A 52920-nucleotide genomic window follows, 5' to 3' on the forward strand; every position below is an offset into this window, starting at 1 on the left:
CCCCGAGAGCACCCCCGATCGTGCGGCCGACCTGTTTGGATGCAGGGGTGAGCACAGTCCCCGGCACCGCCGTCCGCCCCCCGCTGCAGCGGCCGCGGACGATGCTGCTCGGCGGAGTGTGCACCGCGGTCGCCGACCACCTCGGCTGGAGCGTGCGGAGGACCCGCCTCCTGGCCGCCCTCACGACCGCGCTCGGCGGGGGCGGCGCGCTCCTCTACCTCTGGCTCTGGGCCCTGGTGCCCCTCGCGCCGCTCGACTCGCGCGACGCGGATCCGGCCGTCCGCCGCTCCGCTCCCGTGGCCGGCCTGCTGACCCTCGCCGCCGCCGTCGCGGCGCTCGCCGTGCTGATCACCGTCGACAGCGGCGACGACGCCGACATCACGCGCGCGCTCGTCGCCGTCGGCCTGCTCGCGGGAGGAGCCGTCGGCTGGAGCCTCGGGCTCGACCGCGGCGACGCCGTCCGCCCCGCCCGGTACGGCTCCGCGGTGCGCCTCGCCTCCTGCGCGCTGCTGGTGCTCGCCGGAGCGGCCGTGCTCACCGGCCGCCCGAGCGCCCTCAACGCGGTGCTCGCCGTGGGCGTGCTGCTGATCGCCGCCGGCGTGCTGGCCGCGCCCCGGGTGGTGACCCTCTGGTCCGAGCTGATGGGCGAGCGGGCCGCCCGCGTGCGCGAGGAGCAGCGGGCAGAGATCGCCGCGCACCTGCACGACTCCGTGCTGCAGACCCTCGCGCTCATCCAGAACCGCGCCGGAGCCTCGAGCGAGGTCGCCCGCATCGCCCGCGCCCAGGAGCGGGAGCTGCGCGACTGGCTGTTCGAGCGCGACGTCCCGGTCGCCAACGACCTGGCCGCCGAGGTCCGGGCGATCGCCGCCGCCGTCGAGCTCGACTACCCCGTGCACCTCGAGGTGGTGGCCGTCGGAGCGTCCGTCCCCGGCGCCGCCGCGCTCCTCGCCGCGACCCGCGAGGCCGTGCTCAACGCGGCCCGGCACGCGGGCGGCGACGTCTCGGTGTACCTCGAGTCCTCCGTGCAGGGCGTCGACGTGTTCGTGCGCGACCGCGGCCCCGGCGTCGTCCTCGACGAGGTGCCCGGCGACCGCCTCGGCATCCGCGAGTCGATCATCGGCCGGATGGCGCGCGCGGGCGGCAGCGCGACCGTGCGTCCCGGGGTCGGCGGCACCGGCACCGAGGTGCATCTGCGGCTCCCCGCGGAGGTCGAGCGGTGACCCGCGTGCTGCTGGTCGACGACCACTCCATCTTCCGCTCCGGCCTGCGGGCCGACCTCGCCCCCGAGCTCGAGGTCGTCGGGGAGGCGGCCGACGTCGACTCCGCCGTCGGCCTGGTCGCCTCGCTCGCGCCCGAGGTGGTGCTGCTCGACGTGCACCTGCCGGGCGGTGCGGGCGGAGGCGGGGCCGAGGTGTTGCGGCGCAGCGCCGGGTCGTCGTCGCGCTTCCTGGCGCTGAGCGTCTCGGACGCCGCGGAGGACGTGGTCGGCGTGATCCGCGCCGGCGCCCGCGGCTACATCACCAAGGCCAGCTCCGGAGCCGAGGTGAGCCGGGCCGTGCTCGCGGTGGCGGGCGGGGACGCCGTGTTCTCGCCGCGCCTGGCCGGCTTCGTGCTCGACGCCTTCGGGGCGCTGGCGGGCGAGCAGGCGGAGTCGGGGGACGAGCTCGACCGGCTCTCGGCCCGCGAGCGCGAGGTGATGCGCCTGATCGCCCGCGGCTACGCCTACAAGGAGGCGGCCGCCGAGCTCTTCATCTCGGTCAAGACGGTCGAGTCCCACGTCTCCGCCGTCCTCCGCAAGCTGCAGCTCTCCTCCCGCTACGAGCTCACCGCCTGGGCCTCCGCCCGCCGCCTGCTCTGAGGCGCGCGCGAGCAGTCAACCCCGTCCCTCCTCCCGCTCCTGCCGTCCGTCACTGTCGGGACACGACAGGAAAGGACGACCCGATGGTGACCACCACCCCCGCTCTCCCGACCCTGGCCGAGCTCCTCCGCGACTCCCGGCCCGTGTCGCAGCTCTACGTCGACCTCGCGATCGACTCCGGGGATCCGCCGGACATCTCGCTCGAGCGCGCCACGTCCCTCGGAGACGAGCTCGCCCGCCAGGGTGCGCCCCAGGCCGACATCCGGGCCCTCGCCGCTCTGCTCGAGGGGGCCGGGCGCCCCCAGGGCGCCTGCTGCCTCTTCGCGGTCGCCGTGGACGGGAGGGTCGTGCTGAACGAAGTGCTGCCGGGTCGGCCGGTCGCGCCCGAGGGCGTCTCCTACAGCCCGCTCCCCGACATCGTGCCGCTGCTGCAGCACCGGCCCGACCTGCGCGTCCTCGTCGTCGAGACCTCGCGGGACGGCGGCGAGATCCGCCTGCACCGCCTGGGCGCGCAGCGACCCGAGGCCGAGCAGGCCGTGCAGGGCCGCACCGACACCCTCCACAAGGCGCAGGCCGGCGGCTGGCGGCACGACCGGTTCCACCACCACGCGGAGGAGATATGGCGGCGCACGCAGGCCGAGCTCGCCGCCGCGGTGGACGAGCTCGTGCGCGTGCACCGGCCGCGCCTGCTGGTCGTCGCGGGGGACATCCACGCCCGGCAGCTGCTCGCGCAGCAGCTCTCGCCGAGCAGCGCCGCGATCCTGGCCGTCGAGCCCGTGAACACGCGAGCCGCCGGCAGCGAGGAGGGGGCGCTGGAGCGGTTCGTCGACGAGCAGCTCGACCGCATCCTGCTGCGCGAGAAGGAGGACGTGCTCGACGCCCTGCGCACCGGGGAGCCGCGCCGCACCGTCGAGTACTCGCTCGGCGCGATCGTCACGGCGCTGGCCTCAGCGCAGGTCGAGACGCTGGTGCTCGACCCCGGCCGGCTGCGCGAGCGCGCTCTGCTGGCGCTCGCCGCGGAGCCGTGGGTCGCGTCGGCCCCGGAGGAGGCGCTGGGCGCCGAGGTGATCGACTCCGTCGACGCCGCCCTCGCGCTGGCCCGCGCCGCCGTGCTCACGGACGCGCGCGTGCTCGTCACCGACTCCCGCACCGCTCCGGAGGGGGTCGACGTGGTGACGCTGCCGCACGACGCCGACGCCGCGGCGATCCTCCGCTGGCGCACCGGCCCGCCGGTCCCGGGGGCCTGAGCGGCGGGTCCCCGAGCGCGACAGGGCCCGGGCCCCGATCCTGCGATCGGTCCCGGGCCCTGTCCGGCCTCACGCCTGCGGGTCGTCCTCGCCCTCGGCGGCCGCGCGGCGGTGCGCTCCGAGGCCGAGCGCGGTGGCGCCAGCGGCCAGGAGTGCGGTGGCGCCCGCGATCAGGCCGACGCTCTCGACTCCGGTCGAGGCCAGCCCGCCGCCCGAGCCGCCGACGGGCAGCGGGGTGGGCGTGCCGGTCGGCGCGGTCGTGGGCACCGGGGACGGAGCCGCGGTGGGCGCCGCGGTCGGCCCGGCGGTCGGCGCCGTGGTGGGAGTCGCCGTGGGCGCGGTGGTCGGCGGGGTCGTCGGTGCCGTGGTCGGCCCGGCGGTCGGCGTCGGAGTCGGCGCCACCACCTGCGAGGCCGGCAGGATCTGCACGATGGTCGGACGCGGTGCCGCCACCGCCCCCGCCGCCGTGGATCCGTAGTCCGGGAAGAACGAGGTCGGCGCCTCGAAGGTGCCCTCCTCGCCCGGGTGCTGCACCGCCACGAACACGTGCTGGTCGAGGTCGTGGACGATCGGTCCGCAGGTCTCGGCGTCGCGGGGCACCGAGAGGAACTGCTCCACTCTGCCGCGCGTCGCGCCCTCGAGCGCGACCTTGAAGAGCCCGTCGTTGTAGCCGATGCCGCTCGGGGCGCCGTCGGTCGAGATCCAGAGGTTCCCGACCGAGTCGAAGGCCAGGTTGTCCGGGCACGAGATCGGTGAGACCTGGTCCGCCGGGAAGCCGGAGAAGTAGACGACGTCGCCCTGCGCCTGGTCGCCGCAGAGCATCAGCAGGTTCCAGGTGAAGGTGCGGCCGGTCTGGTCGCCGCCGTCCTCGATGATCTCGACGATGTGGCCGTCGCGGTTCTCGGTGCGCGGGTTGACCTCGGTCGCGCCCTCCTTGGCGCCCTCGGTGCCGCGGGCGGAGTTGTTGGTGCAGGCCACGTAGATCCGGCCGCTGACCAGGCTGGGCTGCACGTCCTCGCAGCGGTCCATCTTGGTCGCGCCCGCGGCGTCCGCCGCCTGGCGGGTGTGCACGAGCACCTCGGCGACGCTCATCCCGGCGATCGTCGAGGCGCCGTTCAGCACCAGGGGCAGCCACTCGCCGATCCCGTCGAAGCCGCCGTCCGAGGGGACCGCCCCGGTGCCGGTGATCTCGGCGACGGGGGAGTCGCCGGTGAAGCGGGCGACGTAGAGGTCGCCCTCCTCCAGCAGGGTCTTGTTGTGGGCGCGGTCGCCCTCGATGTAGCGCTTCGTCGAGACGAACTTGTAGAGGTAGTCGAAGCGCTCGTCGTCCCCCTGGTACGCGACCACGCGGCCGTCCGGGGCGATGATGACGTTCGCGCCCTCGTGCTTGAGCCGGCCGAGCGCCGTGTGCTTCTTCGGCGTGGAGTCGGGGTCGAAGGGGTCGAACTCCACGATCCAGCCGAAGCGGTTCGGCTCGTTCTCGTAGCCCGGGGTGCGGGCGTCGAAGCGGGGGTCGTCGAGCTCCCAGAGGCGCGAGGTCTCGGAGTCGGCGAGGCCGTAGCGCTTCTCGGCGTCGCTCGTGCCGACGGCGCGGAAGTAGCCGTTGAAGTTCTCCTCGCCCGAGAGGATCGTGCCCCACGGCGTCGTGCCCCCGGAGCAGTTGCCGAGCGTGCCGAGCACGGTGCGGCCCTCGGGGTCGGCGACCGTCTTCAGCAGGTCGGTGCCGGCGGCGGCGCCGGTCACCTCGTAGGGGGTGTCGATCAGGTAGCGGCGGTTGCGCTCGCCCCCGCGGACGTAGGCCCACGGGCGGTCGACCGCGGTGCGGACCAGCTCGACGACGCTGAGGCCGTGGGCGGCGCGGCCGACGGCGCGCACGCGCTCCGGCTCCGCCTCGAGCTGCGCGGCCGGGAACATGATGCTCTCGTTCGTGTACTCGTGGTTCACGACGAGCAGGGCGCGGAGGCGCTTCGAGCCCGGGATCTCGACGATGTCGGTGTAGTCGTTGTTGTAGCCGAACTGCGCGGCCTGGGCGGCCTCCGTCTGGTCGGCGATGTCGAAGGCGGGGCTGTCGGCGAAGAGCGGGTCGCCCCAGCGGATGATCGGCTGCCAGGCGAAGCCCTCGGGGACGGTGAACCGGTCGACCGTGTACGGCACCGGAGCGATCGGAGTGAAGGCGAGCGGCGAGCCGTCGGCCGCGGTCGCCACGGCCGCCTCGGCGGTGGGCGCTCCTCCGGCGGAGGCGACGGCGACGGTGACCGCGCCGGCCAGGCCGAGGCCGAGGGCGCTGCGGCGGGAGAGCTGCGACGAGACGATGTCGCGGAAGTAGCTGTTGTGCGACGTGTTGCAGGTCGCGGTGGAGCAGGCGTTGGCGCACTTCAGCGCGCAGGTGACGGGGCTTCGCTTGCCGCGCACGTGGCCGGCCATCGGGAGGAGGAGCGGGCGGCGGGCGGTGTCTGACATGGAGGTCCTTCGATCACGAGCAGGAGACGCGATCGAGGCAAGCAGGGGGAGGGGGCGCCGATGCCGCCGGGTGGAGGCTCCTCCCTGAACGGAACGTGAACGTTCTCACAAGAAGGTGAGGCTCACCTTCCCTCCCGGCGGCCCTCCGAGCGCGCCTCCAGGACCGCCCCGACGTTCCCCGCGATCCATTCGACGACCGGCAGCAGACGCTCCGCCAGCTCCGCTCCCAGCGGCGTCAACCGGTACTCGACGTGCGGCGGGACGACCGGCCGCGCCTCGCGGTGCACGAAGCCGTCCTCCTCCAGGATCCGCAGCGTCTGGGCGAGCATCTTCTCGCTGATCCCGCCGATCCGGCGCCGCAGAGCGCCCCAGCGCAGCGTGCCCGGAGCGAGCGCCGCGAGCACCAGGACGCCCCACTTGCTGGTGACGTGCCCGAAGACCTCGCGGCTCGGGCAGTCGGCGGAGTAGACGTCCCCGGCGAGCAGGGCGGAGTCGGCGATCGTCATGGGGTGCTCCTCGGGACAGGGGTGGTGACTGTACTAACGAAATAGTGGGTACTGCATTCCGGGAAGCAGGAGGAGGATGCGCCGGTTGCACCCTCCTGGCGGCGGACCCCGCCCGCCCCACCCGTCAGGAAGGACCCCTCATGACCCTCGTCGTCACCGGAGCCACCGGCCACCTCGGCCGTCTCGCCGTCGAGCACCTGCTCGCCCGCGGCACCGCCGCCTCCGACATCGTCGCCACCGGCCGCGACGCCGCGAAGCTCGAGGCGCTCGCCGCCGACCTCGGCGTCCGCACCGCCGTCGCGGACTTCGACGACCCCGCCTCGCTCGACGACGCCTTCTCCGGCGCCGAGGCCGTCCTCCTCGTCTCGGGCTCCGAGGTCGGCAGGCGCGTCGCGCAGCACACCGCTGCGATCGACGCCGCCGTCCGCGCCGGCGCGCGCCTGGTCTACACGAGCGCCCCGAAGGCGACCACGAGCGCGCTCATCCTCGCCCCCGAGCACAAGGCCACGGAGGAGGCGATCGCCGCCAGCGGCGTCCCCGCTGTCATCCTCCGCAACGGCTGGTACAACGAGAACTACGAGCAGACCGTCGCCGAGCTCGCCTCCACCGGCAGCACCCTCTCGAGCGCAGGCGAGGGCCGCGTCGCCAGCGCCGCGCGCACCGACTACGCCGAGGCCGCAGCGGTCGCCCTGACCGACCCGTCCCTGGTCGGCACCGTGCACGAGCTCTCCGGCGACACCGCCTGGAGCTTCGACGAGCTGGCCGCGATCGTCGCCGAGGTCGCCGGACGCGACGCCGCGATCAGCCACGTCTCCTCCGACGAGCACGCCCGCGTCCTCACCGGCGCCGGCGTCCCCGAGGGCGGAGTCGGCTTCGTCGTCGGCCTCGACGCGAACATCGCCGACGGCCTCCTCGGCGGGACCGACGGCTCGCTCGCCCGCCTGATCGGGCGGCCGACCACGCCGATCCGCGCGTACGTCGAGGAGCAGCTCGGGCGCTGACGCTCCGGCGTCCCCGTCGGCCACCGTCCGGCTCGCAGGAGCAGTCCGCCCCCGCGAGCCGGACGGTGGCGCGCCCGGCCTCCCGCGGCTCCGCGCCGGGCACTCCCGTCCGCGGCTCCGCGCCCGCCCTCCGCGGCTCCGCGCCCGCCCTCCGCGGCTCCGCGCTCGACCCGCCGCACCTCGCGCCACCGTGTCGGCGCCCCGACGTAGGCTGTCCGCCATGACCTCGACGACGCCTCGCTCCGGTATCGACCGCTCCGAACTCGGCCCCGCGACGCGCCCGCAGGACGACCTCTACCGGCACGTCAACGGGCTCTGGATCGACCGCACCGAGATCCCCGCCGACAAGGCGCGCTACGGCTCCTTCCACGTGCTCCAGGAGGAGGCGGAGAAGGCCGTGCGCGACATCATCGTCGAGGCGCAGACCGCGCAGCACGGCACCGAGGAGCGACTGTTCGGCGACCTCTACGCCTCCTTCATGGACGAGGAGCGGGCCGAGGAGCTCGGCGCCGCCCCGATCGCCGACGACCTCGCCGCCGTGCAGCGGGTCGACTCGATCCCCGGCCTGCTCCGCGCGGTCGGCGCCTTCGAGCGCACCGGCGTCCCCGGGCTCTTCGGCCTCTTCGTCGACAACGACCCGGGCAGCCCCGAGCGCTACCTCGTCTTCGTCAACCAGGGCGGCCTCGGCCTGCCGGACGAGAGCTACTACCGCGAGGAGGAGTTCGCCTCCGTCCGCGAGGCCTACACGCCGTTCGTCGCGCGGATGCTGGCGCTGGCCGGCATCGACGCCGCCGAGGCCCGCGCCGAGCGCATCGTCGCCCTCGAGACCGACCTGGCCGCCACGCACTGGGACAAGGTCCGCAGCCGCGACAGCCAGGCGACCTACAACCTCCGCTCCTGGTCCGAGGTCGAGGAGCTCGCCGCGGGCGTCGACCTCGGCGTCTGGCTCACCGCGATGGGCGCTCCGGAGGGGGCGCTCGCCGAGGTGGTCGTCCGCCAGCCGAGCTTCCTCCAGGGTCTCGCGGGCCTGCTCACCGAGGACCGGCTCCCGGCCTGGCGCGACTGGCTGTCCTGGCAGGTGATCCGCGGAGCCGCGGCCTACCTGTCCAGCGGCTTCGTCGACGCCAACTTCGACTTCTACGGCCGCACCCTCACCGGCACCCCGCAGAAGCGGGAGCGCTGGAAGCGCGCCGTCTCGCTCGTCGAGGGCTCGCTCGGCGAGGCGGTCGGCCGCACCTACGTCGCCCGCCACTTCCCCGAGACGGCGAAGGCCGCGATGGACGTGCTGGTCGCGAACCTCATCGAGGCGTACCGCCGCTCCATCGTCGACCTGGAGTGGATGAGCCCCGCCACCCGCGAGCGCGCGCTCGAGAAGCTCGCGAAGTTCACGCCCAAGATCGGCTACCCGGTGCGCTGGCGCGACTACTCCGCCCTCTCGATCGACCCGGCCGACCTGCTCGGCAACGCCCGCCGCGTGGCCGAGTTCGAGTTCGCCCGCGAGCTCGGCAAGATCGGCCGCCCGCTCGACCGCGACGAGTGGTTCATGACCCCGCAGACGATCAACGCGTACTACAACCCGGGCTTCAACGAGATCGTCTTCCCGGCCGCGATCCTGCAGTTCCCCTTCTTCGACGAGGCCCGCGACCCCGCCGCGAACTACGGAGCGATCGGCGCCGTCATCGGTCACGAGATCGGCCACGGCTTCGACGACCAGGGCTCGCGCTTCGACGGCGACGGCCGCCTCACCGACTGGTGGACCGAGGAGGACCGTGCCGCGTTCGAGGAGCGGACGAAGGCGCTCATCGCGCAGTACGACGCGCTCGCTCCCGCGACCACGCCCGGGCACCACGTGAACGGCGCCCTGACCATCGGCGAGAACATCGGCGACCTCGGCGGTCTCGGCATCGCCTGGAAGGCGTACCTGCTCTCGCTGGACGGCGAGGAGCCGCCCGTCGTGGACGGCCTGACCGGCGCCGAGCGCTTCTTCCTCTCCTGGGCGCAGGCCTGGCAGCAGAAGTCGCGCGACGAGGAGACGATCCGCCTCCTCGCCATCGATCCGCACGCTCCGGCCGAGTTCCGCTGCAACCAGATCGTCCGGAACATCGACGAGTTCTACGCTACTTTTGACGTCTCCGAAGGCGACGCCCTCTGGCTCTCCCCGAGCGAGCGCGTCACCATCTGGTAGTCGCCGCCGACCACCTCCGCACCACGGACGAGGAGCCCCGGGCATCGAGAGCCGACCGATGCAGCGGGGTCGTCCGCCGATCGCGCGTCCTGCCGGCGCGTGAGGACCCAGGTCCCCCCTCCGCACGACCGCACTCCCGACCCGTAGAGGGGCCGTACCCGTGGTGATCCCCACCAGCGAGACCCGCCGTGAGAGCCGACGCAACCGCCGGGGGCGCCACAAGGGCGGCGGTGACCGCGAGAACTTCCAGCGCGGCTTCGACGCCCTCGGCCGTCTCGCGATCGACGGGGTCGTCGTCTCGGCGCGCGCCGTCGACCTGGCGACCGGCCGCACCCTGTTCGCGGTCGACGACTCCGTCTCGATGCCCACCGCCTCCCTCGGCACCGTCGTGCTGCTGATCGAGGTCGCCGCCCGGCTGGCGAACGAGCCGCAGGAGAACCTGCGCCTGGTCGACCGGACCGCGGCGGACGCGGTCTCGGGCTCCGGGCTCTGGCAGCACCTCCAGGTGCCGTCGATGCCGATCGCCGACCTCGCCGCCCTCGTCGGTGCCTCGAGCGACAACCTCGCGACCAACGTCCTGCTGCGCCGCGTCGGCCTCGATGCCGTGCGCGAGCGGGCGGAGGCGCTCGGCCTCTCCCGCACCGCCCTGCTCGACGTCGTGCGCGATGAGCGCGGCCCGGACGACGCGCCGCAGCTCTCGATCGGCTCCGCCCGCGAGCTGACCTGGCTGCTCGCCACCCTCGCGAACGGCGAGATCGTGGACGCCGCCGTGAGCTCGCGGGTGATCGGCTGGCTCTCGCTCGGCACCGACCTCTCGATGGTCGCCGCCTCGTTCGGGCTCGACCCGCTCGCGCACCGCCACCCCGACCACGGGGTCCTGCTCGTCAACGCGACCGGCACCGACGTCGGCATCCGCGCCGAGGCCGGCGTCCTCCGCGGCCCGCGCGCCGGAGTCGCCTACGCGGTCGCCACCCAGTTCGACGACACGACCCTGCACTACCGCCTCGCGGTGCTGGAGGGCATGCGCACCCTCGGAGCCGACCTGCTCGAGTACGTGCACTGACGGCTGCCGGGGCGGATGCTCCTCCGGAGCAGGCCGACCCCGCGGCGCCCCTCGGGTGCCCCGTCAAGTCCGTGACCGCCTCCGGGGGCGCGACCTAGGCTGCCCGCAGCGGCGCCGCCTCCCGGGCGCACCGCGGAGAGGGAACCATGAGCAGCTTCGGCTTCGACGCCCCCGAGGACGTCACCGACACCACCCGCCCCGACGGCGACTCCCTGCCGGTCCCGCCGGAGGACCCGGCCGAGATCGACGACCCCGAGTCGATCGACGAGGCGCTCGACCAGGGCGCCGACGCCCGCCTCGGCGACGACCAGGACCCGCCGGAGCACCCCTTCATCCCGTCGCCCAGCTGATCGACCGGCCGGGCGCCCCAGCGGCGCCCGGCCTCCTCCGATCTGGCTTCTCCTCCGAGCCGATTACTCCTTCGACCCCGGCTTCAGGCGGCTCGCGAGGCGCTTGATCGGGTGGGCGGGCTCGCGCTCCGCCGGATCCTCGACCTCGAGGCCGTAGAACGTGCCGATGTCGCCGACGAACGCCTTGCGGCGGGCCTTGTCGTACGCGCGGATCTCGCGTCGGAAGGCGATCACCGTCGCGACGCACATCAGGATCATCACGACGCTGAACGGCAGGGCCGAGAGGATCGCCGCGGTCTGCAGGGCGTCGAGGCCGCCGGCGATCAGGAGCGACAGGGCGAGCAGCGCGGTCGCGACGGCGAAGAACACGCGGATGCGGTTGCGCGGCTCCGGCTCGCCGCCGGTCGCGATCATCGACATCACCAGCGCTCCGGAGTCGGCGGAGGTCACGAAGAAGACGCCGATCAGGAGGATCGCGCCGATCGTCAGCACCGAGCCCGCGGGCAGTCCCTGCAGCATCGAGAAGAGCGCCAGGTTGGTGTCGACCGAGCCGTCGGCGCCGACGAGGCCGCCGTCGCCGTAGAGCTCCCGGTAGATGGCCGTGCCGCCGAGGACGCTGAACCAGAGGAAGGTCATGATCGTCGGCACGAGCAGCACGCCGCCGACGAACTCGCGGACCGTCCGGCCCTTGGAGACGCGGGCGATGAAGATGCCGACGAACGGCGCCCACGACATCCACCAGCCCCAGTAGAACGTGGTCCACGAGGCCTGCCACTGCTCGCCCTCGCGCCCGGCGTAGGCGCTGACCGTGAAGGTCAGGCCGATGAAGTTCTGCAGGTAGTTGCCGAGCGACTGCACGAACTCGCGGAGGAGGAACTGGGTCGGGCCGGCGACGAGCACGAAGACGAGGAGCGCGGCGGCGAGCAGCAGGTTGCCGGTCGAGAGCCACTTCATGCCCTTGCCCACGCCCGAGATCAGCGAGAAGACGGTCAGGCCCGTGACCACGGCGATGACCACGATCTGCACGGTGAGCGACGACTCCACGATGCCGCTCGCCTCCAGTCCCGCTGAGATCTGGGTGACGCCCAGGCCGAGCGAGGTCGCGACTCCGAACATGGTGCCGACCAGGGCGACCACGTCGATCGCGTTGCCCCAGCCGCCGCGGACCCGGCGGCCCAGCAGCGGCTCCAGCGCCCAGCGGATCGACACCGGCCGCTTGCGGCGGTGGATCGCGTACGCGAGGGCGAGGCCGACCACCACGTAGATGGACCAGGCGTGGACGCCCCAGTGCAGGTAGGTCTGCGAGATCGCGCTCTGCGCGAGCTGCGTCTCGGTGCCGGTGACGCCCGGGCGCGGAGTGGCGAAGTGGGTGAGTGGCTCCGCGACGCCGTAGAAGACGAGGCCGATGCCCATGCCGGCGGCGAAGAGGAGCGAGATCCAGGCGAGCATCGAGAACTCGGGCTCGTCGTCGTCGGCGCCGAGCTTGATGTCGCCGAAGCGGCTCACGCCCATCCAGATGGCGAAGGCCACGAAGACCGCGGCGATCAGCACGTAGTACCAGCTGAACGTGTTGACGACGGTGGTCTGCAGCGTCGAGAACACGGAGGTCGCGGCGTCGGGCGCGAGGATCGCGAAGGCCGCGATCGACAGCGTCAGGACGGCGGCGGGCCAGAAGACCCACCGCGCGAGGCTGTGCGGAGGGGCGGTCGTGCCCGCGGTGGCGGGGGCGGTGTCCGGGGAGGACGGGTGCTCGGACATGGGGTCCTCTCGTCGGCGGCAACCGTCCACGGTACACGGGGGCCCGTCGGCGGCCCCGGCCGGGGGAGCCGGGCTGGCATGATCCGGCCCCGGTGCGGGAGGCTGGACCCGTGCAGTTCAGAGTCTTCACCGAACCCCAGCAGGGCGCGAGCTACGAGGACCTCCTCGCCGTCGCGCAGGCCGCCGAGAGCCTCGGCTACGACGGCTTCTTCCGCTCCGACCACTACCTCCGGATGGGGGACGGCGACCCCGGTGTGGGCCCGTCCGACGCGTGGACGACGCTCGCCGGCCTCGCCCGCGAGACCGAGCGGATCGCGCTCGGCACCCTCGTCTCCTCCGTCACCTACCGGCCGCCGGGGATCCTCGCGATCCAGGTCGCCCAGGTCGACGCGATGTCCGGGGGCCGTGCCGAGCTCGGCCTCGGCACCGGCTGGTTCGAGGAGGAGCACGCCGCGTACGGCATCCCCTTCCCTCCGCGCCGCTTCGACCTCCTCGAGGAGCAGCTCGAGATCGTGACCGGCCTGTGGTCGACGCCGGTCGGCGAGCGCTACTCCTTCGCCGGCGAGCACTACACGCTGACCGACTCCCCGGCCCTGCCCAAGCCCGCCCGCCTGCCGCTGCCGGTGATCGTCGGTGGCGGCGGCCCCAAGCGGACCCCGGCGCTCGCGGCGCGGTTCGCGAGCGAGTTCAACCTGCCCTTCCCCGAATTCGATGCGATCCCGGGGGCCTTCGAGCGCGTCGATGAGGCGTGCCGGGCGATCGGGCGCGAGCCCTCGTCGCTCGTGCACTCGGTCGCGCTGATCGCGGTCGGCGGAGGCGACGAGGCGGAGTTCACGCGCCGTGCCGCGGCGATCGGCCGCGAGCCCGCCGAGCTGCGCGAACACGGAGTGGCCGGCGGCGTCGACGAGGCGGTCGACCGCCTCGAGTCCCTCCGCGAGGCCGGCTGCGAGCGCGTCTACCTGCAGTTCATGGACCTGCAGGACCTCGACCACCTCGACTTCTTCGCCCGGGAGGTCCTGCCGCGCCTGTCGGCGTAGGGCGGGCGGCGCTGCTGCCTCTGCTCCGACCGTCCAGAAGTCGTCGCACTCGCGCTCGACTGCGACGACTCCTGGCTTCTCGCGGTCCCCGTCCTCGTGCCCCCGCGCCGAGTGCGACGACTCCTGGGCACTCGCGGGCTGCGGGCAGCGCGCTCCGGGCCGCGCGCCCGGGCGTCCGCCCGCGCCGCGGCCTACGCTGGAGGGATGGCGGACACGATCGAGCGCGCGGACGAGCGCCTGGCGACCCGCTCGGCGGCCGAGGTCCCGTGGATCGTGCTGGTCTGGGACGATCCGGTCAACCTGATGTCGTACGTCTCGTACGTCTTCCGCAGCTACTTCGGCTTCGGCCGGGCCGAGGCGGAGCGGCTGATGCTGCAGGTGCACACCGAGGGGCGCGCGGTCGTCGCGACCGGCAACCGCGAGGAGATGGAGCGGCACGTGGAGGCGATGCACGGCTACGGCCTGTGGGCGACGCTGCAGAAGGCCGACGCGTGAGCGCCCCGCTGCGCCCCACCGCCGCGGAGACCGGAGAGTGCTCCGCTCGCGGCATCCGAGGACTCGGCTGATGCGCGCGTTCCGCCGCGACTCCTCCGGGGCGGCCGTCGCCCGCTTCGACCGCGAGGAGGCCGGGATCCTCCGCCATCTGGCCGGCGAGATGCTCGAGCTGCTCGACCGCGGGGCGTCCTCGGAGGAGGCCCGCTCCGATCCAGCGCTCGCGCGCCTCCTGCCCGACGCCTACCGCGACGACGCCGAGGCGGCCGACGAGTTCCGCCGCTTCACCGCTCCGGACCTCGCCGCCCGCAAGATGGACGACGCCCGCGCCGTCACGGCGGCCCTCGACGCCGGCGACGGCACGAGTCACGGCCGGATCTTCGAGGGGCTGGGCGAGGTCGCGGTCCGTCTCGAGGAGCCGCAGGCGATCGCCTGGCTCCGCGCACTGACCGACATGCGGCTCGCTCTGGCCGTGCGGCTCGGCATCGACGACACCGACGACGTCGTCCCGGAGGAGGGGAGTGCGGCCGCGATCCGCAGCGTCTACGACTGGCTGGGCGGCGTGCAGGACGGGCTCGTCCGCGCCGTCGACGTGTGATCCGCTCGTCCCTCCAGCGATTCCACAGCTGTGGACAACCCTGTGGAAAGGTGTGGAGAACCGGCTCCGGGAGCACCTCCGAACGGCGGAGCGCCGGGCGCGGGGGTGTGGAAACGCGTAGCGTCCACCCTGTGAACACTCCGAGCACCGCAGACGCCCAGCGCACCGCCGACGACATCCAGGACTCGCGGGCGGTGCGGACCCTCGCCCGCGGCGGCTTCGCGGCGAACGGCCTCGTCCACCTCCTGATCGGAGTGATCGCGCTCGGCGTGGCCCGCGGCGGCGGAGGCGAGGCCGACCAGAGCGGTGCTCTCGGCGCCCTCGCGGCGCAGCCCGGCGGTCTGGTGATCCTGTGGATCTGCACGGTCGGCCTCTTCGGCCTGGCGCTGTGGGGGCTGCTCGAGGCGTTCCTCGTCCGCCCGCGCGAGAGCGCCCTGAAGACCTGGGGCAGCCGGCTCAAGGAGGCGGGCAAGGCCGTCGTCTACGGCGCCCTCGGCGTGACGGCGCTGAAGTTCGCGACGGGCGGCGGGTCGAGCTCGTCCGAGTCGTCCGAGAGCGCGAGCGCGCAGGTGCTCTCGGCGCCGGGCGGAGTCGTGCTGCTCGTGATCGCGGGACTGGCCGTCCTCGCGGTCGGCGGCGTCTTCGTGTACCGCGGAGCGAGCAGGAAGTTCCTCGAGAACGTCGCGGAGCCGGGCGGCACGGCGGGCACCGTCGTCACCGTGCTCGGCGTCGCCGGCTACGTCGCCAAGGGCGTGGTCCTCGGCGCTCTCGGCGTGCTGCTGATCGTCGCCGCCGTCACTCACGATCCGGAGCAGGCGGGCGGGCTCGACGAGGCGCTGAAGTCGCTCGTGGAGCTGCCGGCGGGCGTGCTCCTCCTCGGCTTCGTCGCGGTCGGGCTCATCGCCTACGGGCTCTTCTGCTTCGCCCGCGCGCGCTGGCCGCGCCTCTGATGTCGGACAGCGGATCCGCTCTATACCTGTCACCCCCCTTCCGCGCAACTGGTCCCGCCGTCACGGAGTCGGTGACACGCTGGGGCCCGTGAGTGCTGGAGGCGAGGACGGGACCGGTGGACGGGTGCGTCCGCCGCTGACGCAGGACGCCGCCCGTCTGCTGACCCGCTCCGCCACGGGGGACGCCTCCGCTCTGGGAGAGCTCGTCGACCGCTTCGGCGGCCTCGTCTCGGCGTGCGTCGGCACGGTCCAGGCCGACCCGGCCGGACGCGACCGGCTCTGCACCGACGTCTTCACCGCCGTCTGGCGCCGCTCCCGCGAGGGCGCCCGCTCGCCGGAGCCCGTGCTCTGGGTGCTCGAGGTCCTCTGCGAGACCCTCGGGTCCGCGCACGAGCTCGCCCGGCGTCCGCTCGGCAGCGGCCTGCTCGCCCTCGACTGCCCGGACCGCGAGCTCCTGCTGCTGGCTGCGGCCGGCGGCTTCTCGCAGGCCGAGATCTCGGCGCTGACGGGGATCGACGAGTTCCGGCTGCGCTCGATCCTCCGGAACGCGCTCGAGACGCTCCAGGGCCGCGACAGCGATCTTCTGACGGCCTGACCGCCGGAGCCGTCGCGGGAGTAAAGTTGAGTCCGTCGAACTCAACTTTCGAGCCACGGAGGAGACCACCATCATGCAGGCCGGTCGGATGCCCCAGCAGGACGAGAAGTCCGCACTCGAGCAGTACGGCGTCAACCTGACCGCCATCGCGGCGAGCGGCAAGCTCGACCCGGTGATCGGGAGGGACGCCGAGATCCGGCGCGTCAGCCAGGTGCTCACGCGCCGCACCAAGAACAACCCCGTCCTCATCGGCGAGCCCGGCGTCGGCAAGACCGCCGTCGTCGAGGGGCTCGCCCAGCGGATCGTCGCGGGCGACGTCGCCGAGAGCCTCAAGGGCAAGCAGCTCGTCAGCCTCGACCTCTCGGCCCTGATCGCCGGAGCGAAGTACCGCGGCGAGTTCGAGGAGCGGCTGAAGGCCGTGCTCCAGGAGATCGAGGAGTCCGACGGCCGGATCATCACCTTCATCGACGAGCTGCACACGCTGATGGGCGCGGGCGGCGGCGAGGGATCGGTGGCGGCCGCGAACATGCTCAAGCCCATGCTGGCGCGCGGCGAGCTGCGGATGATCGGCGCGACGACGCTCGACGAGTACCGCCAGTACATCGAGAAGGACGCCGCTCTCGAGCGCCGCTTCCAGCAGGTCTTCGTCGGCGAGCCGACCGTCGAGGACACCGTGGCGATCCTCCGCGGGCTGAAGGAGCGCTACGAGGCGCACCACAAGGTGGCGATCGCCGACTCCGCCCTGGTCGCCGCCGCGTCGCTCTCGAACCGCTACATCACCTCCCGCCAGCTGCCGGACAAGGCGATCGACCTGATCGACGAGGCCGCGTCGCGGCTGCGCATGGAGATCGACTCCGCTCCCGTCGAGATCGACGAGCTGCGCCGCTCCGTCGACCGGCTGAGGCTCGAGGAGCTGGCGCTGAAGAAGGAGAAGGACGAGGCCTCGAAGGCGCGGCTGGAGAAGCTGCGCGAGGACCTGGCCCGCCGCGGCGCCCAGCTCGAGGAGCTGCAGGAGCGCTGGGAGCGCGAGCGCGCCTCCCTCAACCGCGTCGGCGAGCTCAAGAACCGGCTCGACGCCCTGCGGATCGCCGCCGAGCGCGCGCAGCGCGAGGGGAAGCTCGAGCGCGCGTCGAAGCTGCTCTACGGCGACATCCCGGTGATCGAGCGCGAGCTCGCGGCCGCCGAGGCGGAGGAGGAGCCGGCCGAGGGCCGCATGGTCAACGAGCAGGTGACGGCCGACGACATCGCCGCGGTGATCGCCGCCTGGACGGGGATCCCCGTCGGGCGTCTCCTGCAGGGCGAGACCGAGAAGCTGCTGCACCTCGAGACCGAGCTGCACCGCCGACTGATCGGCCAGGACGAGGCGGTGTCGGCCGTCGCGGACGCGGTGCGCCGCACCCGCGCGGGCATCTCCGACCCCGAGCGGCCGACCGGCTCCTTCCTCTTCCTCGGGCCGACCGGCGTCGGCAAGACCGAGCTGGCGAAGGCGCTCGCCGACCACCTCTTCGACGACGAGAAGGCGATGGTCCGCATCGACATGTCGGAGTACGGCGAGAAGTTCGCCGTCTCGCGGCTGGTCGGCGCCCCTCCCGGCTACATCGGCTACGAGCAGGGCGGCCAGCTCACGGAGGCGGTCCGCCGCCGCCCGTACTCGGTGGTGCTCCTCGACGAGATCGAGAAGGCGCACCCCGAGGTGTTCGACGTCCTGCTCCAGGTGCTCGACGACGGCCGGCTCACCGACGGCCAGGGGCGGACGGTCGACTTCCGCAACACGATCCTCATCCTCACCTCCAACCTGGGGTCGCAGTTCCTCGTGGACCCGGCGCTGTCACGGCCGCAGAAGGAGGAGGCGGTCCAGCAGATGGTGCGCCAGGCCTTCAAGCCCGAGTTCGTGAACCGGCTCGACGACATCGTGATCTTCGACGCGCTCGACCGCACCGAGCTCGGCGAGATCGTGTCGCTGTACGTCGACCGGCTGTCGAGGAGGCTCTCGGAGCGACGGCTCGACCTGGCGGTGACGCCCGCGGCCCGCGGGTGGCTGGCCGAGCGCGGCTACGACCCGCAGTACGGCGCGCGGCCGCTGCGCCGGCTGATGCAGCGGGCGATCGACGACCAGCTGGCGACGGCGCTGCTCGGCGGCACGGTGCGCGACGGGGACGTGGTGCTGGTGGACGTGGCGCCGGACGGCGAGAGCCTGTCGGTGACGGCCGGGATGCCCGCGTCGGACTGACCGGGGTGCTCGAGCCCTGTCGCGAGTCCGCAGACGTCGCGGTGGTCGCGGTCGAGTACCGCTACTCCTGCGTTCCCGCAGGGGGAGGAGCGCGGGGGCGGCGACGGGACGTCCCTCCACAGGGCGCGCGAGGGCGGGAGTCGTCCACAGTCGCGGGATCCGCGGCGCGCCCGTCCGGCGGGCTCCGTAGCGTCGGCGGCATGTCCTTCGAAACGCCCGGCCCCCGGATGGCCGACCTCCCTCCCGAGGAGCGGCCGAGGGAGCGCCTCCGCGCCTACGGACCGGAAGCGCTCACCGACGTCGAGACCCTCGCCGTGCTCATCGGGGCCGGCGTCCGCGGCGCCAACGCGACCGTCGTCGCGCAGCGCCTCCTCGCGCGCTTCGGCGGCATCGACGCCGTCGCCCGGGCCGGGGTGGCCGATCTGATGCGGCACCGCGGAGTCGGCGAGGTCGCCGCCTGCCGCCTGGTCGCCTCCTTCGAGCTGCGGCGGAGGATGAACCGCGCCTCGCGCGCCGCCCGCGTGACCGACGCCGCCGGCCTGGCCGGGCTCGTCGCTCCGCTGCTGGCCGCCCGGCCGGTCGAGACCGTGCTGGCGGTGGCGCTCGCCGAGTCCGGAGCCGTCCGCGACGTCCTGACGCTGGCCGACGGAGCCCCGGCGCACGCCGAGATCCCCGTCGCCGCCGTGCTCGCCGAGGTGCTGGCGCGCGGCGCGGCGGGCATCGGCCTGGCGCACAGCCACGCGGGCGAGGCCGTGGTGCTCCCCTCCGACCGTGCGGCGACGCGGGCGATCGCCGACGGGGCAGAGGCGTGCGGCCTGCGGTTCCTCGCGCACGTCGTGATCGGGCGCGACGGCTGGGCGGAGGCGCAGCCGTGACGCGGCGCAGGGCTGCTGCGGGGCCCCTCCGTTCCGCCAGGACGCCTCCCGCCCGGCGCCGGACCGCCCCCGGCCGCGCCCCGGCTCTCCACCTGGGCCGCGTCGGCGCGCGTTCGTGCAAGCCCCCGCCTCTCCGGCGCCCGCGGCCGGTCGCGGGCGTACCGTGGACGCCGACCCCATCCCCCTCCCGACCAGGAGCACCCATGCGAGCAACACTCATCCACGGCGAGCGCGACATCCGACTCGAGGAGGTCCCCGACCCGCAGCTCTCGACGGGGCGCGACGCGATCGTCCGCGTCACCGCGGCCTGCGTCTGCGGCTCCGACCTCTGGCCCTACCGCGGCGTCACTCCCACCAAGGAGGCGCACCGCATCGGCCACGAGTTCGTCGGCGTCGTCGAGGAGATCGGCGACGACGTGCACGACGTCGCGGTCGGCGACTTCGTGATCGCCCCGTTCTACGTCTGCGACGGCACCTGCGCGAACTGCGCCAACGGCGTCTCCACCTCGTGCCTCACCGGCGGCTGGTGGGGCGCTGAGGTCCGCGAGGAGGGCTTCGCGGACGGCGCCCAGGGCGAGAAGGTGCGCGTGCCCCTCGCCGACGGCACGCTCTTCCGCGTGGGCATGGACCCGGATCCGGCGCTCATCCCCAGCCTGCTCACCCTCGCCGACGTGATGGGGACCGGCCACCACGCCGCGGTCTCGGCCGGTGTCACCGCGGGCTCGACCGTCGCGGTCGTCGGCGACGGCGCGGTCGGCCTCTGCGCCGTCCTGGCGGCCAAGCGCCTCGGCGCGACCACGATCATCGCGATGTCGCGGCACGAGTCGCGGCAGAACCTCGCCCGCCGCTTCGGGGCGACCCACATCGTCGAGACCCGCGGCGACGAGGGCGTCGCGCACGTCCGCGAGCTGACCGGCGGGATCGGCGCCGACTGCGTGCTCGAATGCGTCGGCACCAAGGAGTCGATGCAGCAGGCCCTCGACTCCGCCCGCCCCGGCGGCATGGTCGGCTACGTCGGCGTCCCCAACGGAGGCCCCGAGCTGCCCGTCCGCCAGATGTTCGGCTCGAACGTGGGCGTCAACGGCGGAGTCGCGCCGGTCCGCGGCTACATGGCCGAGCTGCTGCCGGACGTGCTCAGCGGCGCGATCGAGCCCGGTCTGGTCTTCGACCTCGAGCTGCCCCTCGAGGAGATCGCCGAGGCGTACGCCGCCATGGACGAGCGCCGCGCGATCAAGACCCTCGTGCGTCCGTAATCCCGCGGAGGGGCGCCGGCACGGCCGCGAGGAGTAGCCTCCCGCGCATGACCGCGTCAGCCCGCACCGCCGCGACGGCGCCCCTCTTCCACCCCGACCTCGCGCTCGGCCGCTTCCTCCCGCCGATCGTCCTCGGCCCGCGACTGCTGCGCCTCGCCACGCGTCGCGTCACCGAGGGAGGCGAGGCTCCGCCCGACATCGTGGTCGACGACCTCGAGATCCCCGTCGCCGGAGCCGCTCCCGTCCGGGCCCGCAGCTACCGGCCGCGCATCCTCCGCGGTACCGCTCCCGCGCTCCTCTGGGTGCACGGCGGCGGCATGGTGCTCGGCAGCCACCTCCAGGACGAGGCGTCCTGCATCGACTTCGCCCGCACCCTGGGCATCACGGTCGTCTCCGTCGACTACCGCCTCGCGCCCGCGCATCCGGCCCCGGCTGCCGTCGAGGACGTGCTGGCCGCGTTCGACTGGCTGGTCGAGCACGCGCAGGAGCGCGGCGTCGACCCGGCGCGCATCGCCGTCGGAGGCGCGAGCGCGGGCGGCGGCATCGCCGCGGGTGCGACCCTCCTCGCCCACGACCGCGGAGGAGCGCAGCCCGCGTTCCAGCTGCTCGTCTACCCGATGCTCGACGACCGCACCGTCACCCGGCCCGGTCCTCCTCCGCGCGGAGTCCGCGTCTGGACCCCGGGCAGCAACCGCTTCGGCTGGACCGCCTACCTCGCCGGCGAGCCCGGCGGCCCCGGCGCCACGGCCTACGCCGCCCCCGCCCGCCGCGACGACCTCACGGGCCTGCCGCCGGCCTGGATCGGCGTCGGCGGCCTCGACCTCTTCCACGACGAGGACGTCCGCTACGCCGAGCGCCTGCGCGCGGCCGGAGTGCCGTGCGGGCTCGAGATCGTGGAGGGCGCCTTCCACGGCTTCGACGCCCTGTTCCGCCGGACCGGTGTGGCGAAGCGCTTCTGGGCGGCGCAGGCCGCGGCGCTCGGCGAGGCCCTCCTCGCCTGACCTCCGCGTCGACGCGCCGGGCCGATTCCGTCTCCGGCGCTCGGCACTGCGAGGCTGAGGGGCGACGGCCGCCGCCCGCGCGTCACCCGTGCCGTGCCTGCCGCGCATCCGTCTCCGCCCGCCGCCCCGCCCCGTCTCCCGGAGGACCCATGGACATCGACCGCCTCGCCACCCGCTACGAGATCGCCCTGCCCGCCTGGATCGGCGACGCCCTCCGCGACGTCCCCGAGGTCCTCCCGAGCCTCGAGGACCGGATGGCCCTCGTGCACGCGCTCGCCGACCGCAACTTCCGCGAGGGGAACGGCGGCCCGTTCGCGGCGATCGTCGTCGAGCGCGACTCCGGTCGTCTCGTCTCGGTCGGAGTGAACGTCGTCCTCGGCAGCGGGGTCTCGTCCGGCCACGCCGAGGTGACGGCGCTCGGTCTCGCGCAGACCGCGCTCGGCACCTGGGACCTCGGCGGCGAGGGCCTCCCCGCGCACGACCTGGTCGTCAACTGGCGCCCGTGCGTGCAGTGCTACGGAGCGACGATGTGGTCGGGGGTGCGCCGGCTGGTCGTCGCGGGCTCCGGCCCCGAGCTCGAGGAGATCAGCACCTTCGACGAGGGGCCGATGCGCGAGGACTGGGCCGCGCAGTTCGAGGCCCGCGGCATCGGGGTCGTCGACGGCGTGCTCCGCGACGAGGCCCTCGACGTGTTCCGCGCCTACCGCGCCTCCGTCGACTCCGGCGAGGTGCTCGTCTACAACGCCCGCGCCGACTCCTGATACCGCGGCGGGTCCGGTCCTCGCATCGGTTCCGCGCCGGACGCACGGGAGCCCCGCCTCAGCGGGGCCCCGTGCGGTCCTGAGCTGCCGGCCGCTGGAAGCGGTCAGCGGCGGCTCAGCGCCACCAGTCGTCGAACATCGACAGCGGCACCTGGCGCTTGTGCTCGGTCGCGGCGTACCGCGCCTCGATGGCCTCGGCGACGGCCTGGTCGACCTCGCCGCCCTCGAGGTACGTGTCGAGGTCGGCGTAGGTGAGCCCGAGGTTCGTCTCGTCGGTCTGGCCGGGGTTGTCGTCGAGCAGGTCCGCCGTCGGCGCCTTCTCGTAGAGCCGGGCCGGTGCGTCCAGGTGCTCGAGGAGCGAGCGCCCCTGCCGCTTGGTGAGGCCGGTGAGCGGGAGGACGTCGGCGCCGCCGTCGCCGTACTTCGTGAAGAAGCCGGTGACCGCCTCGGCCGCGTGGTCGGTCCCGACGACGAGCATCCCGGCCTGGCCGGCGATCGCGTACTGCGCGATCATCCGCATCCGCGCCTTCACGTTGCCCTTCACGAAGTCGCTGATCGGCTCGTCGACCGCGTCGCCGAATGCTGCGGCCACGCCGTCGACGCCCTGGTGGATGTCGAAGACGACCTGGCGGTCCGGGCGGATGAACGTGAGGGCGAGCTGGGCGTCCTCCTCGTCGGCCTGCACCTTGTACGGCAGGCGGACCGCGATGAAGGAGGCGTCGCCGCCGCTCGCGCGGACCTGCTCGACCGCGAGCTGGCAGAGGCGCCCGGCGAGGCTCGAGTCCTGGCCGCCGCTGATGCCGAGGACGAGGCCCTTCGCGCCGGTGCTGCGGAGGTAGTCGGCGAGGAAGCCGCTGCGCCGTTCGACCTCGACGGCCGGATCGACGGCGGGGGAGACGTGGAGCTCGGAGATGATCTGCTGTTGGACGTCGCGCACGGCTTCACGCTACTCCGGATGCTCCCCGGCGGCCCCTCCTCGCCGCGGACGCGCAGGCTCCCGACGCCTCCCCGAAACAGGGTCCGCCCGCCGCGTCCGACTGGCGCGGCGCCTACCCGCGCTCGGCGACGATGCGGGCGATGCGCGCCGGGACGGTGTCGTCCTGGAGGCTCGTCACGTCTCCGAGCGGGCGGCCGTCGCGGATGTCGCCGAGCAGCCGCCGCATGATCTTGCCGGAGCGGGTCTTGGGCAGATCCGGCACCACCACCACGTCGCGCGGCTTGGCGATCGGACCGATCGCGACCGCCACGTGGTCGCGCAGGAGCGCCGAGAGCGTCGTGCCGAGCGCGGCCCAGTAGGCCGGGTCCTCCTCGGCGCGGTCGACGGCCTCGTCGGAGGGGATGACGAACGCCGCGATGGCCTGGCCGGTCGTCGCGTCGGCGACTCCGACGACTCCGGCCTCGCCGACGGCCGGATGGGCGACGAGTGCCGACTCGATCTCGATCGTGGACAGGCGGTGCCCGGAGACGTTGATGACGTCGTCGACGCGGCCGAGCACCCAGACGTCGCCGTCGGCGTCGTACTTCGCGCCGTCCCCGGAGAAGAACCACCCCTGGGACGCGTAGCGGGCCCAGTAGGAGTCGCGGTACCGCTCCGGGTCGCCCCACACGGTGCGGGCGAGCGCCGGCCCGGTCCGGTCGACCACGAGGTAGCCGCCGGAGCCGTTCGGCACCCGCTCGCCGTGCTCGTCCACCACGAGGACGCCGAGCCCGGGCAGGGCTCCGAGAGACGAGCCCGGCTTGAGGGTCGAGACGCCCGGCAGCGGGCACATCACCGCGGCGCCGGTCTCGGACTGCCACCAGGTGTCGACGATCGGGCAGCGTCCGCCGCCGATCGCCTCGTGGAACCAGACCCAGGCCTCGGGGTTGATGGACTCGCCGACGGTGCCGAGCAGGCGCAGGCTCGACAGGTCGTACCGGGCGGGCACGCCCTCGGGGAACCAGGTCATCAGCGTCCGGATCAGCGTCGGCGCCGTGTAGTAGACGGTCACCCCGTACCGCTCGATGATCTCGAAGTGCCGGGCGGTGTGCGGGGTGCTCGGGGTGCCCTCGTAGATGACCTGGGTGAGCCCGTTCGAGAGCGGTCCGTAGATCTCGTAGGTGTGCGCGGTGACCCAGGCGAGGTCGGCGGTGCACCAGTGCACGTCGTCCGGCTTCGCGTCGAACACGGCCCAGTGCGTCCAGGAGGCCTGCGTGAGGTAGCCGCCGCTGGTGTGCACCAGCCCCTTGGGCTTCCCGGTCGTGCCGGAGGTGTAGATGATGAACAGCGGCGTCTCGGAGTCGAAGGCCTCGGCCTCGTGGACGTCGCTCTGCGCATCGACCAGCTCGTGCCACCAGACGTCGCGGCCCGGGGTCCACGGGACGTCGGTCTCACCGGTGCGGCGGACGACGAGGACGTGCTCGATCGACGCGACGCCCTCGACCGCCCGGTCGGCGCTCGCCTTGACCGGCACCGCCGCTCCGCGCCGGAACTGCCCGTCCGTGGTGACCAGGAGCTTCGCGCCGGTGTCCTCCACGCGGAACCGCACCGCCTCGGCGGAGAAGCCGCCGAAGACGAGCGAGTGGATCGCTCCGATCCGCGCGATCGCGAGCGTGATGACGATGGTCTCGGGGATCACCGGTAGGTAGACGACGACGCGGTCGCCCCTCCCGATCCCGAGCGCGGTCAGCGCGTTAGCGGCGCGGGAGACCTCGCGCTGGAGCTCGGCGTAGGTGATCGACCGCCGGTCGCCGCGCTCGCCCTCGAAGTGGAGGGCGGTCTTCCCGCCGCGTCCCGCGTCCACGTGGCGGTCGACGCAGTTGACGGCCACGTTCAGCCGTCCGCCCTCGAACCAGGTCGTGCGCGGCACCGAGAGCGAGCCGTCGGGCAGCGGAGCGGCAGGCTCCCAGCTGTGGGCGGTGTGCCACGGCTCCGCCCACTCGAGGCGGCGGGCCGCCTCCTCCCAGAACGCGACCGGATCGGCGGCGGCTCGCGAGTACTCCTCCGCGCCCGCGTTCGCCTGCGCGGCGAAGGCCGCGGGCGGGGGGAACCGGCGGTGCTCGTCGAGCAGGTTGGCGATCGTCCCGCTCACGCTCGGAGCTCCCTCCCCGGCGCTCACGCCCACTTCCTCACGGCGTAGCGCTGGAACACGCCGACGACGGCATCGGTGAGCTTGCCCAGCACGGCCAGCAGGACGATCGCCAGGAACACCCGGTCGATCCGGCCGTTGTTCTGGCTGTCGATGAGGCGGAAGCCGAGGCCCATCGAGGAGGCGATGAGCTCGGAGGCGACCAGGAACAGCCACGACTGGGCGAGCGCGAGGCGCAGCCCGGAGATCACGGACGGGATCACCGCGGGCAGCTGCACCGTCGTGAAGAGCCGGACGCCCGAGAGGCCGAAGGCGCGGCCCGCCTCGACGAGGTGCCGGTCGACGTGGCCGAGCGCCGTGGCCACCGTGGTGAAGACCGGGAAGAACGCGCCGATCGTGATCAGCGTGATCTTCGACTCCTCGCCGATGCCCATCCAGAGCAGCAGCAGCGGGACCCAGGCCAGCGACGGGACCGCCCGGATCGCGCCGAGGGTCGGGCCGAGGACGACCTCCCAGACGCGGGAGAGCCCGAAGAGCGCGCCGACCACGAGCCCGAGCGCCGAGCCGAGCGCGAACCCGATGAGCACGCGCTGCGTCGAGATGGCGACGTCCTGGCCGAGGTCACCGCGCTGGGCGAGGTCGACGCCGGCCGCCCAGACCATCGCGGGCGAGGGGAAGACCGCCACCGAGACCATCCCGGTCGTCGTCGCGATCTGCCAGGCGGCGAGCAGCAGCACGGGCAGGACCGCGCCTCCCGCGACCACGAACCACCGTCGCGTGGTGAGCGGGTGGGAGCGGTCCTCGCGGAGGCGGCGCTGGGAGGCCGCGACCGACGGGCCCGCCGTCACGAGTCCGGGCTCACCCGGCATCGGCGCGGACAGCGCGCTCCGGCGCAGCACATCGGCGTCGGTCGCGGTGTCGTCGTCGCGGATCGTCATCGTCGGTCTCCTCGGATCACGGGGTCGGGGGCGGAGGGCCGGACCCTCAGGCGCCGATGGCGCTCGGGTCGGCCGCCGAGGCGTAGGTGTCGTCGAGCAGCGATTCGAGCGCGTCGTCGACCTGCTGCTGCGAGGCGACGTCGCCGTTCTCGACGAAGATCGGGCCGATCACGGCGAGCACGTCGGTCTGCGCGGAGCCGGGGACGTTGTCGACGTCGAGGTTGCTGCGCTCGGTGATGACCGTCGTCGCCACCGCCACGTCGAGGCCGGCGACGGAGGCGAGGATGCTCGCCGTCTCGTCCTGGTTCTCGAGCGCCCAGGCGCGGGCGTGCTCGTACGCGTTCACGACGGTCTGCGCGAGGTCCGGCTTCTCGGCGAGGAAGCTCTCGGTCGCGTTGAGCAGGCCGTAGGAGTTGAAGTCGACGTTGCGGTAGAGCAGGGTCGCCCCGGCCGCCTCGGCGCCGGCCATGATCGGGTCCAGGCCCGCCCAGGCGTCGACGGAGCCGTTCTGCAGCGCCGCCCAGCCGTCGGCGTGCTGCAGGTTCTGCACCGTCACGTCGCCGATGCCCAGGCCGGCGGCCTCGAGCGCCTGCACCAGGAAGAAGTACGGGTCGGTGCCCTTGGTGGCCGCGATCTGCTTGCCCTCGAGCTGCTCGACCGACGTGATCGCCGAGCCGGCGGGGACGACGAGGGCCGACCACTCCGGCTGCGAGAAGATGTCGATCGTCCTGATCGGCGAGCCGTTCGAGCGGGCGAGCAGTGCGGCCGAGCCGGCGGTGGAGCCGACGTCGATCGCTCCGGCGCGCAGGGCCTCGTTGGCCTTATTGGAGCCGGCCGACTGCACCCAGGCGACGGTGACCTGCTGCTCGGCGAGGGCGGCCTCGAGCCAGCCCTTCTCCTTGATGACCAGGCTCAGCGGGTTGTACGTCGCGAAGTCGAGCGTGAGCGTGCCGCCCTGAGTTCCTCCGGAGGCGGCGTCGGCGGTCGCGGCCGCCGCTCCTCCTCCGCCCTCGCCCTGCACGCAGCCCGCGAGGAGCGGGACGGCGGCGGCGGTGAGCAGACCGGCGAGAGCGGTGCGGCGGGTGAGCGGGGAGCTGGTGAACGACATGGGGGCCTCGGCTTCGGGGATGCGGTGACAGCGAGTGTGGACGCTGCAGGGGAGGGGCGGTGCGGGGAGGTGCTCGTGCGGTGGAGAGCGGGAGGAGGAGGCGGCTGGGGAGGGAGGTCGTGCCGCCCGGACCGTGCCGCCCGGGTGGAGGGACGCGGGTCGATCCGCCCGGGGTCAGTGCCGCTCGATGCCCAGCCCCGCGAGGAGCTCGGCCCGGTGCTCGGCGAGCTCCGCCGAGCCGCGGTCGCGGGGCCGCGCGCCGGGGACGGTGACGATCCGCTGGATGCGCGAGACGCCTCCGGGCTCGTCGCGCCCGAGGAGCACGATGCGGTCGGCCAGCTGGAGGGCCTCGTCGACGTCGTGGGTGACGAGCAGGATCGTCGCCGGAGCCGCCGCGTGCACGTCGAGCAGCAGGTCCTGCATCCGCAGGCGGGTCAGCGCGTCGAGCGCCCCGAAGGGCTCGTCCAGGAGGAGCACGCCGGGGTTCCGGGCGAGGGCGCGGGCGAGGGAGGCGCGCTGGGCCATCCCCCCGGACACCTCGCGGGGCCGCGAGCGGGCGTGCGCGGTGAGGCCGACCAGCGAGAGCAGCTCGTCGACGGCGGCGCGAGCGGCCGGGCGCGGGGTGCCGCGCGGCAGTCCGAGCGCGACATTGTCGGCGATGCTCCGCCAGGGCAGCAGCCGCGGCTCCTGGAACGCCACCGCGCAGCGCGGGTCGATGCCGGAGACGGGGGCGCCGTCGATGAGGACGGACCCCTCTGAGGCGGTGTCCAGGCCCGCCGCGATGCGCAGCAGCGTGGACTTGCCGCAGCCGCTCGGGCCGAGGATCGCGATGACCTCGCCCGCGGCGGCCTCGAGCGTCACGTCCGTCAGCACGGGGGACCCGGGCGCGAAGGTGCGGCCGACCCCCTCGAAGCGCACGGGGAACGCCGACTGGCCGAGCTCGGCGTCGAAGGCCAGGCTCGTGCGGGCGGCGGGGGTGGCGGGCATGTCTCTCCGGGCAGCGGGACGGGCGGGCGGATCGTCCGATCGTACGGAGAGGCTCCCGGCGGCACAGCGGGGACCGACACGGGGAGTAACACAGGGGGTGGGACGCGGAAGGCCTCCCCGGTCCGCGGACGGGGGAGGCCTTCCGCCGGAGGGCTACGCCTGGACGAGCACGAGCTCCTCGAGGGGCAGGCGGGTGCGCGGCGCGGTCTCGCGCTCGCGGAGGGTCTCGTTCGCCAGCGCGTCGGCGTCGGCCGCGACTCCCACCGCGGCGATCGTCACCGGGTCGAAGCGCTCGTCGACGCCGAACGCGGCGCGGACGGCGTCCTTGTCGAAGCCGGCCATCTGGTGCACGTGCAGGCCCTCGTGGTGCGCCTGGACGCTGAGGTGGGCGATCGACTGGCCGAGGTCGTAGACGGCCCAGGGGCGCGGCTTCCCCTCGGAGTCGACGGTCTCGGCGAGCGCGACGACGAGGACGGCGGCGGAGCCGGCCCAGGCGCCGTTGAAGCCGGCGAGCGTCGCGACGATGCGGTCGAACCCGTCGGTTCCGCGGCGGGCGACGATGAAGCGCCACGGCTGCGAGTTGCTGGCGGACGGGGACCAGCGCGCGGCCTCGAGGAGGGACGCGAGGGTCTCGTCGGAGACGGTCGCGGTCGCGTCGTAGGAGCGGGGGCTCCAGCGCTCCGCGAGGACGTCGAGGATCGGGGCGCTGGTGCTGGCGGTGCGGGAGGCGGTGGCGGACATCGCGGGGCTTCTTCCGTGCGGGGGACTGGGGGGAGGGGCTCCGTCGCCCGTGGAGCCCAACCGTCCCCGCCCCGCGGGCATTCCCGCGCGCGCACGGCAGGCGCCCGCGCGCGCGTTCGCCCACGGAGGAGCGGGGCGCCTCCGAGCCCCGGAACGGTACGGTGGGAGACGGCGTGGTCACCCCGCGCACCACCATCCACGACTCTGGAGGATCATCCATGGCCCAGCACTTCGACGTCGTCGTCCTGGGGGCAGGCCCCGGCGGATACGTGGCCGCGATCCGCGCCGCCCAGCTCGGCAAGTCCGTCGCCGTCGTCGAGAAGCAGTACTGGGGCGGTGTCTGCCTCAACGTCGGCTGCATCCCGTCCAAGGCGCTGCTGCGCAACGCGGAGCTCGCCCACCTCTTCCACACCCAGGCGAAGCAGTTCGGCATCTCGGGCGACGTCTCGTTCGACTTCGGCGCGGCGTTCGACCGCAGCCGCTCGGTCGCGGACGGCCGCACCAAGGGCGTCCACTTCCTGATGAAGAAGAACAAGATCGCCGAGTTCGACGGCGTCGGCTCCTTCACCGGCCCGCAGGGCCTCGACGTGCAGCTGAGCAAGGGCGGCACGGAGTCGCTGACCTTCGACGACGCGATCATCGCGACCGGCGCGAGCGTCCGCCTCCTCCCCGGCGTCGAGCTCTCCGAGAACGTCGTCACCTACGAGACCCAGATCATGACCCGCGAGCTCCCCGACACGATGGCCATCGTGGGCGCGGGCGCGATCGGCATGGAGTTCGCCTACGTCCTCAAGAACTACGGCGTCGACGTGACGATCATCGAGTTCATGGACCGCGCCCTCCCCAACGAGGACCCGGACGTCTCCAAGGAGATCCAGAAGCAGTACAAGAAGCTCGGCGTCGAGATCCTGACCTCGACCAAGGTCGAGTCGGTCGTCGACAAGGACGGCTACGTCACGGTCACCTACACCGCGAAGGACGGCACGCAGTCGACCCTCGAGGTCGACAAGGTGCTCATGTCGATCGGCTGGGTCCCCCGCACCGAGGGCTACGGCCTCGAGAAGACGGGTGTCGAGCTCACCGAGCGCGGCGCGATCGCGATCGACGACCACATGCGCACCAACGTGCCGCACATCTACGCCATCGGCGACGTCACCGCGAAGCTGCAGCTCGCGCACGTCGCGGAGGCGCAGGGCGTCGTCGCCGCCGAGACCCTCGCCGGTGCCGAGACCCAGACCCTGGGCGACTACCGGATGATGCCGCGCGCGACGTTCTGCCAGCCGCAGATCGCCTCCTTCGGCCTCACCGAGAAGCAGGCGACGGACGAGGGACACGAGATCACCGTCTCGACCTTCCCCTTCATGGCGAACGGCAAGGCCCACGGCCTCGGCGAGCCCACCGGCTTCGTGAAGCTCATCGCGAGCAAGAAGTACGGCGAGCTCCTCGGCGCCCACATGATCGGCCCGGATGTCTCGGAGCTGCTCCCCGAGCTCACGCTCGCCCAGAAGTGGGACCTCACGGCGACCGAGCTGGCCCGCAACGTGCACACCCACCCGACGCTGTCGGAGGCGCTGCAGGAGGGCTTCCACGGCCTCAAGGGGCACATGATCAACATGTAGGGCTCGTCCCTCCACGGCCTCCGGCCCGCAGGATCCCGCTCGGCTCGTCCGCGGCGGATCCTGCGGGCCGGAGCCGTCTCCGGGGGTGCCCGCCGGGCTCCGGCGACGCTCCCGCTACCGTGGGCCGATGGATCCGCGCCTGCTCGACCGCCTCGCCGCCGACGCCTGGCCCGCGCTCGTGCGGCGCCCCCTCGGCCCATGGGAGCTGCGCGCCTCCGCAGGAGTCACCAAGCGCGCGAACTCGGTGCTCGCGTCCGGCGACGTCGTCGACCAGGAGGCGGCGCTCGACGCGGCGGAGGCGTTCGCCCGCGAGCACGGGATCGCGCCCCTCGTGCAGATCGGGCCGCCGAGCCCCGCCGGTCTGACCGGGCTGCTCGCCGAGCGGGGCGCCGCGCCGATCGACCGGACGCTCGTGCTGACGGGTTCGGTGCAGGAGGCGCTCGCCGCCCTGCTCGCGACGTCGAGGTCCGCGCCGTCGGGGTCCGCACCGCGGCCTCGCGTCCGCCTCGCCCCGGCTCCCGACGAGGACTGGCTCGCCCTCTGGTGGTCGGTGGACGGTCGCGGTGGCGCGGAGGAGCGCGCGGTCGCCGAGCGCATCCTCGCGGGCTGCCCCTCCTCCTACGCTCTCGCCGTCGACGGGGACGGCCCGGCCGCGACCGGCCGCCTCGCGCTCGTCACGGCGCCGGACGGCGAGCTCTGGGGCGGCCTCTTCGCCCTGGCGACCCGCCCGGACGCCCGGCGCCGCGGGCTCGCCTCCGCCGTGATCCGCGCCCTCCTCGAGGACGCGTCCGGCCGGGGCGTCGCGCGCTTCTGGCTCCAGGTGCTCGCCGAGAACGCCGGCGCCCGCCGCCTCTACGCGTCCCTCGGCTGCCGCGAGTCGTCCTGGTACGAGTACTGGCGCTGACCCGCTCGCGGAGGAGGAGCGGGGCGCCCGGGTCAGGCGTTCGCGAGCACGGCGCGGGCGACGGCCTCGGCCTTCGCCGCGTCGCCGGTGACGGTCACGCGCCACCACACGTCGTCGGCCAGCGCGTCGATCTCGCAGACGCCCGCCGCGCAGCCGGTGAGGGCCTTCTCGCCGAAGCCGTCGAGCGGCTCGAGCGGGATCGCCAGGCCCGAGGTCAGCGAGAGGTTCCGCCAGCCGTCGTCGCCGTTCGGGAGCGCGTCGACCGTCACGCCCGAGTAGGCGGCGCTGGAGGCGTCGCTCCAGCTGCAGGAGGCGTACCCGGCCCGGGCGGCGGCAGCGGCCGACGCGGTGGTCGGCGTCCCGGTCCCCGTCCCCGCGGTCGCCTGCGCGAGACCGGCGGCACCGGACAGCTGCTCGGCCGTCAGGACCTCGGTGCAGACGGGCGCCGTCGCGGTGACCGGCTCGTCGAGGCTGCCGAGCGCGGCGGAGGCGGTGCCGGTCGCCAGCGCGGCGAGGTCGACCGCGGCCGGGGCGCCGCGCAGCTGCAGCGTCACCCAGGTGGCGCCGGCGAGCAGGTCCAGGTCGCAGCTGCCGTCGGTGCAGGAGCCGTAGGCCTCGACGCCGGTCTCGAGGCGCGGGCCCGGACGGCCGGCGAACGCCTCAGCGGCGTCGTCGACCGCCGCCGCGGTGATCGAGGCGTCCTCGTCGTACCAGGCGCAGCGGAGCACTCCGCCGTTCTCCTCCGCGGCCTCGCGGATCAGCTCGCCCGAGGAGCGCGTCGTCACCTCGCGGCTGCCCTCGAGAGCGCTGCGGGAGACCCCCAGCGCCGAGGCCGCCCGTGTGGCGGGGAGGAGGGAGTCGCAGCCCAGGCGGGTCGAGGCCGTGGGCGAGGGCGTCGGAGTCGCGGAGGGAGTCGGAGCGGCGGTCTCGGACGCCGACGGGGTGGCCGCGACGTCCGAGCGCTCGGCCGACGTGCAGCCCGTCAGCGCGACGAGAACGGCGAGCGCGGCGCCGACCGTCGCCAGGCGCGGGAGGCGGGCCCTCACGCGGCCAGCTCGCGCTCGATCGCGGCCGTGAACGCGTCGATGTCGTCCTCCGTCGTGTCGAAGGAGCAGACCCAGCGGACCTCGCCGGTCGCCGGGTTCCAGTCGTAGAAGCGGTAGGCGGTGCGGAGCCGGTCCGCGACTCCGGGCGGCAGCGTCGCGAACACCGCGTTGGCCTGGGTCTGCTGCGTGAACTCGAGCCCCGTGATCCGGCCGGCGGCGATCGCCTCCTCGAGCCCCGAGCGCAGGCGCGCCGCCATGGCGTTCGCGTGCCGGGCCGAGCGGAGCCACAGGGGCTCCTCCTCGCCGCCGTCGCCGAGCAGGGCGAGCAGCTGCGCCGAGATGAAGCGCATCTTGGAGGACAGCTGCATGTTGGTCTTGCGGAGGAAGGTCAGCCCGGTCGAGGCCGCCGGGTCGAGCACGACGATCGCCTCGCCGAGCAGGATACCGTTCTTGGTGCCGCCGAACGAGAGCACGTCGACGCCCGCGTCGGTCGTGAAGGAGCGCAGGGGCAGGCCGAGAGCGGCCGCGGCGTTCGCGATGCGCGCCCCGTCCATGTGCAGCCGCATGCCGAGGCCGTGCGCGTGGTCGGCGAGCGCGCGCACCTCCTCGGGGGTGTAGACGGTGCCGAGCTCGGAGGACTGGGTGATCGAGACCACGAGCGGCTGGGCGCGGTGCTCGTCGCCGAAGCCCCACGCCTCCTGGTCGACCAGCGCCGGGGTCAGCTTGCCGTCGGGCGTGGGGACCGTGAGGATCTTGATTCCGCCGACCTTCTCCGGCGCTCCGCCCTCGTCGGAGGTGATGTGCGCGGTGCCCGCCGAGACGACGGCGCCCCACCGCGGCAGCATCGACTGCAGGCCGGTGACGTTGGCGCCCGTGCCGTTGAAGACGGGGAAGGCCTGGGCCTGCTCGCCGAACTCGCGGCGGAACGCCTCCTGCAGGCGCTCGGTGTAGACGTCCTCGCCGTAGGCGATCTGGTGCGCTCCGTTGGCCGCGGCGATCGCGGCGAGGACCTCGTCGTGCACTCCGGAGTAGTTGTCGGAGGCGAAGCCGCGGACGTCGGGATCGTGCAGAGCGCTCATCCCTCCATCTTCGCAGCCCGCCGCCCGGAGGAGCCCCGGAGGCGCCCGCCGAGACACCCCTCCTGCCTCCCGCATGTTTCGGGCAGGTGAAAGGACGACGACCCGAAAGCCGATCTCCGTCAAGAAGTTGGTATCGGCTGGGAGGCAGGCCACTCTTGACGTATGCGCATGGACACGACGGAAGCTGTCCGCGACATGCCCGCCCCTCCCGGGGTGGACGAGATCGCGGCTCGCTTCGGCGATCCCGTCCTCGCGTTCGCGCCCCAGCCGAGGCTGGAGGAGTTCGCCGCGGCGCAGACGATGGCGCTCGGCCGCTTCGTCGAGATCTCGCTCTCGTACTCGTTCTACAAGAACCCGCGCAACCGCGCCGACCCCGTCAACCACGTCCCGCTGACCCCCGAGCAGAAGCGCGCGATCGAGCGCGCCGAGAACGACCACCTGCCGCCGTGGATGGTCGACCAGGTGACGCGGATGCGGTACCCGGTGCTCTGGGAGGCGGTCCGCACCTCCGTGCCGATCCCCGCCGAGCGCAGCCGGCCCCTGGAGTCCCGCCTCGCGGCCCACATGGGCGACGTGCTCCGCAACACCTTCCCGGGCCGCGTGCGCAGCCGCCGCGGCGGGATGCCGGTGGTCGCCGCCGCCCTCCGCGACGAGGACGTCGTGCGGGGCGTCCCGGTGATCGTGGACGGGGAGGCGCTGCGCGGCTACCGCGTGGACACCGATCCGGACGTGGTCGCGATCGGCGCCCGCGTCGACGGCCGCTACATGACGGTCGTGCTCGACCGGAAGATCGTGCCGGAGATCCGGATGGAGTTCGTCCGCCGCACCCCGCCGCGCCCGGCCTCGAGCCAGTCCCGGCGCTGACCGCCCCGGCGTCGAGCACCCGCAAGCAGATCCCCCGGCCGACCGCTCAGGGGCGCCCCGGCACCGCGATCCCGTGCTCGTAGGCGAACACGACCGCCTGGATCCGGTCGCGCACGCCGAGCTTCATCAGGATCTTCGAGACGTGCGTCTTCACGGTCGCCTCGCCCACGAACAGCTCGGCAGCGATCTCGGCGTTCGACCAGCCCCGCGCCAGGTGCACGAGCACCTCGCGCTCGCGGTCCGTCAGATCGGCCACTCCGGAGTGCTCGGCGGCGGCCGGCGTGTGCTCGGGCACGGACGCGAACCGCTCGATCACGCGCCGGGTGACGTCGGGGGCGAGCATCGCGTCGCCGCGGGCGACCACCTGCACGGCCTCGACCAGCTCCTCCGGCGAAGCGTTCTTGAGCAGGAACCCGCTGGCGCCGGCCGAGAGCGCCTCGAAGAGGTAGTCGTCGCGGTCGAAGGTGGTGAGGATGAGCACCCGCGAGCACAGGCGCGGGTCGGCCACGATCTCGCGGGTCGCGGCCAGGCCGTCGAGGCCGGGCATCTGCACGTCCATGCAGATCACGTCGGGGCGCAGCTCGGAGGCGCGCTGCAGGGCCTCGAGCCCGGTGCGGGCCTCGCCGACCACCTCGATCCCCGGCTCCGACTCGAGGATGATGCGGAAGCCCACGCGGACGAGCTCCTGGTCGTCGACGAGCAGCACGCGCACGTGCTCGGTCATGGGCGGCCCCCGCTCGCTCGCTCCTGACGCCCCCGCGACGTCTCCGACGACGGTACCGGGTCGTCGGCGTCCGGCACGCTCGCCCGGACGGGGGACAGCGGAACCCGGGCGTGCACGAGGTAGCCTCCGCCCCTCGGCCCCATCTCGATCCAGCCGCCGACCGCGGCCGCGCGCTCGCTCATGCCGGTGTGCCCCAGTCCGCAGGAGGCGGGAGCGCTCGGGTGCGGGCCGGACCCGCCGTCGTCGGCGATCTCGAGCTCGACCGCGTCGGGGGCGTAGCGGAGGCGCACCTCGGCGTGCGCGCCGCGCCCCGCGTGCTTGCGGACGTTCGTGAGCGACTCCTGCGCGATGCGGTAGAGGCTGAGCCCCACCGTCGCGGGGATCTCGCGGGGCGTGCCGAGGGTGAGGAAGACGGTGGGCAGGCCCGACCCGCTGGACGCCGCGACCAGCTCCTCGAGCTGGGCCACCCCGCGGGTGGACGCGGCGTCGGTGAGCGGATTCGGCACCGCGTCCTCGGCGCGCAGTGCGACCAGGATGCGGTGCAGCTCCTCGATCGCCGAGCGCGCGTCGCCCTCGATGGCGCTGAGCGATGCCGCCGCCCGCTCCGGATCCCGCGCCAGCACCCGCCGCGCCGCTCCCGCCTGCACGCCCATCACGCTGACGTGGTGCGCGACCACGTCGTGCAGCTCGCGCGCGATCCGCAGCCGCTCGGAGGACACGGCCTGCCGCGAGGAGCGCTCCCGCTCGTCGTCGAGCTCGGCCGTGCGCGTCTCGAGCGCCTCCAGCCGGCGGGCCGACTGCCACGACGCCTCGCCGAAGACGTAGGCGCTGCCGAAGTAGAGCAGGTTCGACACGACCGCGAGGGCCGACTCCGCCGCGTAGGGCGAGAGCAGGCCGGGGGAGTCGTCGACCGGCACGGAGCTGCCGAAGTACTCGCCCGTGGCGAGGGTGGTGAGCAGCCAGCCCAGCATCCCGACCGCGATCGCCACTCGGACGACGAGCGCCGTGCGCCGGTTCCGGCCCCACGCGCCGACCGTGTAGAGCGCGAGGAACAGGCAGATCTGGCCGAAGAGCGACTCCGGCACCTGGAGCACGATCCCGAGCGCGTAGACGACGGAGAGCCCGGCCGCCACGCTCGCGGGGAACCGGCGGCGCAGCGCGAGGGGCAGGGTCATCAGGACGGCCCAGTGGGCGCTGACGACGGGGTGCGCCGCGTCCGGGAAGCCCGCCGAGGAGTACAGCGCGACGGAGACGACCGTCGCCACCAGCAGGATCCCCGCGGTGACCGCGTCGCGCACGTATCCGGCCCGGCTCGGCGCTCGCCGGATCCAGCCCGCGTCGAGCGGGTCCGCGGCTCCGTCACCTGAGGGCATGCGCCCCACGCTAACCGACGCCGGTCGGACGGGGCCCCGGGAGGCGGAGGAGCGCACCCCGCCGCCTCCCGGGCGCGACGTCAGTCCCGGCCGGTGATGCCCCGGGTCGAGGCGATGACGTCGCCCATCTTCTTCCCGAGGGCCTCGTAGAACATCGACAGCGGGAACTCGTCGTCCAGCACCGCGTCGGTGAGGCCGCGCGGGGCGCCGAGCAGCACCTCGTCCGGGAGCCCGCGGGCCCAGGCGGAGGCGGGGTGCGGAGTGAGAGTGGCCGCGATCAGCTCGTGCGCGGCCAGCCAGTGCGCCGTCTTCGGCCGGTCGATCGAGCGCCAGTAGAGCTCGTCGATCGCGTCCGAGAGGGCGACGACCACGTCGGCGACGCCGTCCCACTCGAACGCCAGCCGGGTGTCGGTCCAGTGCAGGACGCCGTGCTGGTGCAGCCAGGCGAAGAGCAGCTGGCCGCCGAGGCCGTCGTAGTTGCGCACCCGCGACCCGGTGAGCGGGAAGCGGAAGAGCCGGTCGAACAGGATCGCGTACTGCACGAAGCGCGAGCGCTCGGCCAGCGCCTCCTCCTCGTCGTCGCGGCGGTCCAGCGCGCCGAGGCGGCGCTCGATGGCGACGGCCTCGCGGAAGGCGGTGAGGTCGCACCGCAGCTCCTCCAGCGAGTAGAGGAAGAAGGGCATCCGCTGCTTGATCATGAACGGGTCGAACGGCAGGTCGCCGCGCATGTGGGTGCGGTCGTGGATGAGGTCCCACATCACGAAGGACTCCTCCGCCAGGCGCTGGTCGGCCAGCAGGCGCTGCGCGTCCTCCGGGAGCTCGAGACGGGTGATCCGGGCCGCCTCCGTGACGACGCGGCGGAACCGGGCCGCCTCGCGGTCGGCGAAGATCGCGCCCCAGGTGAAGGACGGGACGGAGCGCATCGCGACCGTCTCGGGGAACAGCACGGCGCTGTCGGTGTCGTAGCCGGCGGTGAAGTCGACGAAGCGCACGGGCACGAAGAGGGCGTTGGAGTAGTCCCCCGCCTCCAGCTCGGCGACGAACCGCGGCCAGACGACCTCGACGAGGACGGCCTCGACGTGGCGGTCGCGGCTGCCGTTCTGGGTGTACATGGGGAAGACGACGAGGTGGCGGCGGCCGTCGACGCGCTCGAGCTGCGGCTGGAACGCGGTGAGCGAGTCGAGGAAGTCGGGCAGGCCGAGTCCGCCGGCGCTCCAGCGCTCGAGGTCGACGACCAGCGCGTCGAGGTACGCGGCGTCGTGCGGGAACGCGGGGGCGAGGGTGCGGACGCCGGCGACGATCCGCTCGACGAGGGTGCGCGCCTCCTCGAGCCGCTCGGGCTCGGCGAGCGAGCCGTCCTGGGACTGGAGCGGCTGCAGCGCGGCGGCGGCGGCCTTCAGGTCGAGCCAGGCGGCGGAGTCCTCCACGTGGTCCTCGACGACCTCGGGTTCTCCGACGACGGTGCTCTGCACGGCTTGCGACATGGTGATCCTCCTCACGCTGGTTATACGGGGCTGCAGGAGCGGAACGCGCTCCGACTCCGAGCGTATGGGCTCGTGCGCGCGCTTTTCTTGCGTCTCGGCGGAGCGAAGCGGCGATCTCGCAGGGGCGGGCGCACGTCTCCGCCGCCCCTCTCCGGCCCCGCGGTCAGCGGTTGCCCAGGTGTCGTGCAGGTGCCACCCCCCGTCCGGGGCTAGATTCCTCACCGCTTCCGTTTCCCTCCCCTCATCGGGTCGAAGATGGGGCGACACCGTGTCCGCATCCCGAGTGCGGAGACATCCGATCGGTCAGGCGCGCCGAACACCCTGGCGGCGCGCTCGATCGGCGAGCCATCCTGAGAGAGAGGATCGGAGCGCGTGACGGGACCCGAACCCGGAAGCGACCAGAGAACAGCCAGCATCGACCACCACCCCGAGAACCTCCGCCTGCTCCCCTGGCCGCAGGCGGACGCCTCCGTCCTGCGCGACACCCTCGCGCACGCGGGCGGCGGACTCGAGAGCGAGAGCGAGATCCTCGTGCGCCACGACCGCTACCTGCGCGGTTGGGCGGACGGCGACGCGTTCTTCTACGTGGTCGAGCTGGACGGACTCTCCGTCGGCTCCATCGGCTATTGGTACGGCTGCTCGCGCGGCGTCGTCGCCTACGAGGCGGCGTGGAGCATCGCTCCGCACGCCCGCGGCATCACCGCGGACTCCGTGCGGATGCTGCTCGCGGAGGCGGCGGCGTTCCCCGTGCCACGCTTCGTGCACGCCTTCGTGGCGGAGAGCGACCTGGACGCCGGCGCGACCTGCGTCGAGGCCGGCTTCGACCGGATCGACCTCGTCGAGCAGGGCGAGCCGCCGGAGCTCTACGTGGACTGGGCGTTCGACCTGGCCGCCGTGGCCTGATCAGATCCCGTGGCGCTCCAGCCACGGCCGCAGCACCGCGAGGAACTCCTCGGGGTGCTCGAGGCCGGGCAGGTGCGCCGCGTCCTCGAGCACGTGCAGCTCGGCACCGCTCACCTCGGCGGCGAGGTGCTCGCAGACCGGCAGCGACTCCGAGAGGTCGTGCGCGCCCGCCACGACGAGGGTCGGCACGGCGATCTCCCCGAGCCGCTCGCCCGCCAGCCCGGAGGGCTCGATCGGGCGGGGGGCCTCCGCCTCGTGGCCGACGCCCGTGAGCGCGAGCTCCCGGACCCGCGCGAGGAACTCCGGAGCGACGTCGTCCGCGGAGCGGTCGGGACCCACGGCCCAGAGCTCCGCCTCGACGATCGCCGCGGCCTCCCGCTCGCCCGCGAGCTCCAGCGCCTCGACCTCCCCGAAGCGCCGCTCCTCCTCCGCCGTCAGCGCGGGGTAGTCGAAGCCCGCCAGGCCCGGGGCGATCACGACCAGGCCGGTCACCCGCTCCGGATGCTCGAGCGCCAGGTCGAGCGCGAGCGTTCCGCCCCGCGAGCAGCCGACGACCACCGCGCGCTCGACGCCGAGGTGGTCGAGCACGTCCAGGGCGTCCCGGCGCGGGTCGTACTCCACGTCCTCCGTGCTCGTTCCGCCCGCGCCGCGGACGTCGTAGCGGACCACCAGCCGGTCGCGCGAGAGGTCGGGGACGAGCGGGTCCCACATCCGCAGGTCGGCGATGCCCGCGTGCACGAGCAGCAGGGCGGGCGCGGAGGCGTGGCCGTCCGCCTCCCAGTGGAGGCTCGCGCCGGGGACCTCGAGATGCGGCATGCCGCACACCGTAGGCGCGTCGCGCCGGCGCTGCAACGCCCGGCCACTGCCTAGGGTGGAGGCGCGACAGCGGACGGGCCGCGGCGGGGAGGCGGCGGCGTGGAGGGCGTGCTCACCGGCTTCTCGATCATCGGGGTCGTCATCGCGGTCGGCTACCTGATCGCGCGGTTCCGGATCGTCCCGCCCGAGAGCCGGCTGATCCTGTCGCGGATCGCCTTCTTCGTCACGACGCCGGCGCTGCTGTTCACCGTGCTGTCACGGGCCGACGTCTCCGTCCTCTTCTCCTCGTTCCTGCTCGTCTCGCTCCTGACGGTGCTGACCGTCGCCCTGCTCTACGTGCTGGCCTCGCGGCTGCTCTTCCCCCGCCCGCTGCCGGAGACGGTGATCGGGACCGCGGCCTCCTCCTACGTCAACGCCAACAACATCGGACTGCCGGTCGCCATCTACGTGCTGGGCGATCCGCAGTGGGTGGCGCCGACGCTCCTCCTGCAGCTGATCGTCCTCGCGCCGACGATCCTGACGCTGCTCGACGTCTCGACGAGCGGGCGGACCTCGGTCGGCGCGATCCTCACACAGCCGCTGCGGAATCCGATGATCATCGCCTCCGCCCTCGGCCTCGTCGTCGCCCTCACCGGCGTGGAGCTGCCCGCGCCCGTGCTGCAGCCGTTCTCGATCATCGGCAACGCGTCGATCCCGCTGGTGCTGATCGCCTTCGGGATGTCGCTGCGCGGGCAGCGGCCGCTGGAGGCGGGGCCGGCGCGGGTCGAGGTGGTGGTCGCGTCCGTCCTCAAGTCGCTGGTGATGCCGGCGGTCGCGCTGCTGCTGGGGCGCTTCGCGTTCCACCTCGACTCCGAGCACCTCTTCGTGGTGACGGTGACCGCCGCGCTGCCGACCGCGCAGAACATCTTCACCTTCGCCTCGCGCTACGACCGGGGCGTCGCCGTCGCCCGCGACACGGCCCTCGTGACCACGGTCGCCGCAGTGCCCGTGCTCATCGGGGTGTCCCTCCTGCTGGGCTGAGCGGAGCAGCATCCCCGCCTCCCGCTCGGTCCCGGCGGAGGCGCCGGACGGCCCGCGCATCCGCGTCGCGTGTCCCTCGTCCTGGGACGGGGCCGGTGGCGCGGGCCCGGTCGCACTCCGCCGACCGTCGCTTAGGCTCTCTCGAATGAGCACCACCACGTCCGCCGACCGCTCCACCCGCGGCAGGCCGCGCCGCCGTCGCGGCCTCTGGATCACGCTGATCGTCCTCCTGGTCCTGCTGATCGGCGCCGTCGTCGCGGTGCTCCTCGGCGTGCGCACCTACGACAAGGCGATGACCGTCCGCGACAAGCTGACCGAGGCGATCCCGCTGGTGTCGCAGGTGACGGACAGGCTGACGACGTTCGACACCTCCGGGGCGGAGGAGACCGCGGGCCGGATCGCGACCCTCACCGGCGAGGCGCGCGACGAGACCGAGGACCCGGTGTGGCGGGTGATGGAGGTGGTGCCCGTCCTCGGGCCGAACCTGTCCGCGGTCCGCGCCGCGACCGAGATCGCCGACGACGTCTCCGGCCGGATCGTCACGCCGCTCTCCACGACCTCGCTCGACATCCTCAAGCCCGTCGACGGCAGGGTCGACCTCGCGGCGATCACCGAGCTGTCGCAGAAGATCACCGTCGCCAAGGAGGTCGTCGACGCGGCGCAGACCCGCGTCGAGGGCATCGACCGCGGCCCGCTGGTGCCGCAGGTCGCCTCGGCCCTCGACTCCTTCACTCCGCAGCTGGCCACCGCGACCGCGGCGATGGAGCAGGTCGAGCCGCTCACCGCGATCCTCCCCGACTCCCTCGGAGCGTCCGGTCCGCGCCACTACCTGGTGATGTTCCAGAACCTGGCGGAGTCGCAGGCTCTGGGCGGCGGCGCGTCGTCGGTGATGCAGCTCGACGTCGACGGCGGCGCGATCTCGATCGGCCGTCAGCTGGGCAGCGGCGACTTCCGCGGTCTGGCGCCCGTCACCGTCGACCAGAGCGCGCTCGACACCATCGGCGAGAACATGGCGACGACCTTCAACGTCTCGACCAGCCGCCCCGACTTCCCGACGGCCGCCTCGATCGCCTCGCAGTTCTGGGCGCAGAAGTTCCCCGAGCAGAGGATCGACGGCGTCCTCGCGATCGACCCCGTCGCCCTCTCCTACCTCCTCGGCTCGACCGGGCCCGTGACCCTCACCGACGGCACGGTCCTCACGAGCGAGAACACCGTCTCGACCCTGCTCAACGAGGTCTACTTCCGCTACCCGGAGTCGGTCGTGGCCGAGCGCACCGACGAGTTCTTCTCGGAGGCGAGCGCGACGGTCCTGGGCAAGATCCTCGGCGGGGAGATGGAGCCGACGAAGATGCTCCCGGCGATCGTGAAGGCGGTCGACGAGAGCCGCATCCTCGCCTACAGCTCCGACGCCGACGAGCAGGCGCTCCTCGCGCCCACGCCGATCGCGGGGGTCCTGCCGCAGACGACGACCGACGGCACGACCACCGGAGTGTTCTTCCAGGACGCCTCGGGCGGCTCGAAGATGGACTACTACCTGAGCACGGCGGTCACGCAGTCGAGCGCGGGCCGGTGCGCCGCCTCGGGCGCGGTCTTCACCACCTCCGTCACCGTGACCAACACGATCTCGAAGGCGGTCGCGAGGACGCTGCCCGGCTACGTCGCCGCGGCGGGCGGGCGCGGTGCGTACCCCCTGGGCGACTTCGTCACCAACATCTACGTCTACGGCCCTCCCGGGACCACGGTGTCGAGCGCGGCCTGGGCCGACGGCACCGGCTACGGACCCGAGAGCCTCGACGACCTCGGCCGTCCCGTCTCGAAGGTCGCGGTGCAGCTCTCGCCCGGCCAGACCGAGACGTTCGACGTGCAGTTCAGCGCCGGCGACGCCTCCGGCTTCGGCGACCAGACCGTGCGGGTGACCCCGATGATCGACCCCACCGCGGTGACGCTGAACGACGAGCCCGCCTGCGGCTGACCTCGCCTTCGCGCGCCTCCGGGTCGGTGCTGGACCAGCGCCGAGCACGCCGACCGCTGGCGCGCCCCCGGGTCGGTGCTGGACCAGCGCCGACCACGCCGACCGCTGACGCGCCCCCGGGTCGGTGCTAGACCAGCGCCGAGCCGGGGATCGAGCTCGTCACGAGCGAGGAGGCGAGGAACGCGGTGGCGATGCAGAGCACGAACCCGATGACCGGCACGAGGAACGCGCGTCGGCCCACGAGGTAGCGCACGACCGTCACGACCACGGCGATCAGCGTCAGCGCGGGCGGCCCGATCAGCGCGATCGAGACGCCCCAGTCGATCCGGTCGAAGTCGCAGGCGAAGTTCTGGCCCTCGCACTGCGCGGGGAAGACCGAGAGGATCGCGGCGAGGTAGCCGAGCACGATCGTGAGCAGGCCGAGGGCGAGGCAGCCGAGGATCGAGAGCACGAGGTCCCAGCGGCGCCGGCGCGGCTTCCCGGCGGCGATGATCCCGCCCACCGAGCGGTAGGCGTCGGACCGGAACTCGTCGTGCGCGGCTGCGGGACGGGCGGTCGCAGGGCGGGCGGTCGCAGGGCGTGCCGTCGCGGGTCGGGAGGCGGGGCGGGAGGCACCGGCCGAGGCGGCCTGGGCCCGCGCGCGCTTCTTCTTCGACGAGGCCATGCTCAGAAGATCATCGGGCGGTCGTCGTCGAGGGTCGTCTCCAGGTCGAGATCGACCACCACCGGGACGTGGTCGCTCGGGGCGTCGCCCTTGCGCTCGTCGCGGTGGATCGAGGCGCCGGTGACGAGCTCGCCGAACGCGGGGGAGCCGAGCACGAAGTCGATCCGCAGCCCCTCGTTGCGCGGGAAGCGGAGCTGCTTGTAGTCCCAGTAGGTGTAGCCCTCGGGCACGAGCGGGCGGACGACGTCGCGCAGGCCCGCATCCTCGAAGGCGGCGAAGGCGGCGCGCTCGGGGATCGAGACGTGCGTGGATCCGGGGCCGAGGCTCGGGTCGCCCACGTCGCTGTCGAGCGGCGCGACGTTCCAGTCGCCGACCAGGGCGAGCGGCAGGTCGGGCTCGGCGGCCAGCCACTCACGCGTGCTCGCCTCGAGGGCCGCGAGCCACTCGAGCTTGTAGAGGTAGTGCGGGTCGTCGACCGCGCGGCCGTTCGGGACGTAGAGGCTCCAGACGCGCACGCCGTCGACCGTGGCGCCGATCGCGCGGGCCTCGAGCGGGTAGGAGCCGTCGGCCGCCGCCTCCTTCGCGAAGCCGGGCATGCCCGGGAAGCCGATCTGCACGTCCTCCATCGGCAGGCGCGAGGCGATGCCGACGCCGTTCCACTGGCTGAGCCCGACCATCTCGACGTGGTAGCCGGCGTCGGCGAAGGCCTCGTGCGGGAACTGCTCGGGCTTGCACTTGAGCTCCTGCATGGCGAGGACGTCCACGTCCTCGCGCAGGAGCCAGTCGACGACGCGGCCGGTGCGGGCCCGGATGGAGTTCACGTTCCAGGTGGCGATGCGCATCCTGGAAGTGTAGGAGCCGCCGCCGACACGTCTCCTGCGCGTCCTCCGCGCGTCCCGGCGGCCGCGGGCCGGGGGAGTCATCCCCTCGGCGGATTGCGGAACCGGTGTCGGTGGTCGATGGTTGTCTAGCGCCGTCCCGACCGGCCGTTCGTCGTGCCGTCCGGACGCCGCCGCCGCCCGCGCCGTGCGGGCCCGACGGGCTCCCCGGCGCTCCGCGCTCCCCAGCCCGGTCCCCTCCCGCTCCTGCTCCGCCCCTCCGGAGGACCCATGATCCTGCTCCGCCTCGCCTCCGCCTACGCGAAGCCCTACGCGCGCTGGGTGGCCGCCGTCGTCGTGCTGCAGCTCGTCGCGACGCTCGCCGCGCTCTACCTGCCGAGCCTCAACGCCGAGATCATCGACCAGGGCATCGGCCGCGGCGACACCGACTTCATCTGGGGCACCGGCATGACCATGCTCGGGGTCTGCGTCGTGCAGGTCGCCGCGGCGATCGGAGCCGTCTACTTCGGCGCGCGCACCGCCATGTCCGTCGGCCGCGACCTGCGCCGCGACGTCTACCGCCGCGTCGACTCGCTCAGCGGGCTCGAGGTCGGCGGCTTCGGCACGGCCACCCTGATCACCCGCGGCACGAACGACGTGCAGCAGGTGCAGATGCTCGTGCTGATGACCCTCAACTTCATGGTCTCCGCGCCGATCATGTGCGTCGGCGGCATCGTCTTCGCCCTGCGCGAGGACGCCGGCCTCTCCTGGCTCGTCTGGGTGTCGGTGCCGCTGCTGTTCGTCGTGGTCGGCTTCCTGGTGTTCCTGCTGCTGCCGCTGTTCCGCCTCATGCAGGACCGGATCGACGGGATCAACAGCGTGTTGCGCGAGCAGATCACGGGCATCCGCGTGGTGCGCGCCTTCGTGCGCGAGCCGTTCGAGTCCGAGCGGTACCGCAAGGCCAACGCGGCGATCACCGAGGTGTCGATCAAGGTCGGCAACATCTTCGTGCTGATGTTCCCCGCGATCATGATGATCCTGCACCTGGCCACCGCGGCCGTGCTGTGGTTCGGCGGGCAGCGGGTCGACGCCGGTCAGATGCAGGTGGGCTCGCTCACCGCGTTCCTGCAGTACCTCCTCCAGATCCTCACCGCCGTGATGATGGGCGTCTTCATGGTGATGATGATCCCGCGCGCGGTCGTCTGCGCCGAGCGGATCCAGCAGGTGCTCGACGCCCGCACCAGCCTCACCACGCCCCAGGGCGGAGTCCCGACGCCCGCGCGCGGCCGCGTCGAGTTCTCCGGGGTCGTCTTCGGCTACCCGGGCGCCGAGCGCCCCGTGCTCTCGGGCATCGACATCGTCGCGGAGCCGGGCCGCACCACGGCGGTCGTCGGCTCCACCGGCGCCGGCAAGACGACCCTGCTCGGCCTCGTGCCGCGCCTGTTCGACCCGCAGGAGGGCACCGTCACGATCGACGGCGTGCCCGTCTCCTCCCTCGACCGGGCGCAGCTCGCCGAGGTGATCGGGCTCGTGCCCCAGCGCCCCTACCTCTTCTCGGGGACGATCGCCTCGAACCTGCGCTTCGGCCGCCCCGACGCGACGGACGCCGAGCTGTGGGAGGCGCTGCGCATCGCCCAGGGCGAGGACTTCGTGCGGAGCAAGGAGCACGGGCTCGACGAGCCGGTCTCGCAGGGCGGCACCAACGTCTCCGGCGGGCAGCGCCAGCGGCTCTGCATCGCGCGGGCCCTCGTCGCGAAGCCGCGGGTCTACCTGTTCGACGACTCGTTCTCGGCGCTCGACGTCGCGACCGATGCGCGGCTGCGGGAGTCGCTGGCCGACGCCACCACCGACGCGACCGTGATCATCGTGGCCCAGCGGGTGTCGACCATCCGCCACGCCGACCAGATCGTCGTGCTCGACGCGGGCCGCGTCGTCGGCCGCGGCACGCACGACGAGCTCCTCGAGACGAACGCGACCTACCGCGAGATCGTCGAATCCCAGCTGAGCGTCGAAGGAGTGTCCTGAGATGGCGCGCACACGCGACACCACCGCCCCCGAGGAGACGACGTCCCCCGAGCCCGAGTTCGAGCCCGGCGAGGGCGACGGCGGCATGTTCGGGGACGGGCCGCCCGCCCGCAAGGCGCAGAACTTCTGGCCCTCGGCCAAGCGCCTCTTCTCGCTGCTCGGCCCCGAGCGCGCCCGGATGGTCCTCGTGGTCGCCCTGGTCTCGCTGTCGGTCGTCCTCACCGTCATCGCGCCCAAGATCCTCGGGCAGGCGATGGACACGATCTTCAACGGCGTGATCGGCTCCCAGCTCCCCGCCGGCGTCCCGCTCGAGCAGATCATCGAGCAGCAGCGCGCCTCGGGCAACGGCACCTTCGCCGACATGCTGGCCAAGACCGACATCGTGCCCGGCGCGGGCATCGACTTCGTGGTCCTCGGCCGCCTGATCATCATCGTGCTGCTGATGTACGTCGTCGCGTCGGTGCTCATGTGGGCGCAGGGCTACATCCTCAACGGCCTCGTGATGCGGGTGGTCTTCGGCCTCCGCCAGGACATCGAGGCGAAGCTCAACCGCCTCCCGCTGCGCTTCTTCGACACCCGGCAGCGCGGCGACGTGATGTCGCGCGTCACGAACGACGTCGACAACATCCAGACGGCGCTGCAGCAGGCCTTCTCGCAGCTGGTGCAGTCGGTGCTCACCATCATCGGCATCGCCGCGATGATGTTCATCGTCTCGTGGCAGCTCGCGCTGATCGCGCTGATCTCGATCCCGCTCTCGGGCGTGATCGCGGGCGTGATCGGCGCCCGCTCCCAGAAGCTCTTCGCCGCCCAGTGGAAGAACACGGGCGCGCTCAACGGCCACATCGAGGAGACCTTCTCCGGGCTCGAGATCGTCCGCGCCTTCGGCCGCGACCGCGAAATGCTCGAGGAGTTCGACCGCCGCAACGACAGCCTCTACACCGCCTCGTTCGGCGCCCAGTTCGTCTCGGGCATGATCATGCCCGCGATGACCTTCGTCTCCTACCTCTCCTACGTGCTCATCGCCGTGGTCGGCGGCCTGCGGGTCGCCTCCGGTCAGCTGACGCTCGGCGACGCGACCGCGTTCATCCAGTACTCGCGCGAGTTCACCCAGCCGGTGACCCAGCTGGCGAGCATGGCGAACATGCTGCAGTCCGGCGTCGCCTCGGCCGAGCGCACGTTCGAGCTGCTCGACGCCGAGGAGCAGGAGCCGGAGACGGCGACCGCGTCGCTCCCGCAGCGCACCGACGGCCACGTGGAGTTCGAGGGCGTCTCGTTCTCGTACGACCCGGAGCAGCCGCTGATCGAGGACCTGACCTTCTCGGCGCAGCCCGGGCAGACGGTCGCCATCGTCGGTCCGACCGGCGCCGGCAAGACCACGCTGGTCAACCTGGTCATGCGCTTCTACGAGCTCACCGGAGGGCGCATCCTGCTCGACGGCGTCGACATCACGAGCCTCGCGCGCGGCGATCTGCGCTCGCGCGTGGGCATGGTGCTGCAGGACGCGTGGCTCTTCCAGGGCACCATCCGCGAGAACATCCGCTACGGGCGCCTGGACGCGACCGACGAGGAGATCGTCGACGCGGCGAAGGCCACCATGGTCGACCGCTTCGTGCGCCAGCTGCCCGACGGCTACGACACGGTGCTGGACGCCGACGGCGGCAGCGTCTCAGCGGGCGAGCGGCAGCTGATCACGATCGCGCGCGCGTTCCTCGCGAACCCGTCGCTGCTGATCCTCGACGAGGCCACCTCCTCGGTCGACACCCGCACGGAGCTGCTCGTGCAGCACGCGATGAACGCGCTGCGCACCGACCGGACCTCGTTCGTCATCGCGCACCGGCTCTCCACGATCCGCGACGCCGACACCATCCTGGTGATGGAGTCGGGCCGGATCGTCGAGCAGGGCGCGCACGAGGCGCTGCTGAAGCAGCGCGGTGCCTACTACGAGCTCTACATGACGCAGTTCCGCGGAGGAGGCGACGAGGCGGGCGAGCACGCCGCAGCGGGCGCGCTCCCGAGCGGGGGAGGGGTCGCCCCGTAGAGTAGGCGCGTGACCGACGCACGCCAGCAGCTCATCGAGTACATCGGCTCCGACGCCGTCTTCCACGGGGACTTCACCCTCACGAGCGGCAAGAAGGCGTCGTACTACGTCGACCTGCGCCGCGTGAGCCTCGACCACCGCGTCGCGCCGCTGATCGGGCAGGTCATGCTCGACCTCATCGCGCCGCTCGAGCGCGTCGACGCGGTCGGCGGCCTCACCATGGGTGCCGACCCGATCGCCGCCGCGATCCTCCACCAGGGCGCCGCCCGCGGTCTCGCCTACGACGCGTTCGTCGTGCGCAAGGAGCCCAAGGACCACGGCCGCGGCCGGCAGGTCGAGGGCCCCGACCTCGAGGGCAAGCGCGTCGTCGTCGTCGAGGACACGTCCACCACCGGCGGCTCGCCGCTGAAGGCGATCGAGGCCCTGCTGAAGGTCGGCGCCGAGATCGCAGGAGTCGCCGTCGTCGTCGACCGCGCGACCGGGGCCCGCGAGATCATCGAGGACGCCGGCTACCCGTACTTCGCCGCGATCGGTCTGGCCGACCTCGGCCTGAGCTGATGGTCGACGAGGGGGGACGCGGCGGGGGCCCGGGAGGCGGCGAGCACCCGGAGCCGGAGCGCCGCGGGTCCGAGGGCCGCGAGCCGGAGCCTGCCGGATCGGAGGCCTCCGAGCCGGAGCGTGCCGAGCCGGAGCGTGCCGAGCCGGAGCGTGCCGAGCCGGAGCGACCCGAGCCGGAGCGTCCCGTCGGCAGCAGCGAGTGGCTGCTCCAGCAGCTCAGCGGCGGCCGCCTGAAGAGCATCTTCGACTCGCCCCGCCCCGTCCCTCCCGTGGAGGAGTCGCGCGCGGAGCGGACGTCCGGTCCTGCTGAGTCCGCAGCCGACGAGGCCCACGCGTCAGCGGAGGAGCGGAGCGCTGCGAGCGAGTCGGCCTCCTCCGCCGACGCGGCCGGACCGTCGTCGAGCGCCCGCGACCGCGACCGCGACAGCAACAGCGACAGCGACAGCAACTCCGACGCGGCGCCGCGCCGTGCCCCTGCCGCTCCGGTCGGCCTGTGGCCGGGGGAGCCCGTGCTGAGCGCGACGCCGGCCGCCGAGGAGGACGGCGGCGACCTCCCGAACCCCGCGGACGACTCCGCTCGGGTGGAGGAGCAGGACGCCGACGCCGACCGCGGAACGGTCGCGGAGCCGGAGCGCTCCTCCGGCCGCGACGGCGTCCCCGCCGAGGGACGGAGCTCTCGGGGCGACGACACGGGAGCCCGCGCCATGGGAGCGCCCGAGACGAGTGCCCGCGAGACGAGTGCCCGCGAGACGGGTGCCGGTGGGACGACTGCCCGCGGGACGAGCGCCTCCGACGCGGACGTGTCCGACGAGGACGACTCCGACGAGGACGCCTTCGACGAGGACGCCTTCGACGCGTTCTTCGCCCCCCTCCGCGACGACGCCGACGGCTCCGACGCCTCCACCGATGCCGGCCGCACCGAGGTGCACCGCCGCGGGGCGGACTCCGTGCGCCCGGTCCTGCCGCACACCGACCCTCCCGCCGACCTTCCGACCGCCCCCGCCGGGCTGCGCAGCGCCCACCGGCCGGACGACGAGCCCGATGCCGGATCCTCGACCGACGTCGACCCGGCGGGCCGCTCCGGCGTCCCCTCCCCCGCCGACGGACGCCCGGTCGGCGCGACCCCGCCGACTCCGCGCGAGCAGACTCCGCCCGCCGTCTACGAGTGGCCCGACCCGCGCGGGGACTGGGACCAGCCGCCCGTGTGGGAGCAGGTCGTCGCTCCGCATGACGAGCCCGACGAGGACGGCGGCGACGAGGAGCTGTGGCGCGAGACCGCCGGCGCCTACTCGTGGAACCTCGAGCCGGCCGCCGAGCCCGCCGACCGCGCCGAGCCCGGGCCCTTCCGCACCGCTCCCGCGGCCGCCCACGTCAACGCCGCTCCGCCGCGGAAGCGCCGCTCCGCCCGGTCCCGACCCGAGAGCCGCGAACGCGACTCGGCGCCCGCTGCAGCGCCCGCGTGGCGCACGCTCAGCCGACGCCGGCTCCTGATCGGCCTGATCGCGGCGGGTGCGGTGATCATCCTCGCCGGGCTCTTCGCGATCGGCATCGCCGTCGGGAGCGCCGGCGGCCGAGCAGAGCCGCAGGCCGTCCCGGTCGTCAGCGAGACGCCCACGGCGGAGCCGACCCCCTCGCCCACGCCGACCGCGACCCTCCCGACCGTCGGACCGCTGCCCGTCGGCACCTGGGCTTGGAGCGCGCTCCTCGGCGGCGAGTGCGTCGAGCCCTTCGACTCCGTCTGGGCGGAGGAGTTCACCGTCGTGGACTGCGCGGGGGCCCACTCCGCCCAGCTCGTCTCCGCCGCGGAGCTGACCGACGCGGCGTTCCCCGGCCAGGACGCCCTGGCCGTCACCGTCTCCTCGCTCTGCCAGGCGCAGGGCGTCGTGGACGTCGCCGCGGCCGAGACCTACGGCGACGTGCAGGTCGCCGGTGCGTTCCCCGTCACCCAGGAGCAGTGGGACGCGGGCGAGCGCAGCTACTACTGCTTCGTCGACCGGGCGGGCGGCGGCGAGCTGACCGGCTCCCTCGCCGGCACTCCCTCAGCCTGACGCGCGCCGTCGCTCGGGCCTCGTCGGACGCCGCCGGGCACCGGCCCGGTGCACCCGGCCGAGCCGCGGAGCGCCCAGTAGGATCGCTCGTCGTGCAGGAGAACGAGGCGACCCCCGCGACCGGACCCACCGCCTCCGTGGAGCTCACCACGAACGGCGTCGGCCCCTGGCAGGGGGAGCGGCCCGAGGACGACCGCCTCGACCCGGAGCTGCTGGAGCGCGGCGACGCGCGCAACGTGGTCGACCGCTTCCGCTACTGGCGGATGGACGCGATCGTCGCGGAGCTCGACCGCACGCGGCACCCGTTCCACGTCGCGATCGAGAACTGGCAGCACGACATGAACATCGGCTCGATCGTCCGCAGCGCCAACGCGTTCGGCGCGGAGGGCGTCCACATCGTCGGCCGGCGGCGGTGGAACAAGCGCGGCGCGATGGTCACCGACCGCTACCAGCACGTCCAGCACCACGAGACGGTGGCCGACCTCGTGCAGTGGGCCGCGGAGGCGGACGTGCCCCTCCTCGCCGTCGACAACGTCCCCGGCTGCGTGCCGATCGAGACCTACCGGCTCCCCGAGCGCTGCCTCCTGCTGTTCGGGCAGGAGGGACCCGGCCTCTCGGAGGAGGCGATCGCCGCCTCGGAGGCCGTGCTCGAGATCTCGCAGTTCGGCTCGACCCGGTCGATCAACGCCTCGGCGGCGGCAGCCGTCGCGATGCACGCCTGGGTGCTGCAGCACGTCCGCTTCTGACCCCCGCGAGCCGCGGTGCCGTGTCAGGAGCCGGCGCCCGACCCGCTGCCGGGCCGCCGGGACTCAGACCGCCGAATCCGGCGGGAACTCCGACTCCAGCGGCTCCGACGACAGGAGCTCGTGCACCCCGCTCAGCACCTCGTCCGGGCGGAACGGATAGCGCTCGATCTCGGCCTCGTCGCTGATCCCCGTCAGCACCAGCACGGTGTGCAGGCCCGCTTCGATGCCCGCGACGATGTCGGTGTCCATCCGGTCGCCGATCATCCCGGTGTTCTCGCTGTGCGCGCCGATCTTGTTCATCGCCGAGCGGAACATCATCGGGTTCGGCTTGCCGACGACGTACGGATCCTTGCCCGTCGCCTTCGTGATGAGCGCCGCGATCGCCCCCGTCGCCGGGAGCACGCCCTCGGCACTCGGCCCCGTCGCATCGGGATTGGTGACGATGAAGCGCGCACCCGCGACGATCAGGCGGATCGCCTTCGTGATCGCCTCGAAGCTGTAATTGCGGGTCTCGCCCACGACCACGTAGTCCGGCGCCGTCTCCGTCATGATGAAGCCCGCCTCGTGCAGCGCGGTGGTGATCCCCGCCTCGCCGATCACGAACGCGCTCCCGCCCGGCTTCTGCGACGCGCAGAAGTCCGCCGTCGCCAGAGCGCTCGTCCAGATCCGCTCCTCCGGCACGTGCAGCCCCGACCCGCGCAGCCGCGCCGCCAGATCCCGCGGCGTGAAGATCGAGTTGTTCGTCAGCACCAGGAACGGGGTGCCCGAATCGGTCCACTCCTGGATCAGCTCGGGCGCGCCGGGGAGCGCCTTGTTCTCGTGCACCAGCACGCCGTCCATGTCCGTGAGCCAGGCCTCGACTTCACTGCGGTTCGTCGCCATGGGTCGATGCTATCGGCGGCACCCCCGCGCACGACGGCGGCGACCGGCGAACCGCCCGGCTCCCTCCGCTGACGCCCCTGTGGAGGGACGACCGTCGTGCGCCGGACGGCCGGACCCCGGACCCGCACAGCCTCGAGCGGGATAGCCTGGGAGGCATGAGTGGCGAGAACCTGCTGGGCCCCGAACCGACCCTCCTCCCCGACGAGCCCGCGGTCACCGCGGCCCTCGCGAAGCACGCGAACCCGGGAGCCGTCGAATTCGCCGCCCTCGCCGCCGCC

Annotated in this window: 45 protein-coding genes and 1 pseudogene; 28 read left to right on the forward strand and 18 right to left on the reverse strand. The window is 73.5% G+C overall.

The features are described 5' to 3' along the window. The first annotated feature begins 47 nt into the window (after window positions 1–47). The 3 genes from C5B93_RS15110 to C5B93_RS15120 all read left to right on the forward strand — a co-directional run bounded on the left by C5B93_RS15110 (window position 48) and on the right by C5B93_RS15120 (window position 3105). Window positions 48–1220 (forward strand): sensor histidine kinase, encoded by a 1173-nt coding sequence (locus tag C5B93_RS15110; protein WP_104258189.1) that lies wholly within the window; start codon window positions 48–50, stop codon window positions 1218–1220. Continuing rightward, on the forward strand, window positions 1217–1858 hold the full coding sequence (locus C5B93_RS15115; protein ID WP_104222839.1) for a response regulator transcription factor: 642 nt from the start codon (window positions 1217–1219) through the stop codon (window positions 1856–1858). The genes C5B93_RS15110 and C5B93_RS15115 overlap by 4 nt, the downstream gene beginning before the upstream one ends. Window positions 1859–1941: 83 nt before the next feature. Then, window positions 1942–3105: a Vms1/Ankzf1 family peptidyl-tRNA hydrolase gene (locus C5B93_RS15120; protein WP_104292811.1), complete on the forward strand. Its 1164-nt coding sequence runs from the start codon at window positions 1942–1944 to the stop codon at window positions 3103–3105. Between the two features lie 420 nt (window positions 3106–3525). Here C5B93_RS15120 and C5B93_RS15125 read toward each other — a convergent pair. Next, window positions 3526–5565, reverse strand: a pseudogene (locus C5B93_RS15125) (PhoX family phosphatase); the annotation flags it as partial. Between the two features lie 122 nt (window positions 5566–5687). Next, window positions 5688–6071, reverse strand: coding sequence for a helix-turn-helix domain-containing protein (locus C5B93_RS15130; protein WP_104222836.1), 384 nt, complete (start codon window positions 6069–6071; stop codon window positions 5688–5690). A 140-nt stretch (window positions 6072–6211) separates the two neighbouring features. Here C5B93_RS15130 and C5B93_RS15135 point away from each other — a divergent pair, with 140 nt between their 5' ends. The 4 genes from C5B93_RS15135 (at window position 6212) to C5B93_RS15150 (ending at window position 10670) form a co-directional block, all read left to right on the forward strand. Continuing rightward, the gene (locus tag C5B93_RS15135; RefSeq protein ID WP_104292813.1) at window positions 6212–7072 is read left to right on the forward strand and encodes an NmrA family NAD(P)-binding protein; all 861 of its coding nucleotides are present in this window, start codon (window positions 6212–6214) and stop codon (window positions 7070–7072) included. A gap of 220 nt (window positions 7073–7292) precedes the next feature. Next, a complete protein-coding gene (locus tag C5B93_RS15140; protein ID WP_104292814.1) occupies window positions 7293–9257 on the forward strand; it encodes a M13 family metallopeptidase in 1965 nt (654 codons plus the stop codon). 160 nt (window positions 9258–9417) lie between these two features. Then, the gene (locus C5B93_RS15145; protein WP_104292815.1) at window positions 9418–10320 is read left to right on the forward strand and encodes a serine hydrolase; all 903 of its coding nucleotides are present in this window, start codon (window positions 9418–9420) and stop codon (window positions 10318–10320) included. A gap of 146 nt (window positions 10321–10466) precedes the next feature. After that, window positions 10467–10670 (forward strand): hypothetical protein, encoded by a 204-nt coding sequence (locus C5B93_RS15150; RefSeq protein WP_104222832.1) that lies wholly within the window; start codon window positions 10467–10469, stop codon window positions 10668–10670. A 63-nt stretch (window positions 10671–10733) separates the two neighbouring features. On the opposite strand, the gene C5B93_RS15155 is transcribed toward C5B93_RS15150, so the two are convergent. Further along, window positions 10734–12428 (reverse strand): BCCT family transporter, encoded by a 1695-nt coding sequence (locus tag C5B93_RS15155; protein WP_104292816.1) that lies wholly within the window; start codon window positions 12426–12428, stop codon window positions 10734–10736. Between the two features lie 110 nt (window positions 12429–12538). On the opposite strand from C5B93_RS15155, the gene C5B93_RS15160 reads away from it, so the two are divergent. The 10 genes from C5B93_RS15160 to C5B93_RS15205 all read left to right on the forward strand — a co-directional run bounded on the left by C5B93_RS15160 (window position 12539) and on the right by C5B93_RS15205 (window position 22220). Continuing rightward, complete coding sequence (locus tag C5B93_RS15160) at window positions 12539–13465, forward strand: LLM class F420-dependent oxidoreductase (RefSeq protein WP_104234367.1); 927 nt, start codon at window positions 12539–12541, stop codon at window positions 13463–13465. Window positions 13466–13669: 204 nt separating this feature from the next. Continuing rightward, a complete protein-coding gene (gene clpS / locus C5B93_RS15165; protein ID WP_104222829.1) occupies window positions 13670–13960 on the forward strand; it encodes an ATP-dependent Clp protease adapter ClpS in 291 nt (96 codons plus the stop codon). 70 nt (window positions 13961–14030) lie between these two features. Beyond that, window positions 14031–14555, forward strand: a complete 525-nt coding sequence (locus C5B93_RS15170) for a DUF2017 domain-containing protein (protein ID WP_104225742.1) — start codon at window positions 14031–14033, stop codon at window positions 14553–14555. A gap of 131 nt (window positions 14556–14686) precedes the next feature. Next, a complete protein-coding gene (locus C5B93_RS15175; RefSeq protein WP_104225741.1) occupies window positions 14687–15505 on the forward strand; it encodes a DUF1206 domain-containing protein in 819 nt (272 codons plus the stop codon). A gap of 88 nt (window positions 15506–15593) precedes the next feature. Next, window positions 15594–16100: an RNA polymerase sigma factor gene (locus C5B93_RS15180; RefSeq protein WP_146078509.1), complete on the forward strand. Its 507-nt coding sequence runs from the start codon at window positions 15594–15596 to the stop codon at window positions 16098–16100. Window positions 16101–16188: 88 nt separating this feature from the next. Then, the gene (locus tag C5B93_RS15185; RefSeq protein ID WP_374953149.1) at window positions 16189–18330 is read left to right on the forward strand and encodes an ATP-dependent Clp protease ATP-binding subunit; all 2142 of its coding nucleotides are present in this window, start codon (window positions 16189–16191) and stop codon (window positions 18328–18330) included. A gap of 200 nt (window positions 18331–18530) precedes the next feature. Continuing rightward, entirely contained in the window at window positions 18531–19205 is a 675-nt protein-coding gene (locus C5B93_RS15190) for a RadC family protein (protein WP_146078510.1), read from the forward strand. Window positions 19206–19408: 203 nt separating this feature from the next. After that, window positions 19409–20458 carry a zinc-dependent alcohol dehydrogenase family protein gene (locus C5B93_RS15195; protein ID WP_104292820.1) on the forward strand — a complete coding sequence of 350 codons (1050 nt, stop codon included), beginning with the start codon at window positions 19409–19411 and terminating at the stop codon, window positions 20456–20458. Window positions 20459–20505: 47 nt separating this feature from the next. Then, window positions 20506–21459, forward strand: a complete 954-nt coding sequence (locus C5B93_RS15200; protein ID WP_104292821.1) for an alpha/beta hydrolase — start codon at window positions 20506–20508, stop codon at window positions 21457–21459. Window positions 21460–21608: 149 nt separating this feature from the next. Then, window positions 21609–22220, forward strand: a complete 612-nt coding sequence (locus tag C5B93_RS15205; protein WP_181068411.1) for a nucleoside deaminase — start codon at window positions 21609–21611, stop codon at window positions 22218–22220. Between the two features lie 115 nt (window positions 22221–22335). Here the strand turns inward: C5B93_RS15205 and nadE are convergent, their stop codons facing one another. The 6 genes from nadE to C5B93_RS15235 all read right to left on the reverse strand — a co-directional run bounded on the left by nadE (window position 22336) and on the right by C5B93_RS15235 (window position 29059). Then, entirely contained in the window at window positions 22336–23157 is an 822-nt protein-coding gene (gene nadE, locus C5B93_RS15210; RefSeq protein ID WP_104225736.1) for an ammonia-dependent NAD(+) synthetase, read from the reverse strand. A 112-nt stretch (window positions 23158–23269) separates the two neighbouring features. Beyond that, window positions 23270–25288, reverse strand: coding sequence for an acetate--CoA ligase (acs, locus tag C5B93_RS15215; RefSeq protein WP_104292834.1), 2019 nt, complete (start codon window positions 25286–25288; stop codon window positions 23270–23272). 23 nt (window positions 25289–25311) lie between these two features. Next, a complete protein-coding gene (locus tag C5B93_RS15220; RefSeq protein WP_258068242.1) occupies window positions 25312–26223 on the reverse strand; it encodes an ABC transporter permease in 912 nt (303 codons plus the stop codon). 46 nt (window positions 26224–26269) lie between these two features. Beyond that, window positions 26270–27331, reverse strand: a complete 1062-nt coding sequence (locus C5B93_RS15225; protein WP_104292822.1) for an aliphatic sulfonate ABC transporter substrate-binding protein — start codon at window positions 27329–27331, stop codon at window positions 26270–26272. A gap of 174 nt (window positions 27332–27505) precedes the next feature. After that, on the reverse strand, window positions 27506–28318 hold the full coding sequence (locus C5B93_RS15230) for an ABC transporter ATP-binding protein (protein ID WP_104222820.1): 813 nt from the start codon (window positions 28316–28318) through the stop codon (window positions 27506–27508). A 153-nt stretch (window positions 28319–28471) separates the two neighbouring features. Further along, window positions 28472–29059, reverse strand: a complete 588-nt coding sequence (locus tag C5B93_RS15235; protein WP_104292823.1) for a nitroreductase family protein — start codon at window positions 29057–29059, stop codon at window positions 28472–28474. 218 nt (window positions 29060–29277) lie between these two features. Here C5B93_RS15235 and lpdA point away from each other — a divergent pair, with 218 nt between their 5' ends. Beyond that, the gene (gene lpdA / locus C5B93_RS15240; RefSeq protein WP_104292824.1) at window positions 29278–30678 is read left to right on the forward strand and encodes a dihydrolipoyl dehydrogenase; all 1401 of its coding nucleotides are present in this window, start codon (window positions 29278–29280) and stop codon (window positions 30676–30678) included. A 127-nt stretch (window positions 30679–30805) separates the two neighbouring features. After that, on the forward strand, window positions 30806–31582 hold the full coding sequence (locus C5B93_RS15245) for a GNAT family N-acetyltransferase (protein WP_104292825.1): 777 nt from the start codon (window positions 30806–30808) through the stop codon (window positions 31580–31582). Between the two features lie 32 nt (window positions 31583–31614). Here C5B93_RS15245 and C5B93_RS15250 read toward each other — a convergent pair whose 3' ends face one another. Continuing rightward, window positions 31615–32628: a hypothetical protein gene (locus C5B93_RS15250; RefSeq protein ID WP_104269038.1), complete on the reverse strand. Its 1014-nt coding sequence runs from the start codon at window positions 32626–32628 to the stop codon at window positions 31615–31617. Next, on the reverse strand, window positions 32625–33707 hold the full coding sequence (locus C5B93_RS15255) for a low specificity L-threonine aldolase (protein ID WP_104256598.1): 1083 nt from the start codon (window positions 33705–33707) through the stop codon (window positions 32625–32627). The genes C5B93_RS15250 and C5B93_RS15255 overlap by 4 nt, the downstream gene beginning before the upstream one ends. 168 nt (window positions 33708–33875) lie before the next feature. Here C5B93_RS15255 and C5B93_RS15260 point away from each other — a divergent pair, with 168 nt between their 5' ends. Then, complete coding sequence (locus C5B93_RS15260; protein WP_146078511.1) at window positions 33876–34571, forward strand: hypothetical protein; 696 nt, start codon at window positions 33876–33878, stop codon at window positions 34569–34571. A gap of 46 nt (window positions 34572–34617) precedes the next feature. Here C5B93_RS15260 and C5B93_RS15265 read toward each other — a convergent pair whose 3' ends face one another. The 3 genes from C5B93_RS15265 to C5B93_RS15275 all read right to left on the reverse strand — a co-directional run bounded on the left by C5B93_RS15265 (window position 34618) and on the right by C5B93_RS15275 (window position 38152). Continuing rightward, on the reverse strand, window positions 34618–35295 hold the full coding sequence (locus C5B93_RS15265; RefSeq protein WP_104250690.1) for a response regulator transcription factor: 678 nt from the start codon (window positions 35293–35295) through the stop codon (window positions 34618–34620). Beyond that, on the reverse strand, window positions 35292–36668 hold the full coding sequence (locus C5B93_RS15270; protein ID WP_104234378.1) for a sensor histidine kinase: 1377 nt from the start codon (window positions 36666–36668) through the stop codon (window positions 35292–35294). The genes C5B93_RS15265 and C5B93_RS15270 overlap by 4 nt, the downstream gene beginning before the upstream one ends. Before the next feature lie 80 nt (window positions 36669–36748). Further along, complete coding sequence (locus tag C5B93_RS15275) at window positions 36749–38152, reverse strand: DUF6421 family protein (RefSeq protein WP_104292826.1); 1404 nt, start codon at window positions 38150–38152, stop codon at window positions 36749–36751. A 372-nt stretch (window positions 38153–38524) separates the two neighbouring features. On the opposite strand from C5B93_RS15275, the gene C5B93_RS15280 reads away from it, so the two are divergent. Continuing rightward, window positions 38525–39055, forward strand: coding sequence for a hypothetical protein (locus C5B93_RS15280; protein ID WP_104292827.1), 531 nt, complete (start codon window positions 38525–38527; stop codon window positions 39053–39055). Here C5B93_RS15280 and C5B93_RS15285 read toward each other — a convergent pair whose 3' ends face one another. After that, a complete protein-coding gene (locus C5B93_RS15285) occupies window positions 39056–39871 on the reverse strand; it encodes an alpha/beta fold hydrolase (protein ID WP_104292828.1) in 816 nt (271 codons plus the stop codon). It lies immediately after the preceding gene. Between the two features lie 99 nt (window positions 39872–39970). On the opposite strand from C5B93_RS15285, the gene C5B93_RS15290 reads away from it, so the two are divergent. Both C5B93_RS15290 and C5B93_RS15295 read left to right on the forward strand, forming a co-directional pair. Beyond that, entirely contained in the window at window positions 39971–40891 is a 921-nt protein-coding gene (locus C5B93_RS15290; RefSeq protein WP_104222809.1) for an AEC family transporter, read from the forward strand. Between the two features lie 145 nt (window positions 40892–41036). Beyond that, window positions 41037–42863: a DUF4012 domain-containing protein gene (locus C5B93_RS15295; protein WP_104292829.1), complete on the forward strand. Its 1827-nt coding sequence runs from the start codon at window positions 41037–41039 to the stop codon at window positions 42861–42863. 127 nt (window positions 42864–42990) lie between these two features. Here the strand turns inward: C5B93_RS15295 and C5B93_RS15300 are convergent, their stop codons facing one another. Both C5B93_RS15300 and C5B93_RS15305 read right to left on the reverse strand, forming a co-directional pair. Further along, window positions 42991–43527, reverse strand: a complete 537-nt coding sequence (locus tag C5B93_RS15300; RefSeq protein WP_104292830.1) for a hypothetical protein — start codon at window positions 43525–43527, stop codon at window positions 42991–42993. Window positions 43528–43529: 2 nt separating this feature from the next. Next, entirely contained in the window at window positions 43530–44369 is an 840-nt protein-coding gene (locus C5B93_RS15305) for an exodeoxyribonuclease III (RefSeq protein WP_104234384.1), read from the reverse strand. Between the two features lie 267 nt (window positions 44370–44636). Here C5B93_RS15305 and C5B93_RS15310 point away from each other — a divergent pair, with 267 nt between their 5' ends. The 5 genes from C5B93_RS15310 to C5B93_RS15330 all read left to right on the forward strand — a co-directional run bounded on the left by C5B93_RS15310 (window position 44637) and on the right by C5B93_RS15330 (window position 51760). Next, window positions 44637–46370, forward strand: coding sequence for an ABC transporter ATP-binding protein (locus C5B93_RS15310; protein WP_104247972.1), 1734 nt, complete (start codon window positions 44637–44639; stop codon window positions 46368–46370). 1 nt (window position 46371) lies between these two features. Further along, entirely contained in the window at window positions 46372–48408 is a 2037-nt protein-coding gene (locus C5B93_RS15315) for an ABC transporter ATP-binding protein (protein WP_104282750.1), read from the forward strand. Between the two features lie 9 nt (window positions 48409–48417). Then, window positions 48418–48966 (forward strand): orotate phosphoribosyltransferase, encoded by a 549-nt coding sequence (pyrE, locus tag C5B93_RS15320; protein ID WP_104225724.1) that lies wholly within the window; start codon window positions 48418–48420, stop codon window positions 48964–48966. Continuing rightward, window positions 48966–51014, forward strand: a complete 2049-nt coding sequence (locus tag C5B93_RS15325; RefSeq protein ID WP_104292831.1) for a septum formation family protein — start codon at window positions 48966–48968, stop codon at window positions 51012–51014. The genes pyrE and C5B93_RS15325 overlap by 1 nt, the downstream gene beginning before the upstream one ends. A gap of 92 nt (window positions 51015–51106) precedes the next feature. After that, window positions 51107–51760, forward strand: a complete 654-nt coding sequence (locus C5B93_RS15330; protein ID WP_104292832.1) for a TrmH family RNA methyltransferase — start codon at window positions 51107–51109, stop codon at window positions 51758–51760. A gap of 63 nt (window positions 51761–51823) precedes the next feature. On the opposite strand, the gene C5B93_RS15335 is transcribed toward C5B93_RS15330, so the two are convergent. Then, entirely contained in the window at window positions 51824–52642 is an 819-nt protein-coding gene (locus C5B93_RS15335) for an HAD-IIA family hydrolase (RefSeq protein ID WP_104225721.1), read from the reverse strand. Window positions 52643–52920: the final 278 nt, after the last annotated feature.

This window comes from Rathayibacter sp. AY1A2 (assembly GCF_002930935.1).
Taxonomy (GTDB): Bacteria; Actinomycetota; Actinomycetes; order Actinomycetales; family Microbacteriaceae; genus Rathayibacter.

Coding starts and splice junctions, on each gene's coding strand:
- C5B93_RS15120 (WP_104292811.1), top strand. CDS start 1,942: ATGGTGACCACCACCCCCGCTCTCCCGACCCTGGCCGAGCTCCTCCGC.
- C5B93_RS15130 (WP_104222836.1), bottom strand. CDS start 6,071: ATGACGATCGCCGACTCCGCCCTGCTCGCCGGGGACGTCTACTCCGCC.
- C5B93_RS15135 (WP_104292813.1), top strand. CDS start 6,212: ATGACCCTCGTCGTCACCGGAGCCACCGGCCACCTCGGCCGTCTCGCC.
- C5B93_RS15140 (WP_104292814.1), top strand. CDS start 7,293: ATGACCTCGACGACGCCTCGCTCCGGTATCGACCGCTCCGAACTCGGC.
- C5B93_RS15150 (WP_104222832.1), top strand. CDS start 10,467: ATGAGCAGCTTCGGCTTCGACGCCCCCGAGGACGTCACCGACACCACC.
- C5B93_RS15155 (WP_104292816.1), bottom strand. CDS start 12,428: ATGTCCGAGCACCCGTCCTCCCCGGACACCGCCCCCGCCACCGCGGGC.
- clpS (WP_104222829.1), top strand. CDS start 13,670: ATGGCGGACACGATCGAGCGCGCGGACGAGCGCCTGGCGACCCGCTCG.
- C5B93_RS15170 (WP_104225742.1), top strand. CDS start 14,031: ATGCGCGCGTTCCGCCGCGACTCCTCCGGGGCGGCCGTCGCCCGCTTC.
- C5B93_RS15185 (WP_374953149.1), top strand. CDS start 16,189: ATGCCCCAGCAGGACGAGAAGTCCGCACTCGAGCAGTACGGCGTCAAC.
- C5B93_RS15190 (WP_146078510.1), top strand. CDS start 18,531: ATGTCCTTCGAAACGCCCGGCCCCCGGATGGCCGACCTCCCTCCCGAG.
- C5B93_RS15195 (WP_104292820.1), top strand. CDS start 19,409: ATGCGAGCAACACTCATCCACGGCGAGCGCGACATCCGACTCGAGGAG.
- C5B93_RS15200 (WP_104292821.1), top strand. CDS start 20,506: ATGACCGCGTCAGCCCGCACCGCCGCGACGGCGCCCCTCTTCCACCCC.
- C5B93_RS15205 (WP_181068411.1), top strand. CDS start 21,609: ATGGACATCGACCGCCTCGCCACCCGCTACGAGATCGCCCTGCCCGCC.
- C5B93_RS15220 (WP_258068242.1), bottom strand. CDS start 26,223: ATGACGATCCGCGACGACGACACCGCGACCGACGCCGATGTGCTGCGC.
- C5B93_RS15225 (WP_104292822.1), bottom strand. CDS start 27,331: ATGTCGTTCACCAGCTCCCCGCTCACCCGCCGCACCGCTCTCGCCGGT.
- C5B93_RS15230 (WP_104222820.1), bottom strand. CDS start 28,318: ATGCCCGCCACCCCCGCCGCCCGCACGAGCCTGGCCTTCGACGCCGAG.
- C5B93_RS15235 (WP_104292823.1), bottom strand. CDS start 29,059: ATGTCCGCCACCGCCTCCCGCACCGCCAGCACCAGCGCCCCGATCCTC.
- lpdA (WP_104292824.1), top strand. CDS start 29,278: ATGGCCCAGCACTTCGACGTCGTCGTCCTGGGGGCAGGCCCCGGCGGA.
- C5B93_RS15245 (WP_104292825.1), top strand. CDS start 30,806: ATGGATCCGCGCCTGCTCGACCGCCTCGCCGCCGACGCCTGGCCCGCG.
- C5B93_RS15255 (WP_104256598.1), bottom strand. CDS start 33,707: ATGAGCGCTCTGCACGATCCCGACGTCCGCGGCTTCGCCTCCGACAAC.
- C5B93_RS15260 (WP_146078511.1), top strand. CDS start 33,876: ATGGACACGACGGAAGCTGTCCGCGACATGCCCGCCCCTCCCGGGGTG.
- C5B93_RS15265 (WP_104250690.1), bottom strand. CDS start 35,295: ATGACCGAGCACGTGCGCGTGCTGCTCGTCGACGACCAGGAGCTCGTC.
- C5B93_RS15270 (WP_104234378.1), bottom strand. CDS start 36,668: ATGCCCTCAGGTGACGGAGCCGCGGACCCGCTCGACGCGGGCTGGATC.
- C5B93_RS15275 (WP_104292826.1), bottom strand. CDS start 38,152: ATGTCGCAAGCCGTGCAGAGCACCGTCGTCGGAGAACCCGAGGTCGTC.
- C5B93_RS15285 (WP_104292828.1), bottom strand. CDS start 39,871: ATGCCGCATCTCGAGGTCCCCGGCGCGAGCCTCCACTGGGAGGCGGAC.
- C5B93_RS15295 (WP_104292829.1), top strand. CDS start 41,037: ATGAGCACCACCACGTCCGCCGACCGCTCCACCCGCGGCAGGCCGCGC.
- C5B93_RS15300 (WP_104292830.1), bottom strand. CDS start 43,527: ATGGCCTCGTCGAAGAAGAAGCGCGCGCGGGCCCAGGCCGCCTCGGCC.
- C5B93_RS15305 (WP_104234384.1), bottom strand. CDS start 44,369: ATGCGCATCGCCACCTGGAACGTGAACTCCATCCGGGCCCGCACCGGC.
- C5B93_RS15310 (WP_104247972.1), top strand. CDS start 44,637: ATGATCCTGCTCCGCCTCGCCTCCGCCTACGCGAAGCCCTACGCGCGC.
- C5B93_RS15315 (WP_104282750.1), top strand. CDS start 46,372: ATGGCGCGCACACGCGACACCACCGCCCCCGAGGAGACGACGTCCCCC.
- C5B93_RS15325 (WP_104292831.1), top strand. CDS start 48,966: ATGGTCGACGAGGGGGGACGCGGCGGGGGCCCGGGAGGCGGCGAGCAC.
- C5B93_RS15335 (WP_104225721.1), bottom strand. CDS start 52,642: ATGGCGACGAACCGCAGTGAAGTCGAGGCCTGGCTCACGGACATGGAC.